Below are 57,671 nucleotides of genomic sequence, written 5' to 3' on the forward strand. Positions count from 1 at the left end.
GTGTCACTTTCGCTTTGGCAGCAATGTCTTGCCCGATTGCAGGATGAACTACCTGCCACAGAATTCAGTATGTGGATACGCCCTCTTCAAGCTGAATTAAACGATAATACACTGGCACTTTATGCCCCGAATCGTTTTGTCCTTGATTGGGTTAGAGATAAGTACATCAATAACATCAACGAGTTATTGAATGACTTTTGTGGTACTGATGCGCCAGCTCTGCGTTTTGAGGTGGGGAGCAAACCCATCACCGTTTCTCCTACCAATACTCAGGCTCGCCATACCCATGAAGCGCCAGCTATCGCCGTTCCGTCGGCGCCAGTGAAGCCAAGCTGGGATAACTCAACCAAAGCGCAACCTGATGTTGCCTATCGCTCCAATGTTAACCCCAAACACACCTTTGATAACTTTGTTGAAGGTAAATCAAACCAACTCGCTCGTGCTGCTGCGAGGCAAGTTGCCGAAAATCCAGGGGGAGCATACAACCCATTATTCCTTTATGGGGGAACGGGCTTAGGTAAAACACACTTATTACATGCTGTAGGCAACAGCATCATGCAGCACAAAGCCAATGCGCGTGTCGTATATATGCATTCTGAACGTTTTGTGCAAGATATGGTCAAAGCTTTACAAAACAATGCGATTGAAGAGTTTAAACGCTATTACCGCTCTGTTGATGCACTGCTGATTGATGATATCCAATTTTTTGCGAATAAAGAGCGTTCTCAAGAAGAGTTTTTCCATACCTTCAATGCGCTGTTGGAAGGCAACCAACAAATTATTTTGACTTCCGATCGCTACCCTAAAGAGATCAATGGGGTTGAAGATCGTTTAAAATCGCGTTTTGGTTGGGGTTTAACGGTGGCCATTGAACCACCTGAATTAGAAACCCGTGTAGCGATTTTGATGAAGAAAGCCGATGAAAATGAGATCCAGCTTCCGGGCGAGGTGGCTTTTTTTATCGCTAAACGCCTACGCTCCAATGTGCGTGAACTGGAAGGTGCGTTAAACCGTGTTATTGCCAATGCAAACTTTACTGGCCGCGCTATCACCATTGACTTTGTGCGTGAAGCGCTGCGAGATTTGCTAGCACTACAAGAAAAACTGGTAACTATCGATAACATTCAGAAAACTGTGGCTGAATATTACAAAATAAAAGTTGCGGATTTACTTTCTAAACGTCGTTCTCGCTCTGTCGCCCGTCCGCGCCAGATGGCGATGGCGTTGGCGAAGGAACTGACCAATCATAGTTTGCCTGAAATCGGGGATGCCTTTGGTGGCCGTGATCATACAACGGTATTGCATGCTTGCCGTAAAATTGAACAATTGCGGGAAGAAAGCCATGACATCAAAGAGGATTTTTCTAACTTAATCAGAACATTATCATCTTAATTGCTATGAAATTTACTATTGAACGCGAGCAGTTATTAAAACCGTTGCAACAGGTTAGTGGTCCATTAGGTGGGCGTCCAACGCTACCTATTTTAGGTAATCTTCTTTTACAAGTTAAAGAAGGCGCTTTGCTATTAACCGGAACCGACTTAGAAATGGAGATGATGGCCCATGTTCCTTTAACGCAGGAGCATGACGTTGGAGCAACCACCGTTCCAGCACGCAAGTTTTTTGATATCTGGCGTGGGCTTCCTGAAGGTTCTGAAATTCGTGTAGAACTCGATGATGACAGGCTGCTTGTTCGCTCAGGGCGTAGCCGTTTTTCACTATCGACATTACCAGCCACAGATTTCCCGAATTTAGATGATTGGCAAAGTGAGGTGGAGTTTTCGCTTCCACAGTCAATCCTCAAACGCTTAATCGAAGCCACTCAGTTTTCAATGGCTCATCAAGATGTCCGTTATTACCTCAACGGCATGCTATTTGAAACCGAAGGCCAGTTATTAAGAACCGTTTCAACCGATGGGCACCGCCTTGCTGTATGTGCGATGGATATCGGGCAAGATTTACCTTCACATTCGGTCATCGTGCCACGCAAAGGGGTCATTGAGTTAATGCGCCTCTTGGATGGCGGTGATACCCCTGTCCAATTGCAGATAGGCAGTAATAATATTCGTGCCCATGTGGGGGATTTTATTTTCACCTCAAAACTGGTTGATGGCAGGTTCCCTGATTATCGTCGTGTTCTGCCGAAAAACCCGGATAAGACATTAGAAGCTCGTTGTGATCTGCTCAAGCAAGCATTTTCACGCGCGGCCATCTTATCGAATGAAAAATTCCGTGGCGTTCGCTTATATTTCAGTGAAAATCAGTTACGCATTACGGCAAACAACCCAGAGCAAGAAGAAGCGGAAGAGATTGTTGATGTGAATTATCAGGGTACTGAAATGGAAATAGGCTTTAACGTTAGCTATATCCTTGATGTGCTCAATGCCCTGAAGAGTGAAAACGTCACTCTGTTTTTAACCGATGCTGTGTCGAGTGTTCAAATTGAAGACTCCGCAAGTAGCGCGGCTGTTTACGTTGTTATGCCAATGCGTTTGTAATCGTTTTATGATCCTTTCGCGTTTATTGATCCGCGATTTTCGTAACATTGAAGATGCCGATCTCGCTTTAGCTAATGGGTTCAATTTTTTAATTGGCCCCAATGGGAGCGGCAAAACCAGTGTGCTTGAAGCGATATACACCTTGGGACATGGTCGTGCTTTTCGTAGTATCCAAGCGAACCGCGTGATCCGTCACGAACAGGCTCAATTTATCCTACATGGGAAATTAGGCCATCTGGATGCATCGCGCAAAGCATTGTCGTTAGGGTTGAGTAAAAACCGTGAGGGTGACAGTAAAGTCAGAATTGATGGCACAGACGGCCATAAAATTGCAGAACTGGCAAAATTATTGCCAATGCAATTAATTACCCCAGAAGGGTTTACCTTACTAAACGGTGGCCCTAAGTATCGACGTGCATTTATCGACTGGGGCTGTTTTCATAACGAACCGTTGTTTTTTTCCGTTTGGTCAGACTTAAAACGGTTATTAAAGCAACGCAATGCTGCATTACGGCAGGTCAGTCGCTATGAACAAATACGCCATTGGGATCAGCAATTAGCTCCGCTTGCAGAGCAAATCAGCCAATGGCGTAGTGAATATATTGCAGGTATTGCGGAAAATATTGAGCAAACCTGCCAACAATTTTTGCCTGAATTTGTATTATCGGTCTCTTTTCAACGCGGTTGGGATAAAGAAATCGATTATTCAGAGCTATTAGAACGCCAATTTGAGCGTGATAAAATGTTAACCTATACCGCCTCTGGGCCACATAAAGCTGATTTGCGGATCAGGGCGAATGGAACCCCTGTGGAAGATATGCTTTCACGCGGTCAATTGAAACTTTTAATGTGCGCATTAAGGTTAGCGCAGGGTGAGTTTTTCACCCAACAGAGCGGGCAAAGATGCCTGTATCTACTGGATGATTTTGCCTCAGAACTTGATTCGGGACGCCGTCAATTATTGGCTGCTCGGCTTAAGGCTACGCAAGCTCAAGTGTTTGTTAGTGCAATAACACCTGAGCAAGTTAAAGACATGATTGATGTAAATAGCAAGATGTTTAGCGTAGAACATGGCAAAATAGAAGTTAAACCACAGGAATAAATATAGCGGGAAACGTTGATGTCGAATACATATGACTCCTCAAGTATCAAGGTATTAAAAGGGCTGGATGCCGTGCGTAAGCGCCCAGGCATGTATATCGGTGATACCGACGATGGTACAGGTCTTCATCACATGGTCTTCGAGGTTGTCGACAACGCTATCGACGAAGCCCTCGCCGGTTTTTGTGACGACATCGTGATCACAATCCATGCTGATAACTCAGTCTCTGTTCAAGATGATGGTCGTGGTATTCCAACAGGTATCCATGAGGAAGAAGGGGTATCAGCAGCAGAAGTTATCATGACGGTACTGCATGCGGGCGGGAAATTTGACGATAACTCCTATAAAGTCTCCGGCGGTCTACACGGAGTTGGGGTTTCTGTTGTTAACGCCTTATCCGAAAAATTAGAGCTCACTATCCGCCGTGATGGTAAAGTTCATGAACAAACTTATTGCCACGGTGAGCCACAAGGCCCACTAACTGTTGTTGGTGAAACCGATCAAACCGGAACTCGCGTCCGTTTTTGGCCAAGCTTAGACACCTTCAAAGGCGTCACTGAATTTGAATACGACGTTTTAGCTAAGCGTCTGCGCGAACTGTCATTCTTAAACTCTGGTGTCTCAATCAGACTGATTGATAAACGTGATGGCAAAGAAGACCATTTCCACTATGAAGGTGGAATTAAAGCGTTCGTTGAGTATTTAAGCCGCAATAAAACCCCAATTCACCCATCTGTATTCTACTTCTCAACTGAGAAAGATGGTATTGGTGTTGAAATCGCCATGCAGTGGAACGATGGCTTCCAAGAAAACGTTTATTGCTACACCAATAATATTCCACAGCGTGATGGGGGTACTCACCTTGCGGGCTTCCGTGCCTCAATGACACGTACACTCAACAACTACATGGATAAAGAAGGCTATCAGAAAAAAGCTAAAGTCAGTGCAACCGGTGACGATGCCCGTGAAGGCTTGATTGCAGTTATCTCTGTTAAGGTGCCTGATCCTAAGTTTTCATCACAAACAAAAGAAAAACTCGTTTCTTCTGAGGTGAAAACAGCCGTTGAAACCATGATGAATGAACGGTTTGTTGAGTATCTATTAGAGAACCCAACTGACGCAAAAATTGTTGTTGGTAAAATTATTGATGCAGCGCGTGCGCGTGAGGCAGCACGTAAAGCACGTGAAATGACTCGCCGTAAAGGCGCCTTAGATCTGGCGGGTTTGCCGGGTAAACTGGCAGACTGCCAAGAGCGCGACCCAGCACTTTCTGAACTCTACCTTGTGGAAGGGGACTCCGCGGGCGGCTCTGCAAAACAAGGCCGTAACCGCAAGAACCAAGCTATTTTGCCTCTAAAAGGTAAAATTCTTAACGTTGAGAAAGCGCGTTTCGATAAGATGCTCTCCTCACAAGAGGTCGCTACGTTGATCACCGCTTTAGGCTGCGGTATTGGGCGTGATGAATATAACCCAGATAAACTGCGTTATCACAGCATTATTATCATGACGGATGCTGACGTCGATGGTTCGCATATCCGTACGCTGTTATTGACCTTCTTCTATCGCCAAATGCCTGAAATTGTTGAGCGTGGTCATGTTTATATCGCTCAGCCTCCACTGTACAAAGTGAAAAAAGGTAAGCAAGAGCAATACATCAAAGATGATGATGCGATGGATGAGTATCTCATTTCTATTGCACTTGATGGAGCCGCGCTACATCTAAGTGCTGATGCACCGGCGATGAAAGGCGAAGAGCTAGAAAAACTGGTTGTTGAATACAATGCTGCACACAAGATCATTCGTCGTCTTGAGCGGCTCTATCCACAAGCATTACTGAATAGCTTGGTGTATCACTCTACCTTGACGGAAGAAGCTCTGAAAAGCAGTGAACAAGTCGAAGAGTGGACTAAAGGCTTAGTTCAACGCTTAGAAGACAATGAGCAGCTTGGTAGTACTTACAGCTATACCATCAAGGAAAATCGCGAACGTCAGCTATTTGAACCGACCATTCGTATCCGTACTCATGGCGTCGATACTGACTACAATCTCGACTTTGATTTTGTTCACGGTAGCGAATACCGCCGCATCACCCATTTAGGTGACATGATTGCCGACCTAATTGAAGAAGGTGCTTATATCGAACGTGGTGAACGCCGCCAGAATATCAAAAACTTCGAGGAAGCGCTGGCGTGGTTAAGTCGTGAGTCACGTCGTGGCCTATCGGTACAACGTTATAAAGGTCTTGGTGAGATGAACCCTGAGCAACTTTGGGAAACCACTATGAACCCTGATACACGTCGTATGATGCGCGTCACCGTAAAAGATGCTATCGCAACCGACTTGCTGTTCACCACTTTGATGGGTGATGCCGTTGAACCTCGTCGTGCCTTTATCGAAGAGAATGCTCTGAAAGCGGCAAATATTGATATCTAATTTGCGGCGAGAAAAAACCGTTATCAGCTTGAAAACCCTGTGTGAAAACATAGGGTTTTCTTTTATCCATGACTTAACATAACGCTAGTTTACAGTTTTTTACCCCTTGTATATTGATTAAACTCTCTTTTTTTATGTTATAAACGCTTAATACATACCTAATTAACTTAATTAAAAATAATACCCAATTAAATCTTTAAATTAGATATAACCAATCATTATCACTATGCGTTTATTTATCACTTTAATTTACTTTTTGCTGATTTCCGCTATACCCGCACTATTGGGTGGTGATATTAGTTTACTTTCCAAGCTCGCGATCACCGTAACGGGCGCATTAGTTATGTTGCTTTGTGCGGGGATCTACCGCACGCTGGCTGGGAAAATCATCACGGTATTTGTTACCTTTTTATGGGCGCTCAACCTCTCCGTTTCATTTTTCTTTTATCAAAAACACGATATCCGCTTTTCCTCGTCGATTGCCGAAACATTTATCAACACCAATAGCAGTGAAACTGTAGGCATGCTCTCCTACAACAAATACTATGTTCTATTTTATATTATTGTTTTCGCTGTTTATTTTTTGAGTATTCGTCAAGGTGCTAAATACCTCAATCGCAAAGTCACTTGGGCAAGCTTGGGGGTATTTTGTGGTTATCTTGTGTTGATCCCAACCTATTATTCCGCGTTATTCGCGAAACAAGATAGCTATCTACTTTTAGGGGAACAATATCTCTCTCACACCCCTTTTTATAACGCGTCTGCACTGATCAGAAATTTATATGAAAATAGAGGCATTCGGAAGATATCCAGTTATACTGTTCAATATCAATACGATAAAAAAGAAACTGCTGCCGATGTTTATGTCTTGATCATTGGCGAATCGGTACGCCGAGACCACCTAAGCCTTTATGGTTATCAATACGATACAACACCCAATTTAAACCGCCGTAAACCACAAATGCTGCTGTTTAATCAGGCCTATTCGCCTGCACCAGTCACCATCCTATCGGTGCCAGTGTCTCTCTCAAACATTAGCTTTTCACAGATGCAGGATAAGCAGCACTATGCTGATAACATTATTGCCTTAGCTAACCATGCGGGCTTTGATACCTATTGGATCAGCAATCAAGGTAAAACCAATAAAAAAACCAGCGTTATCTCCACCATTGCTAGCATGGCAAAACACAAGAAATGGAATGAGTTTGTCGGTTACGATGAAGAGATTTTAGACTATTTCGACCAAGCCATTAGCGATGATCCGCAGAATGGGAAAAAGAAAAAACTGATTGTATTACATACCTATGGTAGTCATGAACCATCCTGTAATCGCTTCCCTGAAGACCAATACCAAGAATTTAGCAAGCAAGAGGATGATAACTGTTATGATAGTTCGATTGCCTATACCGATAAATTTATCGATAAGATCTTGCAAAAATTAGATGGTAAGGCTGCAACCGTCATGTATTTTTCTGATCATGCCTTACAGCGATTAGACAGTGACCGTAACATTCACTACCACCATGGTGTCAATAGCCCACGCAAAGAGGCCTATGAAATTCCCCTGTTTATATGGTACAGCCAGAGTGCGTCCAAACCTGTATTGAACGAAACCGCCCTCAATCAGCCCTATTCTACCGCGAATAATTATTGGCTAATGAGTGATTGGTTAGGAATACAACAGCGCTCCTCTAAAGCCTGTTTATCTCCACTACGCGAGTGCTATCAGCCACAGAAAACGATCACCATGATTGATGGTAATCGGAACTTATTGGAGCTCAATACGCTCCCCTCAGAACAGACATCACCACAATAATCAGGCAATGGCTCGCTCTAAAATCATTGGAGCGAGTGCATCACTCTTGGTTATCCGTAAACCGTTCAGGGAAATCTTTAATAGAAATATCAACGGCATTCTTTGCCAGGCTGTCAAGAAAACCAAATAGTTGCTCAGCGTCTTGTTCCGTTAAATCTGCCGCCAAGTAATCATTCCACTTATTTAATTTATCATTCAGCTCCTCAACAATTTGCTCCCCAATCGCCGTTAGCGAGATATGGTAAGCACGCTTGTCAATTAAGCTACTCTTCTTTTCGACCCATCCTTGCTCAAGGAATTTACTGATCCCGCGCGTTGTCACCGACTTATCAATCACCATTGCACGCGAGATTTGCTCAAGCGTCGATTCATCATATTGCTGAATATGAAGTAACATCAAACACTCAATCGCATTGATCCCATAAGGCTCCCCCATCCATTTCATATAGCGATGGGCTGCACGGCTAATTATCCCAAAAACACGCGCTTGGTCTGTCCGCATAAATACCCCATTAGTTGATTTTATCAACTAATTAGTTAATAATCTGTTATCCATTTAGTTGATAATATCAACTAATCTTACTATTCACACGCAGATATTACCCATATTCAATACTTTATGTCACAAAATAATGCTTTGTTGCAGCGTTTAGGTTTTAATTCAGATCGCTTACGCTTTGCCACAATCACTGCTTGCGCCTCAATTATTGCGCTGTTTGTTGCTCAATATTTTCAGCTTGTCCATCCACAATGGGCAGCGATGACTGTGTGGGCATCTGCTCAGCCTTGGCGTGAAAACTTACTCGAAAAGAGTTGGTGGCGTTTTGCCGGTACTGTCAGTGGCGTACTCGCTGGGGTACTACTCATCTACCTGCATTTTATCCACCCGCTACTGTTTATCTTTGGGCTTGCCATATGGCTAGGGGCGTGTAGCGGTATTGGGCAACTCCAAAAAGGATTTGTGGCTTATGGTACGTTACTCGCAGGTTATTCTGCCGTGATGGTAAGCATGCTTAGCGTACATGACTCAAACAATATCTTTTTGGTGGCTTGGGATAGGCTATGGACTATCTTGGTCGGCGTTCTCTCTGCTGTGATTTTTAATTATCTATTCACGCCAAAGCGAGACCAAGCACCTATAACTGTTTTAAAAAACCAGATAAATCAACAGTTTTATACTATTTTACATCGAGCCTTACATAAGAAAGAAGCGATTAAACCAGATGATATTCATCATCTCTGGCAGCAAATCGCAAGCTATGATGAGCAGTTAGAAGCAAACCGTATTGGTTGGCGCTACCATCGAAAACAGGTGACTCAAGCACGGCAACGATTAATTGCCCAAAGCCAAATATTACTGCATTTAACGCAATTTAAATCGATTGCCGCATTCCCCTTTCCAGACCAAGAGCCGTCAGAAAGAGAGTGGAAACACTTATTATCACTTTGCCCAAATAGCCCCTTAAAAAATCTTTTGGTCACGCTCTATTACGCAATTAAAGGCACTTCGATAAAGCGTGAAAGCCGAGTCGATAAGCTCAAATTACATCAAGACAAGATTTCGGCATGGCATGCATTTTCGCGGTCATTTATCACCATTGGTGTGGTTGGGGTGCTTTGGCTATTAACACAATGGCAGACACTGGCTTATCTCACTTTAGGCCTTTCAGTGATGCTAACCATATTTGCTTCATTTGATTACCCCGATAAGTTCATGAAAAATGTTTTCACGGGGCAATTTTTGGGGGCTATTGCCGCTTTAATTTGCAGTTGGTGCCTGTGGCCTTTTGCAAGCTCATCATGGCAAATGACCTTGTTAATTATCCCTGTCATCATTAGCGGCATCATTATTTTTGCTCATAGCCGATTAATATTTATTGCTTTTGATTACATAATGGTTTCACTGATCTTACTGCAACCTAGCTACCCATTTTCAATTTCTTTTACAACCAGTGTGGGGAATGCGATTGCGATTGTCTGTGGACCTCTTGTGGCTATGATTGCCTTTATGTGGATTTATCCAACTAACCCCCAAAAACGTTACCAACATCTGCTTCAACTGGCTGATCAACAATTTAAGCAAGGGGTTGCACAGCTTATTCAAGGCCATAAACCATCAACAACGCGCCTAATGCATCGTTTATTAAATGGGTTAATACTTGCCAAAAAAAGCGAGCAGTCTTTCTCTGCTACACTTGATTTCTTCGAGGTAAGGCAAGGTATCTGGTTGATTTTAGTTATACTGCATAAACAATTTATGCATCAACCCTCAAAAAAACGCGCCCTAAATGCATTAGTTTTTCGCTTACAACACGACAAAATCGATGCAAACAAGCTAGAGCGAATCATTCAGCGATTAAGTAATAACCACGATAATCCAAAGAGGCTAATGCTATTACAGGACTATTTGAACAGACTGGCGGAGCAGAAAAGAAGATAAAAAACTGCACCTCCACGTTGGATGTGAGGTGCAGATTAATATGTCTATATGGCTTATAGTAGGATGTTTAGCATACGACGTAGTGGCTCGGCAGCACCCCACAACAGTTGGTCACCGACGGTGAAGGCAGACAGATATTCTGGCCCCATATTCAGTTTACGCAGGCGGCCCACAGGGGTACTCAATGTGCCAGTCACCGCAGCAGGTGTCAGCTCACGCATGGTGATTTCACGATCATTCGGGACGACTTTCACCCATTCATTGTGAGAAGCCAGCAACTGTTCAACTTCATTGAGCGGGATATCTTTTTTCAGTTTTAATGTGAATGCTTGGCTATGGCAACGTAATGCACCAATACGTACACATAAACCATCAACAGGGATAATATTACTACCTGTTGCCAAAATTTTGTTAGTTTCCGCTTGGCCCTTCCACTCTTCACGGCTTTGGCCATTTTCTAGCGCTTTATCAATCCATGGGATCAGACTGCCTGCCAAAGGTACCCCGAACGCATCGGTTGGCATGGTGCCGCTACGAGTAAAGTCGGTCACTTTTTTCTCAATATCTAAAATGGCCGATGCAGGATCTTGTAGCTCTTTAGCCACTTGATTATGTAATGCACCCATTTGCATTAATAGTTCACGCATATTGCGCGCGCCAGCCCCTGAAGCTGCCTGATATGTTGCGACAGAAGCCCATTCAACGAGGTTATTGGTAAACAAGCCGCCTAGCGACATTAGCATCAAACTGACCGTACAGTTACCACCAACGAAGGTCTTAATGCCTTTATTCAGTCCATCTTGGATATGTTGTTGGTTGACGGGGTCGAGAATGATGATCGCATCATCTTTCATACGTAAGGCTGATGCCGCATCAATCCAATAGCCTTCCCAGCCTGATGCACGTAATTTAGGGTAAATATCATTCGTATAATCACCGCCTTGGCAACTAATAATGATATCTAGCGCTTTTAATGCATCGATGTCATTCGCATCTTGCAGCGTTCCGCGATGCCCACCATAAGTTGGCGCTTCAGCGCCATGTTGCGAGGTGGTAAAAAATACAGGATGAATTGCATTAAAATCACCTTCTTCTACCATTCTCTGCATCAAAACTGAACCGACCATACCTCGCCAGCCGATAAATCCTACATTTTTCATTATGTTCACCCTGTCTGTTTAAAATTCTCCCCCCGAATAAATGCTCTGCTCCATCCGAAAACAGGTTTTGCTCTCAGCAGAAACAAAAAATTTATTGGGTACATTAAAGCTGACAAAATATGAACCAGTGTGCAAGTGAATTTATTCACTAATAGTAAGAAGATTAGAAATGTGCCTAATGATCCCCCTATCTTGGCGCTTATACCCTACGCGCAAAAGGCTAAACGTAGAGGGGCTAATGAAAAAAAACCATCGCGACACAGGACTGCCGCGATGGCGCAGGAAAACTGAAGTCAAGAAAATCAATCACTAACAGTTCCTAGATAAGCTTAACGTTTCTTTCTACAACCCTGTACCGCCTTAAAACGTGGATTCGTTTTGCAAATCACATAAACACGACCACGCCGACGAACGACTTGGCAATCAGGGTGGCGCTGTTTAGCGGTTTTTAATGAACTCAAGACTTTCACGTTTATTTCTCCTCTTTTGATAGGAAGCGAGCAAAACGTTTCTGGAACTGCGCGGTTTTCCCTTCTTGTGAAATCATTTTTTGTTTACCGGTATAAAACGGGTGTGACTGTGAAGAGACATCCAAAGTGACATATGGAAAGCGTTCACCTTCAAACTCTATTGTTTTTTCCGTTTTAATCGTTGAACCAACTTTAAAATAAGCATCAGCACTGGTGTCGTGAAACACGACGGTTCGATATTGAGGATGGATCCCAGATTTCATCATAACGCCTCTAATTGTTATGTTATAATATAACAATATACACTTTTAAATAGCGATGCAATCCTTTTATTGAAAAGGAACACTAAAAAATTATTAAATATTTGTTTTTATTGTGGAAATGAATGTTTTTGCTATAAAACGCACTGATTTTATAGGGAGCTATAATCTTTATTTGATATTTAGACCAACTATTAGTTGATAGTTTTATTAATCATCAAAACAACTAATAGAGTAAATCAATGAACGTAGAATCAATTACTTCTCAGCATACTGTCGCTAAACAGATAAAACCTTCTTTCACTGACACGCTACTAGGTTCGATTAAGAGTATACAAAATAAGATAAAATCTTCTGCCCCCAAAGTACATGCCACACTCAGTAGTGAAAAGAAAATAGAAAGCAGGATCCCCGGCAAAACGTTCCAATTGGCTATGGAGTACCAAAAGACCTTTCCGCCACACCACAACGTGCATACATCAAGCCTAGATAGCCTTTTATCAATGGAAAATGACCCAAAAAAATCCATTATTGATTATTTTGACAGAGTCATTGTGATTGGTGATAGCTTGTCTGACTCAGAAAAGAGGATGTATCACAAGTCAAAAGGGCTTATCCCCCGCTCCTCTCAATACTATAAAGGTAAGTTTACTAATGGCAGCGTATGGACCGAATTTCTGACAATGCCAAGCATCATGCAAAGCGTGGCATTCCATAAAGGGATATCTCACGACCCGAAAGTGACGCTTATTAATAGGGCAGAAGGTGGGGCACCTTGTGCATCTTATTCAACGTCATCCCCTAAATTTAGGTTTCTCTCTAATATGGAAAAACAGATAAAAGGATTAAATTTTACCGAAAAGGATTTAGTCATTGTTTTTATCGGTGCCAATGATTATCTCACTTATCATAAAACAGACGTGAATTTCGTCGTTTTGAGTCAAAAAAAATCAATTGAGAAGATGGTGCAAAAAGGCGCTAGGCAAATTTTAGTCATGGGGATACCCGACCTTTCTCAAACCCCTTACGCCAAAAAGGTCGCAGAGAAAAAACCCAAATACCGACAGGAAATGCAACGTATTTCTATTGAACATAATCATAAACTTAGACAACTCGTTGAGCTTATGAATTTACAGCAACCTTGTCGGATCATGTTCTTTGACGTCAATAACACCATGGATAACATTATGAATGTCGTCAATAACATAAATGCCAGAAAGCCGGGATCTTATGAGGTAAACAAGGCTTTTTCACATGGGTACATCTTCGGGAACGCTCCCTTAGAAATCGACCCTCACTATGTATTTGTTGACGAGGTACATCCAACCCAAGAAATCCATCATATTATTGCGATGGAATTGCATCATTTTATTTATAAAAACTTTAATCCACAGAACAAATCAATATTAATCAGCGAACCTTAAACCGTCTAAAAAAACAACAGGAGGCTCGTTTGTCCATACAACTAGCCTCTTATTGCCCTCCCTACACTTCCACGGCAAAATCTGCGCTTTCTTTAACATGAACAAAAACAATGTCTAGCAGCAAAGCCGCATTATCTGACTAAAAACTTTTATATAATCAGCCTCAAACGCTACCATTTATGACTTATCAAAGTGATACTAAGCGTATTAGATAATTGTCACCATTAAGGAGATACCTATGTATTACGGCTTTGATATGGGCGGTACAAAAATTGAACTTGCTGTGTTTGATGAATCACTCAACCCCATTTGGCAAAAACGCGTACCAACACCAAAAGATGATTATCAAGCTCTCCTTAATGCTTTTCGTCATCTTACTGAAGAAGCTGATACTCAATTTAACGGTCAAGGAAAGGTGGGAGTTGGCATACCCGGTATTGTCAACCACGAGAAAGGAACGGTATTTACTACAAATGTACCCGCCGCTAAATATCAGCCTTTGGTCTATGACTTAGCCGATACCTTACAACGCCCAGTCAAAGTAGAGAACGATGCTAACTGTTTTGCGCTTTCAGAAGCTTGGGCGCCTGAGTTTAAAAATTACCCAACGGTACTTGGTCTGATATTAGGCACTGGCGTTGGTGGCGGCTTTGTCACCCACGGTAAAGTCCTTCCCGGTAAAAATGGCATTGCTGGCGAAATTGGTCATATGAATGTGACCTTACAGGGCGCTCGTTTACTTGGAAACCAAGTTCCGGAAGTCATGTGCGGTTGTGGTAAACCTGCTTGCTTTGAAACCTATTTGTCCGGCCCAGGTTTTGAACGCATCTATACCTCATTTACAGGTGAACAAAAATCAGCGATTGAAATTATCCAGCTTTACTACCAAGGCGACCGCAATGCAAAACAGCATGTTGAACGCTATATCGATTTATTAGGGATGTTTTTAGGTCAAGTATTGACCATACTAGACCCTGATTTAGTGGTGATTGGTGGCGGATTATCGCAATTTGATGGTATTTACCAACTTCTGCCTGATGTTTTGCCTCAGTATTTGTATGGTATCGCGAATCTCCCTGCCATTGAAAAAGCACGATATGGTGACTCCGGTGGTGCAAGAGGTGCTGCGTGTTTAAACTTACTTGATTAATTCTATTTAAATTTTTTCATACTAAAAAACTGAAGCAGCGCTAAATACACCGTGTCTCTTTTCGTTGTTTCAGTTTTTAAATAATGAGATCGGGAACCAAAACACCGTAAAACGCCCCAAATTAATGGCCAAAAAGAGATTCGCCAATTCACATCTGGCATGACTATTTTTAGCATCCCCTCGACAAACACCCCCAGTCTATCAATAGACAGATAGATTTATTGAACGCCAATTAATGGCAATAGCCTATTCTTTATCAAATGATTATTGTCACTGTTAAAAACGGTGTGTTTATTTTTTATCAAAGCTCAACTTATTAATGCTACATATTGTTTTTATTGATATTTTTATTTACCAGTGTCAATAAGAAAATCTTCAATTAATGATTAAACTCATTTAACTTAAGGTTCAAAAATAAATTAAACATACGGTTAATTATAATATAGCCTCCCTTTTAACCAGTCAGAAATTATCTTAAATAATCGAATAACATCATAAGCATTCGCAATTTAACTAAGTGAAAACAGTCCATCATATTAACGAAGCTGGTGAGCTATCATCAACATATAAGGGTAAGCTGTCTAACTATTAGACAATGAAATAGGGCTAGCGACATGCCTATTTTTATTAGTTGATTGATTAAATCACTTTACCATCGCTTACTAGTTGTGAACTATAAATACGACAAAATAATAATAAAGACATTATAATTGATTTTTTGCCAACTTCATCACAAAAAAATAATTATGATTCATGATTAAATTAAATCATGAACTATATGTTCACATATTGCTAGGAGTCATTAAATTTGTTAGTCGCCTTAGCAGACCTTATCGGTTATCAGATAAGCCAGTCTTTTAAAATCTAAATGCATAATATCACTTATCAGATATTTTTAAAATATCAATTGATGTAGTGGCTGTGATTATCATGGCAAAAGATAACTCCGATATTATTAAACAATCTCTCTATTTCATATGATTAATTAAATCGTATGAAATAAAGCATCGTATTACATTAATGAGGTATATCATGGATTTTAATCAATCTCCTTTAGCTATAAATAGTGCAAACAAAAAACAATCCAGTTTTGATTTAATTGTACAAAGTAGTTGTCGTTCCGTTATGCAACAGCCATTAGTGAATTTCACTAATAATCCGTCATTAATTAGCTTACAGCAAGATGTCAATTCTGCATTAGGCACAGCAAAAGAAAATGCAAAATATTATCTTGATACGATACAACCAATGATAATTAGGAATATTTCCAGCATTAGTGCTTACTATACAATTCATAATTCAATAGCATCCCAAGTTCCGGCGGGAAAAAGTATTTCTGATTGGCTAAATATTTTAGGTGCGATTAGAGATCAATCAAACAAATATGCAAGTGAGGCGAATGTAACTAGCACACTCTTATCACAATTTAGCCATAAGCTAGATAATAGTGTAGCGAGTTTCTATGATGTTGTTGATAGATTAAACACAGCGATACTAGGTGATAACGGTGCGCTGTCTCAAAATAGAAATAATATACTCAATATACAAACACAAATAGCTGCTGATCAAGCCGGTATAACGATTAGTGCTTTAGGTATTGCTGGAGGGTTCTTTTCTATTATTGTGGGGGCTGTGGGTTCCCTCGTTACCGGAGGGGCGGCAGTAAGCATGGTGATTGGAGGGGCGGTGGCAATAGCAACAGGTCTTGCTGGTGTTATAGGTGCGGTACTTAAACTTCAGGGTGACCTTAGATTGAAAGAGAAGTTATTAATTGAAGATGCTAATTTGAAAAATGAGGTTAGAGTCGCTCAAGCATGTTCAACGGGAAATGCGCAACTGGCAACTTGTATATCACAAGCAGCTCAAGCTTCACTTGAAATGTCAAATGCATGGCAGTTTCTCTCTAATGATATAGATAACCTTATTAGTGACCTAAATATGGGAATTATCAATACGGATAATGTTAGAGAATTATTCTTATCTAGTGCTAATAACCAAGTTAAAATCGTATTAAAAGATACTGATACAATTAAATCGCAAATGAGTGGTGTTGAATATGTCATCAACCCTAAAAAGTTAACTTATGATTTAATTAATGTTAATTAAAAATCAGCACTAAAAATAGCATAGGAAGTTAATAACATGAAGTAAAATTAACTCAATCATAAGGTGAAGGTATGAACATTTTAAATTATAAAAGCCTAATGTTTAATTATCTTGGTATATTAAGCAAGTATAATAATTCGCAATGGAACTTGCCCTTTTATGCCCAGAAAATAATCATCGCAATTAATAATTCAATGCTTGTATGCGAGAAAGTTATTGAGGCTTCATCAGCTCAAATCCAAAATTGGATTAATGAACTTAAATCAATATCCAATTTTATAAATATGAATGACATATCTAGTTGTCGTGAAGCATTCTCTAAAATGCAACTTGATTCATCTAATGTCATTAATGATATATCGTTACAAATAAGTGTCCTGCAAGACTGTGTTAGTACTATAGAAGACGTCATGTCAACATCTCAAATTTTCTATGGTGATCCTGAAATTAACGCATTAAATGAATTTAAAAATGACGTAATTGGTTTTTTTAATATTGAAATGAACTTTCAAGTATATCTACTTGTAATATTATCGGATTGCAAAGCGCTAAATAATCTCTTTAGCATAAGTATACAACCATACAACTATGAACAATATAACTCGATGTTAGTTGTTAAGGTGCAAACCGAAGCCTCATTTGTAAAAGTAAAGGAATTAAGATTGTCACTTTAGGATATAGGGATTAAAGGCGCTTATTGCAAAAAGTGCATTGGTGTGACGTTATTGCTCATTATTTAGGAAAATAACCATGTCACTGAATGATTTTAAATGGAAGTATTTTGCTCCCTCTATCACCCTTTGTGTATACGTAGCTATGATTCAATATCTCTGAGCTATGCCGATGTTAGTGATATTTTGGCTGAACGAGGAATTTTTCATCATTCAGCCACTTATTGCTATTTTATCGAATAGACTCCGATAGAACATGTCAAATATATCAAGCAAACCTAACTCAGTTATGGCGTAATGACGCGTACGTATCTGTAAACTATTTTCATAATGCTAGTTAAGTTAAAGGTCACAAATTGTAGGTAAAAATTGCAATGCCTGGTGTGAATTGACGAATATCTAGCTGACCATGGAAATGGGCTGCTTTACTGTGTTTTTGAATCTATAGCACGCCTTTAATCTCACTTTTTCCTTTTATTAATAACCATTTTATTGTTTATCACTAGAAAAAGATAATTTAAAAAATAATATTTTTATATTGATGCATTTTTCAGAGTTTTTTAATTCTACGGTTTCAATAAGTTATAACATAATCTTACATATTGCTGTTATGATTCATTATCTTTTATTAACAATTAATGGCAAAATAACTCCTATCTAGCCCGTTTTTATCAGTCATTGATGATACTTAGAAAAATTTCATAAATAACTCATGAAAATCAGCCAGATAATAAAGACTAGTCCGATACTGAAAATCATTGAAATTGATATGATTAAGTTAACGGTAATGGTAATAACAAAATTGAAACTCTAAATATTATAGAGAGAACATTTATGAGTTTGTTTCTACAAAACTGTCTGACCTTCCCCGTCATTATTTTTAGCGGCCTACTTATTATTGTTATGTTTTATTGGTTATGCGCCGCTTTTGGATTATTAGATATTGATTTATTTAATGTTGATACATCCGTTGATGGTGGCGGCTTTGATGCTACAGGGTTTGCTGGCTGGCTCACAAAACTCGGGCTTGCAGGTATTCCAGTCACGATTATTCTGACCTTATTTACACTATTTGGCTGGTTATTAAGTTACTTTAGTGTTCATTGGTTTATTCGTTTTATTGATATTACACTACTACGCTACCTTGTCGGCTTCACTGTATTCTTCGTTATATCCTTTATTTCAATCCACTTAACCGCCCTATGTTTAAAACCATTACGTGAGAAATTGGCTAAATCTAATACGCCAAAAACAGCCCAGCGATTAATGGGTAAACTCGCCACCGTACGTTCAGGAGAAGTCACCGAACATAAAGGCGAAGCCATACTAGAAGATGGTGGTGCAGGGTTAATTCTGCAAATTCGTGCCGCTGCTACTGAAAATATTAAGCGAGGTGACCGCGTTGTTATCATTAGTTATGACCCCGTGTCACACAGCTACAATGTGGTGACGGAAGATGAATTTCGCCAGTAATAAACACTATTTTGAACCTTTAACGACGACATTATCGAAACCCATGGAGAGAAAATATGGAATTGGCTGACCTAATGCCCTTTTTAACCATTATTGGGGGCATCATCATAGTCATACTTGGCTTTTTTGGGCTATTTAAAGCCTTCTATATCAAGGTCCCACAAGGAACTGCATTGATTGTTAACGACATGTCGTCGCAACCAAAAGTTCACTTTACTGGTGCTTTAGTTTATCCCGTCATCTACAAAAAAGAGTTTATGAGAATTTCTCTCTTAACTTTGGAAGTTGACCGCCGCGGTAAAGATGGCCTGATTTGCCAAGACAACTTACGTGCAGATATTACTGTCGCTTTCTATTTACGTGTTAATGAGACCACTGAAGACGTACTCAAAGTGGCTAAAGCCATTGGGGTCGACCGCGCATCCGATCATCAAGCCGTCAGTACCTTATTTAGCGCTAAGTTTTCAGAAGCACTCAAAACGGTTGGTAAGCAGTTTGAACTCTCTAAGCTATTTGAAGATAGGCAGAACTTCCGTGATCGTATCGTGGATGTTATCGGTAAAGATCTCAATGGTTATGCACTTGAAGATGTGGCCATTGACTACCTTGAACAAACGCCAAAAGCCGCTCTTGATCCAAATAATATCTTCGACTCCGAAGGTATCCGTAAAATCACTGAAATCACCGCTATCCATAATATTGAAACTAACCAGAAAGAGCGCGACCAAGAACTGGCTATTCAAAAGAAAAATGTGGAAACCCGTGAAGCAAGCCTAGCCCTTGAACGCCAACAAGCGGATGCAGAAGCTCGCCAAAAACGTGAGATTGAAAATATTCGTGCTCGTGAGCAAGCCGAAACATTACGCGTACAAGAAGAAGAGCGCTTAAAAGCAGAGCAAGCACGTATTCAAACTCAGCAAGAAATTGAAATTCGTGAAGAAAATCGCATGCGTGAAGTTGAAGTTGCTCAGCAGAACCGGACCCGCGCAGTTGCTATTGAACAGGAACGCGTTAATCGTGCTCGTGACCTCGAAATCGTAGCCCGCGAACGTGAGGTTGAACTACAACGTATTGAAAAAGAAAAAGCGTTGGAAGAAGAACGCAAAAATATTTCTAACGTGATCCGTGAACGCGTTATCGTTGAAAAAAGCGTTGCCCAAGAAGAAGAGCGTATCAAAGAGGTACGTGAAGTATCAGAAGCCGATCGCTTAAGACAAGTGACCGTTATCAACGCTCAGGCAGAAGCGGAAGAGTCTTTAGTTCGCCAAGTGAAGAAAGCCGAAGCCGATGAAGCGAGTGCAAAACACAGAGCCGAAGAAATCAGCACCATGGCACAAGCGGAACTTGAAGCTTCAGCAAAACAAGCAGAAGCCAAAAAACGCTTAGCAGAAGGGATTGAAGCTGAACATGCTGCACTCGGCCTCGCAGAAGCACGAGTACGTCAAGCCACAGCCGAAGCGGAAGAAAAAGAGGGATTAGTCCTAGCGAATATCACCGCTGAGAAACTCCTAGCAGAAGCGCGTGGGTTAAAAGAAAAAGGCTTAACTGAAGCACAAGTGTTGGAAGCAAAAGCACTTGCTGAACAACAACAAGGCTTTGCTGAAGCGAAAGTCCTCGAAGAAAAACTGGCCGCTCAAGCACGCGGTGAAGAGCAACAAGCCAATGCGAAAGAAAAACTGGGCTTGGCGGATGCGAAAGTGCTTGAAGAGAAACTGGCTGCCCAAGCTCGAGGGGAAGGTCAATTAGGTGCCGCACAAGCCGAAGTGATCCGTCAACGTCTGAAAGCAGAAGCGGATGGCTTGACCGATAAATTCAAATCCATGGATCACCTCAGCGATACTGCCCGTGCTCATGAAGAGTTCCGTATGCGTCTTGAGAAAGAGTTTGAGCAAGCTATGGCATCAATTGACGCAAATAAAGAGATTGCTCGTGAGCAAGCCGATGTATTGGCTGCTGCATTAACCAAAACCAATATCGAAATTGTGGGCGGTGACGGTAGCTTCTTTAATACCTTCTCTAAAGCGCTTAGCTTAGGTAAAGCCGTTGATGGCTTTATGGATAAAAGCAGCTTTGCTAAAGAGAGTGTCGAAAAGCTGATCAACCGTAAAGACGATAAGAAAATCGATATTGCAGCTTTACTGAAAAACCCTGAGGTTCAAGATTTGATTAACAGCTTTATGGCTGCAAAAGGTGCAAACCCGCAGGTTAAAACCGTCTCGGCAAAACCTGAAGCACCAACGGATGATCAGCTCTAATGGGGTATGCTCTAACGTGTTTAAATTATATTACTGGCTCGGTATGGCACTCATACCGTAGCGAATAATCATTTAACGGTAAACGAGCATCCTAGTTCAAAGGCATACATATCGGGTATGCCTTCAACTTTTGTCTTTTGTTATAGCCAAGGAAACCAACGACGCATGTCAATTCAGGATACGAGTCACGAGCAAAACATACTGGATAGTGCTGTTGCGCAAGGCGGCGCATATGAAATATTACGCAAACGCCTTACAGAACAAGGGCAACAGCTTCATCAAAAAGCAGCGCAACTCAATGACAGTCGTTTACAAGAGTTCGGTCAAAGCCAAATGGATATTATTGGCCGTATTCGTATTCGCACAGAAAATAATTGCCAAGCAAGGGATATTGTCCGAGTTGGTGAATGGCTTCTATTTGGCTATAACGTTTTCCTTGGCCTCAAAAGAGAAACACAAATTGAAGATGTGTTTTCTCTGTATCGACTGATTGATAACCAAGGTGAGTTTGATGTTGAAGCGGTCTCCTATGACGACACCTTCCTCAGTGATACGCGCTTTATCCAAGATTTTACTGAGCTTTACACCTATTACAAAAACACCCAATTACTACAGTTAGTTGAACGTGATGGTAAGCTATTAGCTAGCTTTCAAATTGGTGAACGTATCACCGATGTGCGGGTTTTCCGCTGGTCTATCTCCAGTGATAAAAGCAAAATCGATTATATCGACAACCGCGGTGAACGCGACATCGCCCTTCCCCCTGCCTATGACTTTGAATGGGTGAAAACAACCCGTGAAAACACGGTTAATGGTCGTTTTCCGCATATCAATATTTTAGATACTGTTTTCGTTGAAACTATTGGTGGCGACCTCACCATAAAATGCGAAAATAACACAGAAGATGGCCTCGGCATTTATCGCGAAGCGGTGTTAGATAAAAACCAATCCCTAGATGATGCCCAAATTGAATATGCCCAAACAGGCAGCCTGATCTTACTGAAAATATTACCCTATCGCGAAGAGAACTGGCGCTATCTCGTCTACAATACACTGACTCAAACAGCTCAACGCATTGATGCGATTGGTCAGGCATGTGTACAGCTTCCCGAAGACCACGGCATTATTTTCCCAGGTGGATATTACTTACAAAATGGTGAGTATAAAACCTTTGATCAACCTATGGATGGCATGCGTTTTCGTCGCTTGCGCCGTTCCCCAAACGGTGAGGATGTCCTGTATGTCTTCTATTCGCCAAACCAAGGTCGTATCGCCCTCTTTAATTATAATTTGATTGAGCGAAAACTGGCGATTCCGCTGATCGGGCATGGTTATGCCATGCTTGAAGATGGGAAAATGGTTCTCTTTGAAGGTGAAGGTGACGAAGCCACTCGAGTTCACCCGATGCAAGTTTGGCAAACCCCTTTCTATTCAGAAGAATTTGCCGATCAACAGCCTGCGCGAGGGGGCTTTTTTGGTCGCATTGGTAACGCTGATCTTGTACGTGGTATCTCAGAAATTCTGCATATTGCTAAAGAAATTGAAGGTAATCAGGTTTCCGTTGCCCGCTATGAACAACTGAGCCAACAACCGAAAAACCTACTTGATATTTATTATTGGTTTAATGACGAGCAATGTTTAGGTATCGGTAAATTACTCAAAGAGATCACACAAACCAGTGAACTGGTCTTAGATGAGTATGAAAAAGTCGAGAGTATCCGCCAGCAATCAGCAAAATCGATGAATGAAGCGGCTAATCGGCAAAAGACACTGATGTCTTTAACATTACCTGAAAGCTGGAATGATATTCAGCAGTTTGTTGATGGGTTAAATGCACTCAGTGCCCAACGTGGTCACCTGATCTCCTTACGCGAATTCCGCTATATGGATTTAACGAAACTCGCGCAGATGGAAGAAGAAATTACGCAAGCACAGCAGTATGTTTCTCAAACTACCGCGACTTTCCTAGCGAGCGATAAAGCACTACAACCATTTAAAACGCAACTTTCTCAGTTTGAAGAGCAAATGGAGAGTGCTCAAAATAGTGCGCAGCTCGATATTCCAATGAATGGCATGGAAAAAATGTCTGCCGACTTGGATATGCTATCGAATCTAATGGCTTCGCTAAAATTTGATGATGTGACTCAACAAACCAACATCATTGATGCAATTTCACAAATTTATGCCCAATTAAACCAGTCACGCGCTCGTTTACAACAAAAACGTAAATCACAAAGTGCTGTCGAGACTGTGGCTCAATTTGGCGCACAATTCCGCCTATTTAGCCAAGGCATTACAAATGCCCTATCACTCTCCACGGATCCTGAACGCTGCGATGACCAGCTATCTAGGCTATTAGTCCAATTAGAAGAGTTAGAAAGCCAATTCAGCAGCCATGATGAGTTCCTAGAAGATATTCTCGCCAAACGCGAAGAGCTGCTAGAAACCTTTGAGTCGCACAAGCAAGCCTTATTAGATGAACGCCAACGCCGTTCACAAAACTTACAAACAGCAGCCGACCGCCTGTTAGATAGTTTGCAACGCCGCACTGCACGTTTACAGTCTCAAGATGAATTAAACGCCTTTTTTGCGTCTGATCCATTGGCAACAAAAACGCGTGAAATCATTGAAAAACTAAGAGAAATCAATGATAACGTCAAAGCGGATGATATTGATGCCAGATTAAAAGCAGCGCGCGACCAATCTATTCGCACACTACGCGATAAAACAGATATTTACGAAGATGGCGGTAATATAATTAAATTAGGGCCTCGCCATCGCTTTAGTGTTAACACCCAAGAGCTTGATTTAACCATCTTGCCGAAAGATAACCAACTTTGGTTATATCTGACGGGTACCGATTTCCAAGAGCCTATTGATAACCCTCAATTAGCTGAGTTACAACCTTATTGGTCAGCGGCACTTGAATCCGAGTCAGACGATGTTTATCGGGCTGAATACCTTGCATATTCAATTATCTACGCTGCAAGTAAGCGCCAAGATGGCCTTGATTATAATATGCTTAAGTCCGCGTTATCGGTGCCTGAGAAATTAGAGAAAATCGTACGCGACTTTGCAGCCCCACGTTATAAAGAGGGCTATGAGAAAGGTATTCACGATCACGATGCCATCGCTATTTTGAAAAAACTCCTGCCTGTCGGAGAGAGTGCTGATTTACTGCGTTATAACCCAACATCGCGAGCAATTGCTGCGATTTTCTGGGAACAAGTACAAAATAATGAATATCCGGCTTTATGGCCAGAGCGCGCCAGAACCGCAATGAATATTCATCAGCTATTCCATAATGATGATGCTTTGCTCGATTTGCAGGCGGAGATCGAAGCAGACATTAGCCTATTTTTACAAGAGCACCCGATACCTTGTGAGAGTTACCAACAAACTCAAGCCGCAGAGTATCTTAGCTTTGCGCTGGCGAGAACGCCTATTGAATTAGTTTACAGTAAATATGCTAGAGACCTTGTTGCCGCCTTGCAAACTCGGTTAGAAGACGCCCATATGTGGATAGACTTCAACCGTTCCCAACAAAACCTTGCAGGCCGCTATGCTCAGCGTTGGGCATTGATTCAAAACTGGTTACAAGGGCTATGTTCAGTGCCTGAATTTGCCCATCTTACGCCTTATATTCCGGGTGCAATCGCCATTATTATTTTAGACAAAGTCGCATCAGCACGTTATAGCGAAGCTGATCTGTACTTCAAAGTTAATGGGTTATTAGGCGAACATCCAACGATAGAAAATCAAACCCTCTCGTTGAGCTTAGATAACTATTTCAGTCGCATGCGTTTTCAAAGAAAACGGTTTATTCCCGCATTCCGTGAATATCAAGCGTTACGCCAACGTGTTGTCATTGAAGAGCGCCGTCGTTTGAAGCTGCATGAGTTTAAAGCGCACCCTCTTAGCTCCTTTGTTCGTAATAAACTGATCAACGACGTCTATTTACCGATTATTGGTGACAATATGGCGAAGCAAATCGGTGCTTTAGGGGAAGGTAAACGTACCGATTTGATGGGGCTACTCTTGATGATCTCCCCGCCTGGTTACGGTAAAACCACATTGATGGAATATGTTGCTGACCGCTTAGGCCTCATTTTCATGAAAATTAACGGGCCTGCGTTAGGTCATGACGTGTTATCACTCGACCCAGACCAAGCACCAAATGCAACTGCACGTCAGGAGCTAGAAAAACTCAATTTAGCGTTAGAGATGGGGAATAACGTGATGCTCTATGTGGATGATATTCAGCATACGCATCCTGAGTTTTTACAGAAATTTATTTCTCTGTGTGACGGAACAAGGCGCATTGAAGGGGTTTGGAAAGGAAAAACGAAAACCTATGACATGCGTGGTAAAAAATTCTGTGTTGTTATGGCAGGTAACCCATATACCGAATCAGGTGAAGTGTTCCGCATACCGGACATGCTCGCCAACCGCGCTGATATCTATAACCTAGGGGAAGTGCTTGGCGGCATGGATGATGCCTTCGCATTAAGCTACATTGAAAACAGTCTAACCTCAAACCCTGTACTTGCGCCGCTTGCTCTACGTGATCTCAATGACCTCTACCTTTTCGTTGATAAAGCAATGGGTAAATCAGTCTCAACTAATGCTTTGAGCTACCCCTATTCAGATGCAGAAATCAGTGAAATTGTCGCTGTCATTAAGCGCCTAATCACGCTACGCGATGTCGTACTCAAAGTGAATCAGCAATATATTGCCAGTGCAGCACAGTCCGATAAATACCGCACCGAGCCAGCCTTCCGTTTGCAAGGTAGCTATCGAAATATGAATAAACTGAGTGAAAAAGTGTCCTCTGTCATGAATGAAGAGGAGCTTGAACGTTTATTGGATGATCACTACCTCGGTGAAGCACAATTACTCACCACAGGAGCAGAAGAAAATTTACTCAAATTAGCTGAAATTCGCGGTAAGCTCACGGAGCAACAGGCCGCACGCTGGCAACAAATCAAAAAGGACTTTATGCGCAATAAAGCACTAGGTGGGGATAATGCAGATGTGGGTGACCGTGTTGTTGCACAACTTGCTGATCTGGTTGAAAGTGTACAAGCATTAAGCCAGCAAGCATGAAACAGTGGTTGAACCAACGACTGAAACTACTTGCTATTTTGGCTGGGCTATTGGTCATCATCCAAGTGATCAATAGCCTAACAGGCTATTCGTTAAATCGCTTTGGTATCATACCCAGAAGCTTAGAGGGCCTCATCGGTATCCCCCTTTCCCCCTTTATTCATAGTAGTTGGGGACATTTACTGAGTAACCTTCCTCCTTTACTGATCCTCAGCGCAGTACTGCTACATAGAGAGATCCGTGAATATCTATTAGCTTCGCTCTTTATTATTATTACTGGTGGATTAGCTGTTTGGTTAGTTGGTCGCTACGCCATTCATGTTGGCGCAAGTGGTTGGATTTTCGGGCTTTGGGGGTTACTGATCGCCCAAGGTTATTTTCGTCGCAAACTTTCTGACATTATCATCACTGTCTTGGTGCTATTTTATTTTGGCGCAATGACATCCGGCTTGCTGCCCGTTCATCAATATATTTCAACTGAATCGCATATTGCTGGTGCAATATCGGGTATTTTCTATGCATGGTGGGTTAATCGCCGCAAGAAAAGCGCCCTTTCACCTACAGAAAGCTAATTTTTAGCTAACGTGATCAGATTCACTTTTAATATTTTTTTTATTTTTATGTATCCTTTTTTATCTACTTGGTTCACATATTAATAATTTAACTATTATTTAACTCTTCATTTACAAATTAGTGATTGTTAGTCTCATAAAACAATAAAAAATGGAGACTCACCTGATGAAGATAAACAACTTATTATCTGCGGTTATTATTTTTGGATTAACAACACTTTCATCTACTGGCTATGCCGAACCGAATAAAATCAAAATCGATCGAGATAGCTACGGCGTTCCTCATATCTATGCCGATGACGTATATAGCCTTTTTTATGGTTATGGCTATGCTGTCGCCCAAGACAGGCTTTTCCAGATGGAAATGGCAAAACGCAGTACCCAAGGCACCGTTTCAGAAGTGCTCGGCAAAGATTTTATTGCCTTTGATAAAGATATCCGCAGTAATTACTGGCCTGACTCCATCCATCAACAAATTAAAAATCTCCCTAAAGAAGAACAGGATATCCTACGTGGCTATGCAGACGGCATGAACGCTTGGATCAAACAAGTGAATGCGAGGCCAGATAAATTAATGCCTAAACAATTTATTGATTATGGCTTCACACCATCTCAATGGAACAGCTTTGACGTTGCCATGATTATGGTGGGCACTATGGCTAACCGCTTCTCAGATATGAACAGTGAAATCGATAATCTAGCCTTATTAACCGCCTTAAAAGATAAGTATGGTGAGCAAACAGGGTTAGCAGTATTCAACCAAATAAATTGGCTAAACAACCCTAATGCCCCCACCACTATTGATGCTCAAGAATTTACCTATTCAGATACAAAAAATAAAAACAAGCAATCTCAGGTGAATCAAATAAACGATTACCGTCTAATTCCCCCTATGTTTGAGCGCCCTGCAAAGGATGCCTCCGGCAAATTAATCGCATTAACAGCACAGCAAAATAGCCAATTGATTGCCAAGCAATATGAGCAAGGCGGTGCGAACGGGTTAGCAGGTTACCCAACGACGAGTAATATCTGGGTTGTCGGCAAATCAAAAGCCGATGGCGCTAACGCAATTTTGCTCAACGGCCCACAATTTGGCTGGTTTAACCCAGCCTATACCTATGGCATTGGTTTACATGGTGCTGGTTTTGATTTGGTTGGCAACACCCCTTTCGCTTATCCAGCAATATTATTTGGCCATAATGGCAACATAGCATGGGGATCAACGGCTGGTTTTGGTGATGGTGTCGATATTTTTGCAGAGAAACTCGACCCAAAACGTCCTAACTATTACCAACATCAAGGCCAATGGAAAAAAATGCTCAGCCGCCAAGAGGTCATTAACGTGAAAGATGCTTCGCCTGTCACATTAGATGTTTATCGAACGGTGCACGGTAACATAGTCAAACAAGATAACAGCGCTAACATCGCATACAGCAAGGCTCGAGCGTGGGATGGAAAAGAAGTCTCTTCTTTGATGGCATGGGTAAAACAGGCACAAGCCAAAAATTGGCAGCAATGGCAAGCTCAGGCACAAAATCAAGCACTGACCATTAATTGGTATTATGCCGATCGAGATGGCAATATTGGTTATATCCATACAGGACATTACCCTGAGCGCCAAGAAAACCATGACCCTCGCCTTCCTGTGCCAGGTACCGGGGAGTGGGATTGGCAAGGTATGCAACCCTTTGCCAATAACCCAAAAGTGTATAACCCGAAATCCGGTTATATTGCCAACTGGAATAATTCCCCAGCCAAAAACTACCCCGCTAGTGACTTATTTGCTTTCTTATGGGGTTCGGCTGATCGAGTGACAGAAATAAATAGACTGATAGAATCAAAAGCTTTGTTAAACCAAGAGGATATGTGGGATATCCTAAAACAAACCAGCCGTGTTGACCTCAATCATCGCTTATTCACCCCTTATATCATCCGTGCTACGCGTGATTTACCTGCCGATGATGATGCAGTAAAACTTGCTAATATACTAAACCAATGGGATGGCATTAATCATCTTACAAAGGATGGTAAGCATTATATTCAACCAGGCTCGGCAATATTAGATATCTGGCTCAAGGAGATGTTAAAAGCGACTCTCGGTCAAGCTGTACCGGCTCCCTTTGATAAATGGTATTTAGCCAGTGGCTATGAAACAACACAAGACGGCCCTACAGGTTCACTGAATATTAGTACGGGGGCCAAAATCTTATATGAATCGTTATTAGGACAACGCTCTGCAATTCCTCAAGCGATTGATCTCTTTGCAGGCAAACCTCAAGATGAGGTCATTCGCCAAGCATTACGCAATACTTATCAGCAGATGACCCTAAAATATGGTGATAATCTTGCAAGCTGGCAAACCCCTGCCACGGCACTCACTTTCAGAGCCAATAATTTCTTTGGCGTTCCTCAAGCTAATGCAAAAGAGCGTTTTCATCAAAATGAGTATCATAATAGAGGCACAGAAAATGATTTGATCGTGTTTAGCGATGGTAAAGTGAAAGCTTGGGATGTCGTCGCACCAGGCCAAAGCGGTTTTATTTCACCTCAAGGCAAACCATCACCTCATTATCAAGACCAATTGTCACTCTACGAACAATTTGAAAAGAAACCATTATGGCTCACAACGGAAGAATTGACGCCGCACATCGAATCTAGCGAACAGGTTGAGATCGAAAAATAGTCAATCTCAACAGGGCCGAGGTAACACTCGGCCCTATTTCATTTGCCGTACACGATAGACACAACGTCCCGCGCCATTTAACAAATATTGCTCACGCTCAACTGTCACATCACTTCCCATAATATCGCGAAACAGTTGCAATTCTGAACGACAAAAATTTTGGCAGACGGTCGCCGCAGCACAGATAGGGCAATGATTTTCAATAAATAACCAGCTATTACCATCTTGCTCAACATGTGCCATATAACCTTCTTCGTTGCGAACATCGGCTAATGCCTGTAATCGTTCAACGAAAGGTAAAGAGCCACATCGCGACAAATATTTCGCCTTAACTTCCCCTTCTCGTTGGCTAATTAGCTTTTCCAGCCCTTCATTACCAAAAATATTTTTTACAGAATCAATGAGCTGCAATGTTAATTGAGCATGTGTGTCAGGAAAGCGCTGATGCCCTAATGCTGTGAGCACCCAATTCTGCCTTGGTCGGCCCGCTCCGGTTTGAGAGGTACATTGCACCCCTTCAACTAAACCTAAAGACGTCAGTTTCTGAATATGCTGGCGTGCCGCTTCCCCCGTCATTGCCAAGTCTTTTGCAATCACAGCTGTCGAGATAGGACCTTTTGTTTTTATGCAAAACAAAACCTTATCAACCGCTTGGCTGATATTTAAATTATCAAAGTAATCACTTGCATTAATCATTCTGTCACTCTAATATCCAAGTCAGTACTTGGATATTAACGTTTTTTTAACTCTCTCGTCTAGCAGGTCTCGCTATGAGCAATGAACCCTCCACGACAACTCAAGCTAAGTGGGCTGATTTACTTAGTGGTCGTAACGCATTATTGACGATTGCCCTCACCGGTGGTGTCGCTCTTCATGCTATCAATATTTATATTGTGACAACTATCTTACCTAGTATCGTCAATGATATCGGTGGTCTTGAATATTATGCGTGGAATACGACGATTTTTGTTGCTACTTCAATTGTGGGTTCAACACTGTCGAGTAAAATACTCAATCAATTAGGGCCTAAATTCGCCTATTTAACGGCTCTGCTTATTTTCTCATTAGGCTCCATTTGGTGTGCACTGTCACCATCAATGTTAATGTTACTTGGCGGGCGAGCGTTACAAGGGCTAGGCGGTGGAATTTTATTCGCCTTAAGCTACGCCCTTATTCGCGTTGTGTTTACTGAAAACCTTTGGTCACGTGCCATGGGCATTGTTTCCGGTATGTGGGGAATAGCGACACTTTGCGGTCCTGCTATTGGTGGAGTATTCGCTCAAACGGGTCATTGGCGCTGGGCTTTTTGGTCATTACTTCCCGTTGCACTTCTACTCGTTCTAATCGTGATAAATCAATTGCCTAAAAGGACAAATCAATCCCAACAGATCAGTAAACTGCCTGTTCTCGCCATTTCACTATTAGTGATTTCCGTCTTAGCGATTTCCATCGGTAGCTTATCCAGTCAGTTGATATTCAATGCCATTGGCCTATTCGTTGGCCTTATCTTATTGGTCACTATCGCAAAAATCGATGGTAAAAAAGGTAAGCGATTACTACCAACAGGCACTTATTCATTAAAAAATTCACTCGGTGTGATTTATTTAACGATGAGCTTGTTGGTGGGTGGTATGACAACGGAAATTTATGTTCCTTATTTCTTACAAACCATCCACCACTTCTCGCCATTATCAGCAGGCTATCTTACAGCGATTATGGCAGCAGGTTGGACGATTGGCGCATTATTAAGTGCCAATAAAACTGGCCCAATCGTGTTAAAAATACTTCGTACAGGGCCAATCATCATATTTATTTCATTAATTGTGTTAGCCATTTTGACTCCTCATACGAAGCTTGTGAGTTCAATCTTACTGTTTACAATTTATTTAGTCGCAATGATGGGAGTTGGCCTTGGTATTGGTATTTGCTGGCCACACTTGGTGTTAAAAGTGTTCAGTGTCGCCCCTAGTGGTGAAGAAAATCTCGCGTCTTCATCCGTCATTACCGTTCAACTATATGCGACTGCGCTTTCTGCCGCGCTCGTGGGTGTCGTCGTGAATAACAGCGGGTTGATTTCCCCTGGTGGAATAGCAGGCGCTCAACAAGCCTCTGTTTGGTTATTTATTTTATTTGCCATTTGTCCATTCTTTGCCGCACTGTTGATCAGGAAAGTGAAGTAATACTCCCGCGTGGGGGATACGTGGTAAAAGCAGGGAAGTGTCATTTAATTCACTTCCCTTTATTCATTAACGTTAATTTTTACGGAAAAAGTAAGGGATACACAGCGTGCTGATTATGACAATAATCGCTGTCGATACCATGACACCAAAAAAGGCTTGATCAAACGCTATGTGCGCTTGATTTATCAATAAATTAGCACTTTCGTGCGGCAGATGCTCCGCAACAATAAAAGCTTCATCAATGCTATCATAAGCTTTATTATCAACGACTAAGCTATCGGGCAATGATAATTTCATTGTATAAATGGCACTCATCAATCCGCCCATAAAGGTTACACCCAACACACTACCAATTTCATATGCGACTTCTTCAATAGACGCGGCCATACCGGCTTTTTTATCTGGCGCATTGAGCATCACGGTTGTTGAAGCTGTCGTAAAAATAATTCCTAAACCAAAACCAATTAAAAACAGGAATAACAATAAGATGAAACCTGTTGAGGTTTGATAAATAGAAATGAGACCAAGTACCCCTGCCAAAGTACAAACAAAGCCAATGACGGTTAAACGTCTTTCCCCCATTGTATGTAATAACATTCCAGTTAATGGGCCTGCTAATACAGAAGCAATCGGGATCGGGATAATATACAGCGCCGCTTGAAGTGGCGTATACCCCTGAACTAATTGTAGTCTTTGGCTCAATAGGAGTTCGACACCCACAATAATCACCATCGATAATATCGCCATTAAAATACCGGCACTAAAACGAGGGTTAGAAAATAATTTAAAATCAATCATTGGTGATTCAGACGCTATTTGTCTGCGGCTAAATAACCATAAAAATAGCCCACCGATAACCCCAACAATAGTCAACTCCCACCAATTGGTATAAGGCTTACCCAGCTCTTTTAGAGCATAAATAATGCCAACTAACCCGACTAGCACTAACCCAGAGCCAAGATAATCAATTTTTTGTGAGCCTGTTCCGCCACATTTAGGAATTAAAAAATAGGCAAAAGGTAATACCAGCAATACCACAGGAACATTAATTAAAAAGACCGATCCCCACCAAAAGTGGTTAAGCAGCGCACCACCAACCAAAGGGCCTATCGCAGCACCACCTGATGCCACCGCCGACCAAATACCTATCGCAAGTGCACGCTCTTTTGGATCTAAGAAAACGTGTCTAACAATCGATAAGGTTGCAGGCATACTCAACGCCGCTCCCACAGCTAAAAAGCCTCTAGATAAAATTAGGCTCATTGCCGTCGGAGAAAATGCCGCACATAAAGAAGCGACCGCAAATAAAGGTAGCCCTAACAGAAACATGACCTTATGGCCAATGCGATCACTAAGCATACCCGCAGCAGGCAACAGCCCAGCGACAATTAATGGGTAAGCATTCATGATCCACAATTTTTCAGAAGATGTGGCGCCTAAATCATGCGTTAATCGCGGTAACGCGGTATATAACACCGTTACATCGATGACAATCAGAAAGAGTACACTTGATACTAAAAGTAAAATAATCCAGCGTTTATAATTTGCTAGCATAAAATCATCTCAACAAGTTTATTTAATCACTATTTATTCATGATCGTGCTACAATATAAATCCATACGTATGTATTGAAAAGAGGTTTTTGTTAAATGGGACGTCAACGAACTATCGATCGAGATAAAGTGCTCGATGCCGCTGAAAACATCGTACTTAACCAAGGTGCTGCTGCTCTGACGATTGATGCAGTCGCAAAATCCATGGGGATCTCTAAAGGAGGGGTTCAATACTGTTTTGGTAACAAAGATGCCTTAATCGATGCAATGTTTGAACGCTGGGGTTATACCTATGAGCAAATATTTAACCGTGAGATTGAAAAAGACAGCTCCCCAGAAAATCGTATTAATGCCCATCGGCTTGCAACCTATGAACATGACAAAGTCGCGATGGCGAAGGGGGCAGCATTAATGGCAGCTTTACTACAAACCCCTGAATACTTAGAAAGTACCCGTGTTTGGTATCGTGATAGATTGCGCCATTTAGACACCTCAACAGAGCATGGCAAACGCGCTCGGCTGATGTTTCTTGCTACCGAGGGCGCCTTTATGTTGCGCTATTTTGGTTTGATGGAAATAGACGAAAACGAGTGGCAAGAGATGTTCCATGATATGTCACGTTTTTTAGGCTAACGTGACAAACCTAGGAACTTATCCTATAAAAAAACAATCGTTCGTTGTATCGATACAGAGATACAAAAAATCGCTATTTTTCATTACGACGAAATAAATGGACGGGGATGATGCCAGAAACGGTAAGCAAATTAGGCGTATTTTTATTTGTGGGTATTTAGCCACTTCTTTGCCTGCAAAATTAAAGGTAAATCTACCATTTTGCCATCCACTTTAAAGGCATACTGCTCTTGAGATTGTTGTAATACTTTTTTTGACCAAGCCAGCTGCTGCTGCGTTATATCAAACGATCGCTTGATAATAGCAATTTGATTGGGATGAATAGCTAATTTTGCTGTAAAACCAAGAGCTTTAGCATGCAAACACTCTTGCTCTAAAGCAGCCAAATCATCAATATCTGGTGTGACACAGTCGATAGGAGCTAAAAGATTTGCAAGGCGAGAAGCAAGCACCACTTGTGTTCTTGCAAACAACAGTGATTCACGAGACATGTCACACTGCATATCAAGAGAAAAGTCTAAAGAGCCGAATGCAAGGCGCTCAACACCTGAATGTGCGATATCATAAACACGGTGTAACCCCCATGCCGTTTCAATGATAGCAATCATCGATAGTTGCGGATTATCAAAGAGATGTTTTTTAACATCGTTGATCATCTCTACAGATTCAACTTTAGGTATAACAAGGTGAGATAAATAGATGAATAAGTTATTTTTCTTTAGCCAATCAATATCTTGATTATATTCAATACTATTTGGCTGGTTAATTCTAATGGCTATTTTTTGCGTTACCTCCTTTCTTGGATAATGGAGTAACCAATCCATAACTTCCTGCCTAGCAAGAGATTTATGTAAAGGATGGACTGAATCCTCCAAATCTAAAATCAACACGTCTGAGCCACTAATACACGCTTTATCAAAGAATTGAGGGTGATCTCCGGGTACAAATAAATAAGTTACAGAACAATTAGTCATCGTGAACCTTCCTAATCAATCATTTGAATAACATATTATTTTCCCTTACATCTCAATTGAGAATAAAAAAAACAATAATTCTCATTTACTATTTTTTTCGGCAATGCTAACTTTATTACCAATATCTTTCAAGTATTCAAAATTATTTTTCTAGTTAATGATATTCATCATTAATTAATTCGTTCTCATAGCTATAAGAGGCTAATCATGACGAATACCCCTAAACAAACAAATGTTTTAAATATTAATGCTGAATTTTCTCATCATAATAGCCTTAGGCGTTTAATTCATTGCTTGTTTGCAGAAAAACTGATTGATAAAAAACAATTTTATTGGGATTTTGATTATTGTGGATATATTTATCAATCCATAACATCATCATTTAAAATCCTTTTCACCGATGTAGATATATACCCTGCCAATACCGTATTAAGTTATGGAAATATTTATATAATCGATAAAAACAATCAAAAGGAAATTATTCAAACGATAGATGACATGCTTGATATATTAAAAGAAGATTTAAATATAGCGTTTACCCCTAACAATTTAAATAAATTAAAAAATGATATAAAAAACAGTGTCGATAATGACATTAATGCACGCAACTTCCGCATTAATTGGTCACACGATATTAGCCAACAAATGTCTAAATACGGTTTTAATGACTTAACTGATTGGGTCGTTCATAAATACAGTATCCGCGATGCGGCTTTGTTTCTCGACCAATGGGGCTCACTTGAAGGGCATCCCTATTATCCAACATGGAAAAGCCGACCAAACATGAAAGCCAAAGATGTTATGGCTTACTCTCCTGAATTTAATGCTACGGTGAATCTTACTGTCGCAGCTCTACGCCGAGATATGGCCTATATTGAAGCATTGCCGCATGTCGCTAATATTCACCTCTGGTTTCTTCAACAATTTCCACTTATTGGTCAACAATGGTGTGATTGGCTTGGGCAACAAGGTAGGGATCCTCAACAATGGCTTCCATTACCCATTCATCCCTGGCACTTAAATCATTGGGTAAAAGAGCAAGCAGCAGAACTCATTCAAGATGAAATACTGCTTATTGATGGGCCTCAATTAGAAACCAAACCGACGATGTCCTTTAGGACCATGCTCCCCACAGATGCCACTAATAAGGCATTTGTTAAATTACCCATCGCAGTTTGGATGACAAGTGAAATGCGTAGCTTGCAAGCAAAATCCATCCATATGGGGCCTAGAATTAGTCAGTTAATCGATACCATCTTAAAACAAGAGAAAAACTTTCATGGGAAATTAGAATCTCTACGTGAAGATCTCGGTATCCACTACCGACATGCCATTGAACAAGATGATTCAGCTGGGCGCTTTCTTTCTGTCGTATTTCGTTGCACGAATTCTTATGAAAGAAGTGACAATTTATTGCCTATCACGGTTGCAACACTCTTTACTGCTTTACCAAATCAACAAAAACCGATTTTCACTGAACTCATTGAAAAATCAGGATTAACTCCTCGTGAATGGTTCCGCAGCTATACAAAAGTTATTTTAGAGCCTGTTATATCTATGTATTTGATATATGGCATTGCTCTTGAAGCTCATCAGCAAAATACCCAAGTACTCTTCACATCAGAAGGTATCCCAGAAAAATGTTTAATCCGTGACTATGGTGATGGCCGAGCCTTTTTACCCCTATTGCACCAACAAGGCTATCAATTACAAGCCTACTCTTGGCCCGGTATTTTACCGACCGTTTTTGAAGAGGATATAGAACCTGTACGGAGTTTTTTGATTGACGCTTGTTTTGTAAGCCATTTACATGAACTAGCTGTCCATATTACTCGTTTTTACCGCTTAACTAACCACCAGCTTTGGAGGGAATTAAAAAATATAACTCAATATATTTTTGAATCAGTTAAGCCTCGAATTGATGAAAGTTTTTGGAGGCAAGAATATGAAATATTTATGAATTCACCTTGGCAAACTCGCTCACTACTCACTATGCATATCCAACGATATATTAATTACCGAATACAACATGGTTTAACGAACCCATTTTTATTATTTCAATAAATAAACTTTATCTAACAGAAGGTAATACTAGGTTTGTTCCCTTCCTTGTAAATAAAGCGAATAAAACGACTAATTCAATATGAAAAATAACTTATTAACTATACCATTTAAAGACATAGCAAAACATAAAATTACCTATCACTCTTTATTTTGTGTGGTAATTTCATTCTTTTATCCTAATACCCTTTTTGCTAAATCAGATAATAAGCTCAGCAAAGATAGTATCATCGTATCAGCTAAGGGTAATAATAACCTACAACCTAACCTTTTTTCTTCAAGATCAATGCAAGCGGGGCTATTAGGGGATAACGATATTATGGATATTCCCTTTAATATCACTAATTACAATTCAGCTTATTTAGAATCACAACAAGCACAACAAATTTCAGACATTCTTTCTCACGATACTTCGATACAAATTAGTAGCTCTAAAGGTGGACTACTTGACTCATTATATATTCGAGGCTTCCCTATAACGGAAGGTAATATCGGTGAGTTTGCGCTTAATGGTATCTATGGTGTATCCCCTAACTTTCAATTATTAGCAGACTACGCTGAACGTGTTGATATTCTAAAAGGACCAGCATCTCTGTTATATGGTATGTCACCTGAAGGGGGGGTTGGTGGTGTTATCAATGTCGTAACCAAACGTGCCAGTGCGCAGCCTATCACTCGCTTAACCGCCCAATATCTAAGTGACTCTCAGTTAGGTGGTAAATTAGATGTTGGCCGTTTATATGACCTAGGGAATAACCAATATTTTGGTATTCGCGTGAATGGAAGTTACACCAATGGTAATACTGCCGTTGACCATCAAGACCGTCGGCTCGGCGTCGGTGCTATCGCGCTAGATTATTCTAGTGAACGCTTTCGCGCTTCATTGGATCTCATTACTCAAAACCAAAATATGAATGCGACTAATCGTCCATTTTTTTTAGGGGAAAATGGGGTTGTTCCACCTGCGCCTAGTGGGAAAACCAATTTAGCTAGCCCATGGACATGGTGGAAATCCAATGATGATTCCGCCTTATTACATATGGAATATGATGTGCTAAGCAATACCTCATTATTTATGGATATTGGTGGTGCTCGAACCCGTATCGATCGGGTTAATGAACAAACCTACACCGTCCTTAATGATCAAGGGGATATCTCCACATATATCATGAATTTTCAAAGCAAAACCCAGCGTTACTCTGTTGGCACTGGTATCAAAAGTGAATTCATGACAGGAAATACCTCTCATCAACTCGCATTACAGTGGAACCGCTATTTTGATCGTTATAATGTCGGTACAAATGCAGGCACACCATACAATACCAACTTATATCACCCTACTTATATTGATAAACAAATCCCTGATTACCCAGAAATAACAAAACGCTCCGAAAATACACTTTCAGGGGTTTCATTGGTCGATACAATTGGCTTTTTTAACGATAGCTTTATGGTCACCCCCGGTATTCGCTATCAAAATATAAAATCTGATAGCTTTACTTTAGGGGCTCTTTCAACAACTTATGATGAATCCGCTATTACCCCATTAGTCGGTTTATTGTTTAAACCTACTGATAATATCTCGCTATATGCGAATTATGTTGAAGGTCTCAGCAAAGGAAGTACTGCTCCGGTTAATGCTAAAAATAGCGGCGAAATGATGAAGCCATTTCGTTCTAAGCAATATGAGTTAGGCGTTAAATATGAACAACCCGTCGCAATAACAACACTGAGCCTTTTCCAAATCAGTAAACCAAGCGGGTCATTAGACCCTAACAGCCTGATTTATTCTGCCAACGATGAACAACGTAATCGTGGTATTGAGCTAAGTGTCTCTGGTAAGCCATTTGATTCTCTCCGTTTAACCGGCGGCGTCACTTATATTCAAGCAGAGCTCACCAAAACTGCATCTGGGCAAAATAAAGGAAATGAACCGATTGGCGTTTCCCCTTGGGTCGCAAATTTTGGTGCGGAATATGATATCCCTTCTGTTTCAGGTTTAAGTATCAATGGCAATATCAATTACCATACTCGTCAATACGTTAATAAAGAAAATACTCATTCAATACCTTCATGGACAACCGTCGATATTGGCTCTGCCTATAAGACTAAGATATCGAATACGCCTGTTACGTTGAGACTAAATATCACCAATATTTTAAATGAGCGTTATTGGTCTGGTGTAGCCTCCTACAGCACATTCGCTCAAGGCTCTCCGCGAACCGTACTCGGTTCTATTTCAGTTGATTTCTAAGAGGTGAAATCATGGTGAACCAAACTAACTTAACCCATTTTTTATCGGTACCTTATCAATCTATCAAAACCGTAGCGCCAACAGAATTACCGCCGCTCATGGATGAGCAGGTCAAACGGCTATGTTTTGAAAATAATGAAAGGCTGGTAGAACTGGTTAAGCAGTATGGTTCCCCATTAAACGTGATTTTTCCTCATACCATGCAACAAAATATTCTAAAACTGAATGCTGTTTTTCAAGAACATGGTGTAACAGGGCGCATTATGTATGGCGTGAAAGTTAACCAATCCAATATCCTAGTCAAAATAGCCGTTGAAGAAGGTATTGGCGTTGATGTATCAAGCCTTCATGAATGGCAAGATGCCTATGACTATGGGATTTCACCAGAGAAAATTTGTGCTACTGGTCCTGCGAAGACCAATGAATTTCTTTGGAAACTGATATTACATAACTCACTGATTGTCGTTGATTCTCTTGAAGAATTACAAGATATCCTCAACCTATTATCAAGAACATCATTCATCGCGAGGGTTCTATTTCGCTATCAACCACAAATGAGCCGCTCTAGGTTTGGCATGAAATCTGCTGCATTTATAACGGCACTTCAATTAGCCAAACAGCATGCAGGCTTACTTTGGCAAGGTATCCATTTTCATTTAGGTGGCTATAAAAGCGCTTCACGCGTACAAGCTTTCCGTGAATTACAGCCACTTATAAAATCAGCACTGTCATTGGGGTTTGAAATTAAAACCATTGATATTGGCGGCGGGCTACCGGTTCAATATGTTTCAACAGGACAATACCAATCATGGATAGATAATCAAACGAGCCAATATTACCAAAATAACCGTATACCAACCGATTTTTACCCTTATGGAGGGGAACAATCAGCCACCCAATGGTTAACTACATTCCTATCATCCCAATACACAGAAAACGAAACCATCTCTCAATACCTTAAGAAAAACCATATCACACTAACGATAGAGCCCGGCAGATGTTTAGTCGATCAAAGTGCAATATCGCTATTTCGAGTTGTGCGCGTTAATCAGCAATTCCAACATCCTATTATTTTTGTTGAAGGCAGTAGCTTTAGTGCCTGTGAAACTTGGTTTAACTCAGAGTTTTTACTCGATCCATTACATGTTTTAGTACCACACTCAAAACAACATAAACAGCGCCCCACCCGAGTATGGATAGCAGGACATAGCTGTTTAGAAAATGATGTGATCACCCATCGCTTAATTTTATTTACTCACCTTCCTCAAGCCGGTGATTTGCTCATTTTCATAAATACAGCCGGATATCAAATGGACTTACTTGAAAATCAATTTCATCGGCACCCTATTCCTTGTCGATTGTATGCACTGGAAAATCATGATGGGCAGTTTATTTTTTTCAAAGATAACAAATAGGAATATTTATGATCAGCAGCAAAGTCACTGATTTGATCGGCAATACACCTGTTTTACGTATCGCTGTTCCCCACAAAAAAAGTGCTCTATTTCTAAAAATGGAAAAGAACAATCCAGGGGGAAGTATGAAAGACAGAATGGCTCGAAACATGGTTATTGCTGGCCTTAAATCAGGAAAAATAAAACCTAAAAGCACTATTATCGAATCCTCATCAGGTAATACCGGAATAGGACTCGCGCTGGCAGCAATCGAGTTTGATTTGCATTTTATCGCGGTTGTTGACCACCATGCCGCCCCCGACAAAATTTCTATTATGAAGGCGCTAGGCGCAGATATTCGCTATGTTACAGGTGATTATCAAGAGGATGAAGTGGCTGTTGTTGAACGGCAACGCCTTGCCAGCGAGTTAGCATCTCAACTGCCTAATGCAACCTTTTTGAATCAATCAGATAATGCCGCTAATTCAGGAGGTTATGCAGCTTTAGTCTGTGAGCTTATTGAGCAAATAGGTAAAATTGATGCTTATGTCGGTTGTGCCGGTACAGGTGGCTCTATTACTGGCATCTCTCAAGGGTTAAAGGCTCATAACCCACAAACGATTACCGTCGCTGTAGAGCCTGAAGGCTCAATTATTTTTGGTAACCCAGGCAAACCCTATTATCAATCAGGAACAGGGACGCCAAAAGGGGACACCGTAGGCTTAGTGCTCGATTACAGTTGTATTGACCATAATGCTCAAGTTTCTGACTGCCAAGCTTTTGAAACAACCCGTTTTCTCGCCAACAAATACGGTTTATTAGTAGGAGGGTCAACCGGAGGCATTGTCTATAAAGCCTTAGAATATATAAATACAGATATTCTTAGCGGCAATGTCGTGGTCATTGTTGTTGATGGCGGTGAAAAATACCTGAATACAATATTCAACGAACAATGGTTAAGCGCTCGCAACCTGATTTCAGAGGAGATTTCGCATCAACTCAATCGTTGGCTAACGAATACCATTCCACTAGAGCAAGCTAACTAGAGGAAACCATGATGATAGATAACAAACAGCTCAAGGTTGTTGTCTGTGGGGGAGGCCAAACCGGTCATTTAGCGGTTGCTCTGTTTAGCCATTTCGCTCATGTTAAGGCATCATTACTTACCCAAAATCCTATAACCGTCGAACGCCACCAGCAGCAGAACCAAAAATTATCAGTTCACTATCATGATGGAAAAGTTATTGATTATTCAATTGAATTAATAACTAATTTACCGCAAATCGTCATACCTCATGCCGATATAATTATTCTTACTGTTCCTTCCCATCAACAAGCAAATTGGCTAAATTTTATCTCACCCTACTTATCGACATCCCACACGGTGTTTATTGGCGCCATTCCCGGTATAAATGGCTTTGATTGGCTTGCTGAACAATTTTTTAAAGATAAACCTAATGTCGTAATATGGGGCATGAAAGATGTGCCTCATATTGCATGGGGTTTAGAACTTGGCACAAAAGTTTGTTTCGGTGGTGAGAAATCTGAACTCTTTATTGCGTTTCATCATCGAGAAAATGAAACAAATAAAAACCAACTCCATTGTTGGTTATCGGAAATATACTCGGCTCCTATTACTATTCTTGATAATTACTTAGAAATAACCCTCACTCCCGCAAATCCTATTATGCACAGCTCAGTCATTTATGGGCTGATAGGCCCCTACGCTCAATGGCATCAACGCAATTTTGAATCTCCACTGTGCTGGTGGAATGATTGCCCTGAACTTGGTGCTTACTATTTACAGCGCTGTGATGAGGAGCGACTGGCGATTTGCCAATATTTAACCAAAGAATTGGCAATCTCACTTAATACCGTAAAACCTTTAATTGAAGAATTACGAGAAGCTTATACCGAACAAATCGAGGATGCCAAAACACTATGGTCAATTCTTCGTTCAAACAAGGCCTACCATGGTATTCAATTACCTCTTATAAACGCTGAAGGCGGTGGCTGGGTCTTCAATAAAAACCATCGCGTTTTTCAGGAAGATATTATTTATGGTTTGTGCTTACTCGTTAATTTAGGGAAGCAGCTCAATATCCCTATTCCCTATATGCAAGAGATCTACACTTGGTGTATGGATTATTTAGGGCTAAAACCTGAAATTCATCACCCTATATTTACCAAGATAGACCTCACTCAATATAGGGTGGCTAAACGGTGAAATTGCTTAAAAACCATCTGATTATTGGGTTCTTATTCGGTATTCAAATAATATCAATGGGTGCAATGGAAATGAGTGGGCCATTTTGGCCTATTCATTTGCAAAATAACAGCTCAGATTCACTACTCCCTTTCGCCCTAACAATGGTCTATGTAGCCCCCATGATTGGCATCATGCTAACCAGTACTTTTTGGGGGAAAGTTGGTGACCGGATGGGGAATAAAGCAATGATAATCCGAGCCTTGCTTGGGTTATCAATTACCCAAATTTTACTGTCATTCTGTAATGACCCTTGGTTAATTTTACTATTAAGGTTTATTCAAGGAGCATGTGCGGGGTATATAGCGCCAGCGCAAGCTTACGGGGTGGCAGTAACAGCCCCTAGAAAACGGACTCATCTCTTTGCCCTACTACAAGTATCAACCAATATAGGCTCTCTATTAGGGGCGCTGGCTGGTGGGTTAATTTTAGATTATCTCAATTTCTTTTGGATCAATATGATGGCTGGGTGGCTTTGTATGTTAAGTGCCGTGGCTGTTTTTCTATTTTTACCATCAGATAAGCATTCCCCCCTTTTATCCCCCGCCAATACAGCCCATACAACGAAAAAAAACGGTTCCCCTCAAACTATCGTTAAACAATTGATGTTGCTTACAGGGTTATTATTAATGATCCGGCTTATCACCCTGCCCAGTTTCTCCTTATATATCGAAAAAACCTATTCAACAGACTATTGGGTAATAGGGCTTATTTATGGATTACAAGCGATGGGGGTGATCCTATCGGCTCAATTATGGGCTAAATGGTTTGAACACCAATCCATTGTTGCCTCTTTGACACGCTTAAGATGGATTATCTTTGGCTGCGCGGCTATTGCCATCAGTCTCGCAAACGCTTCAATTATTTGGTTTGCCTTACTCTATTTTATTTGGGGAATTTTACTAGGCGCGACCACTCCCATCTTAACAGCACTGATCTCCTCAGCATCGCCAGCAAAACATCAAGGTTATGTACTTGGTTTATCGCAAAGTATTAATCAATTTGCATCAATCGGGGGGATCTCTCTCGGCAGTATTCTTATTATTTACCCTGGAATCAATATGCTTTTTTATTATATTTCAGTCGGTTATCTAATATGCCTTAGCACGATTATTTTACTAACAAAACATATCATCAATAAGGAACAATATGAAAAAAAAGTATAGGCTACACCAGCAAATGGCTAAATTTTTACTTATTCTTTTTGGGCTATTATTTTCCACAATAATCTCAGCAAAACCGACCGTTGTTACAGATATACTTGGTAGAAAGGTCACCGTAAGTACCCCCATAAAAAAAGTCATTTTAGGTGAAGGGCGTATGCTCTACCTTGTCGCCATGCTAGATAAAGATAATCCAGCGAAACGTATTGTTGCGATGGGGAATGATATGCAAACGTCAGATCCTGCAACATGGCGACAATACAGTACTTATTTTCCTCAACTAAACCGTATTCCCACATTTGGCGGCACTGAAAAACGTTCACTCAATATTGAAAAAGCATTAGCGCTACAACCCGATGCTATCATCATGAATATTGAGGCAAAAACAGCAATAGAAGAACAAGGGTATGATAAAGCATTAGAGAAAGCAGGGATCCCTATTGTCTATATTGATTTTCGCTATAACCCATTAAAAAATACGACGCCAACGATGCGCCTATTCGGCACTTTATGGGGTAAAGAAGAAATAGCAGAAAAGTTTATTGAATTTAGAGATAAGCAATTAAAACGAGTGAGTGATGTATTAAGTAACCAAAATCCTAAAAAGCCACGTATTTTTATTGAGCGCATTGGTGGATATACCGATGAATGCTGTCTGACATTTGGCAATGGTAACTTTGGGCGTTTTGTTTCACTCGCCGGAGGTGAAAATATCGGTGAAAAAAATGCGCCTAACACATTTTATATGATGGATCCGGAGCAAGTTATTGCCGCAAATCCTGATAAAGTCGTTGTTACCAGTGCAAACTTTTCATCATTTATGCCTAATGGTGATTGGATTGGTTTAGGGCCAAATGAAAATATGGAAGCGGCAAAAGCGAAGCTAAAAAAATACCTAAAAAAGCCTGCTTATACCGGAAGTAATGCCGTCAAAAACCAACAATTTTATGCAATTTGGCATCAATTTTATAATAGTCCATACGATTTTATTGCAATCCAACAATTAGCACGTTGGTTCCATCCCGAATTATTTCCAGATTTAAATGCAGATGAAACATTTAAGGCGCTTTACGATAAATTTTTACCGATCAGCTATGAACCTGGTTACTTTGTAAGTTTAGGTGATAAATAACCATCTTGATAAGAAGGAGGGGGTATGACTATCAATACCTATCATATTGAACTGAAGCCAATACAATTTCTTTGCTCATCTGAAGAAACGGATCAACGCCACGTCGACTATTTAAGTAAAAAAATAATTGGTGAGGGTATTTGGACAACCCCTATTCCTTGCGAAATAAACTCCGGCATTATTATGGATGGCAACCACCGCTATCAAGTGGCTAAGCGGTTAAATCTGACTTTTCTCCCCTGTATTTTACTAAATTACCAAGATGAACGAGTCAAAGTACACCATCAAAACTCAGATCAACCTTATAATATACAAACAATTTTTGATGTTATTTTACACCAAAACAAACTCCTTCCTTATAAAGCAACGTGTCATTACTTTTCACCATCATTGCCAATAATTGGTATTGATCTCAGCATGTTAAGATAAAAATAAAAAATCCGATTATGCAGTTAAAAGCATAATCGGATTTAATGTATTTAAATTTTAAATAATTCTAATTTATTCAACCGTCACTGATTTAGCCAAGTTACGTGGTTGGTCAACGTCAGTACCTTTGATCAACGCAACATGGTAAGAGAGCAGTTGTAGAGGAACCGTATAGAAAATCGGCGCAATCAACTCTTCAACATGTGGCAACGGAATAATTTTCATATTCTCACTCGCTTCAAAGCCTGCATCTTGATCTGCAAACACATAAAGCAAGCCACCACGAGCGCGTACTTCTTCGATATTAGATTTCAATTTTTCTAACAGTTCGTTGTTAGGTGCAATGATAATGACAGGCATATCGGCATCAATCAAAGCCAATGGACCATGTTTCAATTCACCCGCCGCATACGCTTCTGCGTGAATATAAGAGATCTCTTTGAGCTTTAATGCACCTTCAACCGCAATAGGGTACTGCTCGCCACGACCAAGGAATAGAGCATGATTTTTATCAGAGAAATCTTCCGCCAGCGCCTCAATCACTTTATCTTGAGATAACATGCTTTCAATGCGTGCAGGCAGTGCATGCAGAGCATTAGCAATACTCTCTTCTAATTCAGGACTTGCGCCTTTAATACGTCCCATATAGGCGACCAGCATCAACAGTACGGTTAATTGCGTGGTGAACGCTTTGGTTGAAGCAACGCCAATCTCTGCACCTGCTTTAGTCATTAGTGCAAAGTCTGATTCACGTACCAATGAAGAGCCAGCCACGTTACATACCGCAAGAGACGTCAAATAGCCTAGCTCTTTCGATAAACGTAATGCTGCTAGCGTATCAGCCGTTTCACCTGACTGTGATAGCGTGATCATCAGGCTGCCTTTACGATGAGCGGGCTTGCGATAGCGGTATTCAGAGGCAATCTCAACATCACAAGGAATGCCAGCCAAAGATTCAAACCAGTAACGTGCAACCATCCCCGCATTGTAAGATGTACCACAAGCTACAATCTGAATATGCTCAACTTGAGATAATATTTCACTTGCTTTAGGGCCTAACTCACTCAGATCGATGCCATTGTCTTTGCTAAAACGCCCTTCAAGGGTGTTTTTAATCGCCATTGGCTGCTCATAGATCTCTTTTTGCATATAGTGGCGATAAACACCTTTATCACCTGCATCATATTGAACATTAGATTCAATTTGCTCTCGTTCAACAGCCTGACCTTGCTTATCAAAGATACGTACAGTGCGACGAGTGACTTCCGCAATATCGCCTTCTTCAAGATAAATAAAACGACGTGTAACAGGCAATAATGCAAGTTGATCCGATGCGAGGAAGTTTTCACCCACACCTAAACCAATCACTAATGGGCTTCCCGAACGGGCTGCCACCAATAATTCAGGAGTACGACTATCCATGATCACCGTGCCATAAGCACCGCGTAATTGTGGGATAACGCGCTGAACCACTTCAACTAAAGCACCACCTTTTTGTTGTTCATGATGAACAAGGTGTGCGATCACTTCGGTATCAGTATCAGAACTAAAGATATAGCCAAGTTGCTTTAACTCTTCTTTAAGTTCTAAATAGTTTTCAATGATCCCATTATGAACAACGGCAATAAAACCAGAAGTATGTGGGTGAGCATTACGTTCACTCGGAACACCATGGGTTGCCCAACGGGTATGTGCGATCCCCGTTCCACCTGATACAGGGTTTTTCTCCGCTTCTTCCGCCAGCATTTGTACTTTACCAACTTCTCGTAAACGCTGAAGATGGCCTTCATGATCAACGACAGCCATACCAGCAGAGTCGTAACCACGATACTCAAGGCGGCGAAGCCCCTCTATCAAAATTTCTGCAATATCACGTTGTGCGACAGCACCTACAATTCCACACATATTAAATTTATTCCTAAACAAAGGGCTCCAGCCCTTATGATGTCGCTACCTGATTGTTGTTACAGCTTTTGCTGCTCCCCAAGCCTTGTAGAAAATGGGGTTTATTATATTTTTATCTTATTAACGCTACTATTGGAGAGGCACATTCACCTCTCCTAAAAATGTATTTTATTTTTTCTTCACTGGACGCTGCCAGTTTTTAATATGGACTTGTTTCACACGACTCACGACTAACTCACCTTCATTAACATCACGAGTTACCGTTGTACCAGCACCAATGGTTGCACCATTTGCAACAGAAACAGGAGCAATTAGCTGGGTGTCGGAGCCAACAAACACATCATCACCAATGATGGTTTTATACTTATTCGCACCGTCATAATTACAGGTGATCGTTCCAGCACCAATATTGACGTTTTCACCAATCTGAGCATCGCCCAAATAGGTTAGATGGCCAGCCTTAGAACCAACACCTAATGAGGCATTCTTCATTTCAACAAAGTTACCTACATGGGCTTTGGCTGCCAATTTAGCACCAGGACGTAAACGAGCAAAAGGACCGACTGTACATTCCGCAGATAATTCAGAGTTTTCTATCACAGAATAGGGGCTGATAACCGAGTTATCACCAATAACACAATTTTTAAGAATACAGCCTGATTGAATATGTACGTTATTACCTAACGTCACATTACCTTCAATAATCACATTCGTATCAATGATAATATCGCGCCCATGTGTCAATGTACCGCGAATATCAAAACGTTCAGGGTCAATTAGCATTACCCCTGCAAGCAGGAGCTTTTCTGCTTGTTCTCTTTGATAAATACGTTCAAGAGCGGCAAGTTGTAAGCGGTTATTCACCCCTTCCATTTCACTCAAACGGCTAGGGTGAACAGTTTCAATCTTGTTCCCCTCTTTATGAGCTAATGCAATAACGTCAGTGATATAGTATTCACCCTGAGCATTATTATTATCCAGTTGGGATAACCAACGTTTAAAGTCTTTACCACTTGCAACCATGATCCCAGTATTGATTTCTTGGATCTTACGTTGCTCTTCAGTTGCGTCTTTTTGTTCAATGATACCGATAACTTCACCGTTTTCACGGATGATACGGCCATAACCAGTTGGGTTATCTAAAATTACCGTTAATAAACCAATACCACCTTCAGGCTTAGCTTCAATTAAGCGTTGCAGCGTATCTTTCGCAATTAATGGCACATCACCATAAAGCATGATGATATCTTCATCATCTTGAAAGTGTGGGGCAGCTTGTTGCATTGCGTGCCCTGTACCGAGTTGCTCTGCTTGTAATACCCAATTGAGGTTTTGTTCACCCAATTTTTCTTTCAGTAAATCGCCACCATGTCCATAAACAAGGTGAATGTCTGATGCCCCAACAGATTTAGCTGTATCAATAACATGCTGAACCATTGGTTTACCTGCTAATAAATGCAGGACTTTAGGCAGTTCTGAATACATTCGAGTGCCCTTTCCAGCAGCAAGAATGACGACACTTTTTCTTTGCACAGTCATAATTTCCTGAAACTCCAACTTTGGGATAAAAGTAAACCTATTTCCTACATAAATTACTACATATTTCGCACAAATAAAAAAGCCAGTCAGGTATTAACCGACTGGCTTTTCTTTATACTGCCTTCATTACATCAGCTTTTTAGTTAACTCGATAACTCGAAGTTTCGCTATTGCTTTCGCAAGTTCTGCCGATGCCTGAGCATAATCAACATCACCGTGAGCTTTACGGACATGTTCTTCCGCTCTGCGTTTAGATTCCAGCGCACGCGCTTCATCTAAATCTTTACCACGGATAGCTGTATCAGCCAGTACGATAACGCCATTTGGTTGCACTTCTAAAATACCGCCAGAGAGGTAAATTAGCTCTTCTTCACCAAATTGCTTAGTAATACGTACCATGCCCGGTTTTATGGCAGTCAGCAGTGGGGTGTGCTGTGGATAAATTCCCAGTTCACCTTCACTACCTGTCACCTGAATTTTTTGTACCAGCCCTTCAAACATCTGTTTTTCAGCGCTGACAACTGTCAGGTGGTATGTCATTGCAGCTACCATATCAACCTCCCGTCAGCCAGATTAAAGCTTCTTAGCTTTTTCCACAGCTTCTTCAATGGTACCAACCATGTAGAACGCTTGTTCTGGCAGGTGGTCGTAATCGCCGTTCAGAATGCCTTTGAAGCCACGGATAGTGTCTTTCAGGGAAACGAACTTACCTGGTGAACCAGTAAAGACTTCTGCAACGAAGAATGGTTGAGACAGGAAGCGCTGGATCTTACGAGCACGAGCAACAACCAGTTTGTCTTCTTCAGACAATTCATCCATACCCAGAATTGCAATGATATCTTTCAGTTCTTGGTAACGCTGAAGGATAGACTGAACGCCACGTGCAACATCATAGTGCTCTTGACCAACGATGAGTGGGTCAAGCTGACGGCTAGTTGAATCCAGAGGGTCAACCGCAGGGTAAATACCCAGAGAAGCGATTTGACGGCTCAGAACCACTGTTGCGTCCAAGTGAGCAAAGGTTGTTGCTGGTGATGGGTCAGTCAAGTCATCCGCAGGTACGTAAACAGCCTGTACAGAGGTGATAGAACCTGTCTTAGTAGAAGTGATACGTTCTTGAAGAACACCCATCTCTTCTGCCAATGTTGGCTGATAACCTACTGCTGATGGCATACGACCTAACAGAGCCGATACTTCTGTACCTGCCAGTGTATAACGATAGATGTTATCCACGAACAACAGAACATCACGGCCTTCGTCACGGAATTTCTCAGCCATAGTCAAACCAGTCAATGCTACGCGTAGACGGTTTCCTGGTGGCTCATTCATCTGACCATAAACCAGTGATACTTTGTCAAGAACGTTTGAATCTGTCATTTCATGATAGAAGTCGTTACCTTCACGGGTACGCTCACCAACACCTGCGAATACTGAGTAACCTGAGTGCTCAATCGCGATGTTACGGATAAGTTCCATCATGTTTACCGTTTTACCAACACCCGCACCACCGAACAGACCAACTTTACCACCTTTCGCGAATGGACAGATCAAGTCCATGACTTTGATACCTGTCTCTAGCAGTTCAGTTGAGCTCGATAGCTCTTCGTAGCTTGGTGCAGCGCGGTGAATAGACCAACGCTCTTCTTCGCCGATATCACCTTTCATATCAATAGGGTCACCCAGAACGTTCATGATACGTCCTAGTGTTGCTTTACCTACTGGTACTTCAATTGGGTGTTCTAAATTTTTAACTTCTAAACCACGGCTTAGGCCATCTGATGTACCCATTGCGATACAACGAACAACACCACCGCCTAACTGTTGCTGAACTTCCAGCACCAGTTTTTCTTTACCGTTAACAACCTCAAGCGCATCGTACACTTTTGGTACTGCATCTTGAGGGAACTCGACGTCCACAACGGCGCCGATTACCTGGATAATCTTTCCAGTAGCCATCTTGAATCCTCTACGTAATTCGTAAACCTAGCTGTTAAACCGCGGCAGCACCCGAAACAATTTCGGTAAGCTCCTGAGTAATGCTGGCCTGACGAGCTTTGTTGTAAACCAACTGCAACTCTTTGATCAGGTTTCCACCATTATCGGTAGCAGCTTTCATTGCTACCATTCGTGCGGCCTGCTCACTAGCCAGGTTTTCAACGACGCCCTGATAAACCTGCGACTCGATATAACGACGCAGCAGGGTATCCAGCAACGCCTTAGGATCGGGTTCATATAAATAATCCCAAGATTTTTTCTTCAATGACTCGTCATTACTTTCAGGTAATGGCAGAAGTTGAAGAATAGTTGGCTCCTGAGACATTGTATTGATGAACTTATTGGTCACCACATACAGTTTATCCAAACGCCCTTCATCATAGGCTTGTAGCATAGTGTTAACTGGGCCAATCAAGTCTGAAAGCGTTGGGTTATCCCCCATTCCTGTCACCTGTGTGACAACATTGCCACCAACAGAACCAAAGAATGATACTGCTTTAGAACCGATCAAAGCCAAGTCAACTTGAACGCCTTTTTCAGACCACGTCTTCATGTCTGACAACAGCTTTTTGAACAGGTTAATGTTCAAGCCACCGCACAAACCACGGTCTGTAGAAACAACCAGATACCCAACACGCTTAACTTCACGCTCTTCAAGGTATGGATGTTTATATTCCAGATTCCCTAACGCAAGGTGACCAATCACACTGCGCATAGTCTCTGCATAAGGACGGCTGGCCGCCATGCGTTCCTGCGATTTACGCATTTTGGACGCAGCGACCATTTCCATCGCTTTAGTGATCTTCTGCGTGTTTTGCACGCTGGCGATCTTGGAACGTATCTCTTTTGCGCCGGCCATTTCTGCTTCTCCTTTTAACCAGACGGCCCATTTAAATTTACGGGCCGAATAGTATTACCAGGACTGAGTTGCTTTAAATGATTCGAGCAGTTTTTTCAACTTGCCTTCGATATCATCGTTATAGTTACCCGCCTGGCCGATTTCATTCATAAGGTCAGCATGCTCGCGCAATGCATAAGAAACTAATGCAGCTTCAAACGCACCAATTTTCGCTAACTCAACATCTTCCAGATATCCACGTTCTGCAGCAAACAGAGACAGTGCCTGCTCTGCAACTGACATCGGTGCATATTGTTTCTGTTTCAGCAGTTCAGTTACTTTCTGACCATGATTCAACTGCTTACGCGTTGCATCATCAAGGTCTGAAGCAAACTGAGAGAATGCTGCCAGTTCACGATACTGAGCAAGTGCTGTACGGATACCACCAGAGAGTTTCTTGATGATTTTCGTCTGAGCAGCACCACCAACACGCGATACAGAAATACCCGGGTTAACCGCTGGACGAATACCAGAGTTAAACAGGTTAGATTCTAGGAAGATCTGACCATCTGTAATCGAAATTACGTTAGTCGGAACGAATGCAGAAACGTCACCAGCCTGAGTTTCAATGATAGGCAATGCTGTCAATGAACCTGTTTTACCTTTAACTTCACCTTTTGTGAAGTTTTCAACGTATTCAGCGTTAACGCGAGCAGCACGCTCCAGCAAACGTGAATGCAGATAGAAAACGTCACCAGGGTAAGCTTCACGTCCAGGTGGACGACGTAGCAATAGTGAAATCTGACGATACGCGACAGCCTGCTTAGACAGGTCATCGTAAACGATCAGTGCATCTTCACCACGGTCACGGAAATACTCACCCATCGCACAACCAGAGTATGGTGCTAAGTATTGCAGTGCAGCTGATTCAGATGCAGTTGCAACAACAACGATGGTGTTAGCTAATGCGCCGTGTTCTTCCAGTTTACGAACAACGTTAGAAATCGTTGATGCTTTCTGACCGATAGCAACGTAAACACATTTGATGCCAGAATCACGTTGGTTGATGATTGCATCGATTGCCAAAGCAGTTTTACCTGTTTGACGGTCACCGATGATAAGCTCACGCTGACCACGACCGATTGGAATCATCGCATCGACTGATTTATAACCAGTTTGTACAGGTTGATCAACAGATTGACGGTCGATAACACCTGGAGCAATCACTTCTACTGGTGAGAAGCCATCGTGCTCAACAGGACCTTTACCATCAATAGGTTCACCCAGTGTATTCACAACACGTCCTAGCAGGCCACGACCCACTGGAACTTCAAGAATACGACCAGTACATTTAACTTTCATGCCCTCAGCTAAGTCAGCATAAGGACCCATAACAACCGCACCAACGGAGTCGCGCTCCAAGTTCAATGCGATTGCGTAACGGTTACCAGGCAGAGCGATCATTTCACCCTGCATGACTTCGGCTAAACCGTGAATACGAATGATACCGTCACTAACGGATACAATCGTACCTTCATTGTGAGCTTCACTCACAACATCGAACTGAGCAATACGCTGTTTGATCAGTTCGCTGATTTCGGTGGAATTCAGTTGCATATGCTCCAGTCCCCTTAAGACTGCAAGACGTCAGTTAAACGCTCTAAGCGACCGCGGACACTCCCGTCAATAACGAGGTCTCCAGCACGAATAATCACTCCGGCAATAACAGACTTATCAATTTTGCAATTCAGCTTAACTTTGCGTGACAGACGTTTTTCCATCGCTGCAGAAATTTTGGCTAACTGCTGTTCATTCAATTCGTTAGCAGAGATAACATCAACTTCAATCGTTGATTCCAGGGTATCGCGCAATTGGATAAATTGAGCTAACACTTCTGGTAGCGTACTCAAACGCCCGTTTTCAGCCATAATACGAATCAGATTTTGAACATGCTCGTCAATTTCATCTCCACAAACAGAGATAAACGTTTTTGCTAACCTATCAGGGGCAATAGACCCAGAAAGTAGCTCACCAACCTGTTCATTGCGCGTCACCTCAGAGGTGAAGGCCAGCATATTTTGCCATTTTTCAACAGATTGATTTTCCACAGCAAAGTCAAAAGCTGCTTTGGCGTAGGGGCGAGCTACAGTAGCGATTTCAGACATGCCCCTCCCTCCTTACAGTTCAGCGACTAGTTTATCAACGATGTCGCTGTTAGCAGCTTCATCCACGGAACGTTCGATGATCTTCTCGGCACCTGCGACAGCAAGCATCGCAACCTGTTTACGTAGCTCTTCACGTGCACGTTTACGCTCAGCATCAATTTCTGCTTGGGCTTGTGCGACGATTTTTGTACGTTCTGCTTCAGCTTCTGCTTTTGCTTCTTCAATCATCTGATTGCGTTGTTTATTCGCTTGTTCGATGATGACCTGAGCTTCAGCTTTCGCTTTTTTCAGTCGGTCGGTTGCGTCGGTTTGCGCCAGTTCCAGGTTCTTTTTAGCACGTTCTGCGGAAGATAAACCGTCAGCAATTTCTTTTTGACGTTTTTCAATGGCCGCCATAATCGGTGGCCATACATACTTCATACAGAACCAAACAAACAGGACAAACGCGATAGCCTGGCCGAGGATTGTTGCATTTAGATTCACAGACAATACCTCTTATTCAATTATCACTTGATATTCAAAATAGTTAGCGGTTTAGGGCTAACTAGCAAACATCACATATAGGCCCAGACCAACTGCAATCATCGGAATAGCGTCGACTAGACCCATTACGATAAAGAACTGAGTACGCAGCAGAGGGATTAAATCTGGCTGACGAGCAGCTCCTTCTAAAAATTTACCACCTAGGATGCCGATACCGATAGCAGCACCGATTGCCGCTAATCCCATCATTACAGCGGCAGCCAAGATACCAAGTTCCATGATAGTCTCCAGTTTGTTTCAGTTTAATCAATAATTGATAGTTAAATTAATGCTCTTCAGATGCCATCGACAGATAGACAATCGTTAGAACCATAAAAATAAAGGCTTGTAACGTAATAATCAGTATGTGGAAGATAGCCCAAGGTAGGCTTAACAACCACTGTGACCACCACGGAAGCAGAGCCGCGATAAGAATAAAGATCAATTCACCCGCATACATATTACCAAACAGTCGCAGACCGAGTGATATAGGTTTTGATAGCAGGCTTACCCCTTCAAGAATTAAGTTGATAGGAATAAAAACTGGATGATTAAATGGCTGAAGAGTTAACTCTTTAGTAAATCCACCAATTCCTTTCATCTTAATGCTGTAGAAGAGGATTAGGATAAACACGCCAATCGCCATAGACATAGTGATACTGACATCTGCTGTTGGAACAATACGCAGAGCAGGTAAACCTAAATAGTGCTCACCAATGTATGGAATAAAGTCGATAGGGAGTAAATCCAGAAGGTTCATCAAAAATACCCAGACGAACACAGTTAATGCCAAAGGAGCAATAACTTTGCTCTTGCCGTGATACATATCACGAACGGTATTATTAACAAAACCAATGATCAGTTCTATTGCAGTCTGTAACTTACCGGGTACGCCACTAGTCGCTTTAACTGCAACTTTTCTAAATAGCCACAGGAACAGAGCCCCGAGAACTATCGAGAAAAAAAGCGAGTCAATGTTCAACGTCCAAAATGTTGGACTAGCGTGGGGATCGACCAACTCAAAGGTACGTAGATCCAACTGAAGGTTTTTCAGATGGTGACCTATGTACTCATTTGTAGTCATCACTTCTCCTGATGCAGACATGATGCCTCTTACCCTTTTGTAGTTTAAAATTACTTACCGTTTAAAAACGGCTGGTGCAACAATCTGAACAATTAGCACAGCTAAATAGGCCAAACCCAGTGGTGTTAATGACGCTTTAAACACACCAAAAGCAACAACTAGTACGATAATAGTTGTAACAACCTTTAGCCCTGCTCCTAATGCAAAGAACCAGGCAATGCGGACAGGTTCATCCTCTTCTTTTGCTTTCTGAAAGTGGACTAGCAGCATAAATACGATATTTGGTAACCAGCATGCTAAACCACCCGCAAGAGCAGAGGCCCCCCATTCTATACTATTTGCACAGAAAGCCCCACTGAGGATCACAAAAGTTATTAACTGAAAAGACAACTGCTTTACAGCATATTTGTTGTCGTAAAGGGATACAGACATAACTTTTTGTACTCCCAGCTATTCTCAGCCTCAGAAACGCTAAGTGTTGTATAAAACTGTCTTTGCTTAAATGTGTCAAGAGACAAAAACGAGCAAATTATACGGGCAGGCGAAATGAATTCAATCAGTAAGTAGCGAAAAGGTGAATAAATATTTAATTTTTTCGAGATAGCGCAGAAATGTGGCAATAATAATTAATAAATAGTTAATGACTCGACAACTAAAAACATTTTTCTGTGATGAGTATCACAATATTTACTGTTCAGATTATTAGCGGACTCCCGCGTTCTCACTAAGAAAAAAAAGATTTGAGCCATAAATCAAATAATTAAAAGCGATATTTTTTAAACAAAAAAAAGCCATAATAAATCAAATATTTCATTATTAATTAACTAAGACACAAACTGGATTTATCTAAAATATCCATTTAGAGATATTTTTTAATCTCTAATGTTCATTTTTGCTAGTTATTCGTTATTACCGTGTAAATATCACGTAAAACCCGAATTGAGAGAATAAGGTAAAAATAAAAATAGCAGTAACATTGTAAATGCTACTGCTAAAGCTCTAAAAGATAAAAATTTATTGATGAAAAGCAACTTTATTTTAAAGATAAAATCACTAAATGACGTTGTTCATCAAGTTCAGGCACGTTCAATTCAACGATGGTATCAATTGAAAAATTATCAGGTAAGTCAGTCAGTTCCTCTTCACGCACCGCTCCCTTCAATGCATAGAACTTCCCAGAAGCATTTGGCAGATGATGGCACCAGCTCAACATATCACTTAAGGAAGCAAATGCGCGGCTAATTACGCCATCAAACCCTGCTTCAGGCTGATACTCTTCAACACGTGATTGAATCGGCTCAATATTATTTAACCCTAGCTCATGTTGGACTTGTTTGAGGAAGCGAATTCGCTTCCCTAAACTATCAAGTAAAACAAAATGCGAATCAGGTCGAACAATCGCTAACGGTACTCCAGGCAACCCCGGCCCCGTTCCAACATCAATAAATGATGTGCCCTTAAGCTGACCGTTCACCACTATGCTATCCATAATATGACGGATTAACATTTGTTGAGGGTCACGAACAGAGGTCAGGTTATAAGCCTTATTCCATTTCGCCAGTAGTTCGACATATCCCACTAGCTGCTGCTTTTGTTGATCGGTTAATTCAATGTTCGCGAGAGCCGATAAGCGCGTTAGTTGTGCTAATAAACTCATTATTAAGCGCTCCTACGCAACATGCCTTGCTTTTTTAACCAAACAAGCAAGATGGAAATTGCTGCTGGAGTAATTCCCGAAATACGCGAAGCTTGACCAATTGAAGTTGGCTTATGATCATTTAGCTTAGCCATCACTTCATTTGATAACCCTTTGACTTGCTTATAATCAAGATCAACAGGCAATAAGGTGTTTTCATTGCGTAGTTGGCGCTCAATCTCTTCTTGCTGACGAGCGATATAACCTTCATATTTCACTTGAATTTCAACTTGATCCGCAGCTTGAGGATCGGTGATCCCCGGTGCAAA

Annotated in this window: 45 protein-coding genes (1 of these 45 running past the window's edge); 25 read left to right on the forward strand and 20 right to left on the reverse strand. The window is 41.3% G+C overall.

The window, feature by feature from the left end; genetic code table 11:
* From dnaA to I3B46_RS00025, 5 genes are all read left to right on the forward strand, one after another.
* On the forward strand, nt 1-1,392 hold the full coding sequence (gene dnaA / locus I3B46_RS00005; RefSeq protein ID WP_004924106.1) for a chromosomal replication initiator protein DnaA: 1,392 nt from the start codon (nt 1-3) through the stop codon (nt 1,390-1,392).
* 5 nt (nt 1,393-1,397) lie between these two features.
* Nucleotides 1,398-2,498: a DNA polymerase III subunit beta gene (dnaN, locus tag I3B46_RS00010; RefSeq protein ID WP_004924103.1), complete on the forward strand. Its 1,101-nt coding sequence runs from the start codon at nt 1,398-1,400 to the stop codon at nt 2,496-2,498.
* A 7-nt stretch (nt 2,499-2,505) separates the two neighbouring features.
* Nucleotides 2,506-3,600, forward strand: a complete 1,095-nt coding sequence (recF, locus tag I3B46_RS00015) for a DNA replication/repair protein RecF (RefSeq protein ID WP_004924099.1) — start codon at nt 2,506-2,508, stop codon at nt 3,598-3,600.
* An 18-nt stretch (nt 3,601-3,618) separates the two neighbouring features.
* Nucleotides 3,619-6,033, forward strand: coding sequence for a DNA topoisomerase (ATP-hydrolyzing) subunit B (gene gyrB / locus I3B46_RS00020; protein ID WP_004924097.1), 2,415 nt, complete (start codon nt 3,619-3,621; stop codon nt 6,031-6,033).
* Nucleotides 6,034-6,259: 226 nt separating this feature from the next.
* Nucleotides 6,260-7,849: a phosphoethanolamine transferase gene (locus tag I3B46_RS00025; protein ID WP_004924094.1), complete on the forward strand. Its 1,590-nt coding sequence runs from the start codon at nt 6,260-6,262 to the stop codon at nt 7,847-7,849.
* A 40-nt stretch (nt 7,850-7,889) separates the two neighbouring features.
* On the opposite strand, the gene I3B46_RS00030 is transcribed toward I3B46_RS00025, so the two are convergent.
* The gene (locus I3B46_RS00030) at nt 7,890-8,351 is read right to left on the reverse strand and encodes a MarR family winged helix-turn-helix transcriptional regulator (RefSeq protein WP_072502657.1); all 462 of its coding nucleotides are present in this window, start codon (nt 8,349-8,351) and stop codon (nt 7,890-7,892) included.
* 117 nt (nt 8,352-8,468) lie between these two features.
* Between I3B46_RS00030 and I3B46_RS00035 the strand changes: the two genes are divergently transcribed.
* Complete coding sequence (locus I3B46_RS00035; protein ID WP_163761874.1) at nt 8,469-10,289, forward strand: FUSC family protein; 1,821 nt, start codon at nt 8,469-8,471, stop codon at nt 10,287-10,289.
* 53 nt (nt 10,290-10,342) lie between these two features.
* Here I3B46_RS00035 and asd read toward each other — a convergent pair whose 3' ends face one another.
* The 3 genes from asd to I3B46_RS00050 form a co-directional block, all read right to left on the reverse strand.
* Nucleotides 10,343-11,449, reverse strand: coding sequence for an aspartate-semialdehyde dehydrogenase (asd, locus tag I3B46_RS00040; RefSeq protein ID WP_004924086.1), 1,107 nt, complete (start codon nt 11,447-11,449; stop codon nt 10,343-10,345).
* 329 nt (nt 11,450-11,778) lie between these two features.
* The gene (gene ykgO / locus I3B46_RS00045; protein WP_014657160.1) at nt 11,779-11,919 is read right to left on the reverse strand and encodes a type B 50S ribosomal protein L36; all 141 of its coding nucleotides are present in this window, start codon (nt 11,917-11,919) and stop codon (nt 11,779-11,781) included.
* A 2-nt stretch (nt 11,920-11,921) separates the two neighbouring features.
* A complete protein-coding gene (locus I3B46_RS00050) occupies nt 11,922-12,182 on the reverse strand; it encodes a type B 50S ribosomal protein L31 (RefSeq protein WP_014657159.1) in 261 nt (86 codons plus the stop codon).
* A gap of 239 nt (nt 12,183-12,421) precedes the next feature.
* On the opposite strand from I3B46_RS00050, the gene I3B46_RS00055 reads away from it, so the two are divergent.
* The 9 genes from I3B46_RS00055 (at nt 12,422) to I3B46_RS00095 (ending at nt 29,619) form a co-directional block, all read left to right on the forward strand.
* Nucleotides 12,422-13,603 (forward strand): SGNH/GDSL hydrolase family protein, encoded by a 1,182-nt coding sequence (locus I3B46_RS00055; RefSeq protein WP_104873108.1) that lies wholly within the window; start codon nt 12,422-12,424, stop codon nt 13,601-13,603.
* 238 nt (nt 13,604-13,841) lie between these two features.
* On the forward strand, nt 13,842-14,753 hold the full coding sequence (gene nagK, locus I3B46_RS00060) for an N-acetylglucosamine kinase (protein WP_004924069.1): 912 nt from the start codon (nt 13,842-13,844) through the stop codon (nt 14,751-14,753).
* 1,032 nt (nt 14,754-15,785) lie between these two features.
* Nucleotides 15,786-16,859 carry an HBL/NHE enterotoxin family protein gene (locus I3B46_RS00065; protein WP_014657156.1) on the forward strand — a complete coding sequence of 358 codons (1,074 nt, stop codon included), beginning with the start codon at nt 15,786-15,788 and terminating at the stop codon, nt 16,857-16,859.
* Nucleotides 16,860-16,930: 71 nt separating this feature from the next.
* Nucleotides 16,931-17,533, forward strand: a complete 603-nt coding sequence (locus tag I3B46_RS00070; RefSeq protein ID WP_004924062.1) for a hypothetical protein — start codon at nt 16,931-16,933, stop codon at nt 17,531-17,533.
* An 831-nt stretch (nt 17,534-18,364) separates the two neighbouring features.
* Entirely contained in the window at nt 18,365-19,003 is a 639-nt protein-coding gene (locus tag I3B46_RS00075; protein WP_004924054.1) for an OB-fold-containig protein, read from the forward strand.
* Between the two features lie 56 nt (nt 19,004-19,059).
* Nucleotides 19,060-21,258 (forward strand): flotillin family protein, encoded by a 2,199-nt coding sequence (locus I3B46_RS00080; protein WP_004924051.1) that lies wholly within the window; start codon nt 19,060-19,062, stop codon nt 21,256-21,258.
* A gap of 165 nt (nt 21,259-21,423) precedes the next feature.
* Complete coding sequence (locus I3B46_RS00085; RefSeq protein ID WP_104873107.1) at nt 21,424-26,364, forward strand: DNA repair ATPase; 4,941 nt, start codon at nt 21,424-21,426, stop codon at nt 26,362-26,364.
* Complete coding sequence (locus I3B46_RS00090; protein WP_036942428.1) at nt 26,361-26,936, forward strand: rhomboid family intramembrane serine protease; 576 nt, start codon at nt 26,361-26,363, stop codon at nt 26,934-26,936. The genes I3B46_RS00085 and I3B46_RS00090 overlap by 4 nt, the downstream gene beginning before the upstream one ends.
* Nucleotides 26,937-27,087: 151 nt before the next feature.
* The gene (locus tag I3B46_RS00095) at nt 27,088-29,619 is read left to right on the forward strand and encodes a penicillin acylase family protein (RefSeq protein WP_395756065.1); all 2,532 of its coding nucleotides are present in this window, start codon (nt 27,088-27,090) and stop codon (nt 29,617-29,619) included.
* 33 nt (nt 29,620-29,652) lie between these two features.
* Here the strand turns inward: I3B46_RS00095 and I3B46_RS00100 are convergent, their stop codons facing one another.
* Nucleotides 29,653-30,315, reverse strand: coding sequence for a helix-turn-helix transcriptional regulator (locus tag I3B46_RS00100; protein WP_104873105.1), 663 nt, complete (start codon nt 30,313-30,315; stop codon nt 29,653-29,655).
* A 74-nt stretch (nt 30,316-30,389) separates the two neighbouring features.
* Between I3B46_RS00100 and I3B46_RS00105 the strand changes: the two genes are divergently transcribed.
* Nucleotides 30,390-31,799, forward strand: coding sequence for an MFS transporter (locus I3B46_RS00105; protein WP_036942423.1), 1,410 nt, complete (start codon nt 30,390-30,392; stop codon nt 31,797-31,799).
* 72 nt (nt 31,800-31,871) lie between these two features.
* On the opposite strand, the gene I3B46_RS00110 is transcribed toward I3B46_RS00105, so the two are convergent.
* Complete coding sequence (locus tag I3B46_RS00110) at nt 31,872-33,353, reverse strand: MFS transporter (protein ID WP_004924034.1); 1,482 nt, start codon at nt 33,351-33,353, stop codon at nt 31,872-31,874.
* A 95-nt stretch (nt 33,354-33,448) separates the two neighbouring features.
* Here I3B46_RS00110 and I3B46_RS00115 point away from each other — a divergent pair, with 95 nt between their 5' ends.
* Nucleotides 33,449-33,985 carry a TetR/AcrR family transcriptional regulator gene (locus I3B46_RS00115; protein WP_004924031.1) on the forward strand — a complete coding sequence of 179 codons (537 nt, stop codon included), beginning with the start codon at nt 33,449-33,451 and terminating at the stop codon, nt 33,983-33,985.
* 143 nt (nt 33,986-34,128) lie between these two features.
* On the opposite strand, the gene I3B46_RS00120 is transcribed toward I3B46_RS00115, so the two are convergent.
* Nucleotides 34,129-34,959: an HpcH/HpaI aldolase/citrate lyase family protein gene (locus I3B46_RS00120; protein ID WP_104873104.1), complete on the reverse strand. Its 831-nt coding sequence runs from the start codon at nt 34,957-34,959 to the stop codon at nt 34,129-34,131.
* A 207-nt stretch (nt 34,960-35,166) separates the two neighbouring features.
* On the opposite strand from I3B46_RS00120, the gene I3B46_RS00125 reads away from it, so the two are divergent.
* From I3B46_RS00125 to I3B46_RS00160, 8 genes are all read left to right on the forward strand, one after another.
* Complete coding sequence (locus tag I3B46_RS00125; RefSeq protein WP_104873103.1) at nt 35,167-37,023, forward strand: IucA/IucC family protein; 1,857 nt, start codon at nt 35,167-35,169, stop codon at nt 37,021-37,023.
* A 79-nt stretch (nt 37,024-37,102) separates the two neighbouring features.
* Nucleotides 37,103-39,274, forward strand: a complete 2,172-nt coding sequence (locus tag I3B46_RS00130; protein ID WP_014657148.1) for a TonB-dependent receptor — start codon at nt 37,103-37,105, stop codon at nt 39,272-39,274.
* Nucleotides 39,275-39,285: 11 nt separating this feature from the next.
* The gene (locus I3B46_RS00135) at nt 39,286-40,689 is read left to right on the forward strand and encodes a Y4yA family PLP-dependent enzyme (protein WP_104873102.1); all 1,404 of its coding nucleotides are present in this window, start codon (nt 39,286-39,288) and stop codon (nt 40,687-40,689) included.
* An 8-nt stretch (nt 40,690-40,697) separates the two neighbouring features.
* Entirely contained in the window at nt 40,698-41,714 is a 1,017-nt protein-coding gene (locus I3B46_RS00140) for a PLP-dependent cysteine synthase family protein (RefSeq protein WP_163761875.1), read from the forward strand.
* Nucleotides 41,715-41,722: 8 nt separating this feature from the next.
* Nucleotides 41,723-42,895, forward strand: coding sequence for an NAD/NADP octopine/nopaline dehydrogenase family protein (locus I3B46_RS22240; RefSeq protein ID WP_071821169.1), 1,173 nt, complete (start codon nt 41,723-41,725; stop codon nt 42,893-42,895).
* A complete protein-coding gene (locus I3B46_RS00150; RefSeq protein WP_014657145.1) occupies nt 42,892-44,100 on the forward strand; it encodes an MFS transporter in 1,209 nt (402 codons plus the stop codon). The genes I3B46_RS22240 and I3B46_RS00150 overlap by 4 nt, the downstream gene beginning before the upstream one ends.
* Nucleotides 44,084-45,229, forward strand: a complete 1,146-nt coding sequence (locus tag I3B46_RS00155) for an ABC transporter substrate-binding protein (protein WP_104873099.1) — start codon at nt 44,084-44,086, stop codon at nt 45,227-45,229. The genes I3B46_RS00150 and I3B46_RS00155 overlap by 17 nt, the downstream gene beginning before the upstream one ends.
* A 24-nt stretch (nt 45,230-45,253) precedes the next feature.
* Nucleotides 45,254-45,658, forward strand: a complete 405-nt coding sequence (locus tag I3B46_RS00160) for a ParB N-terminal domain-containing protein (protein ID WP_004924000.1) — start codon at nt 45,254-45,256, stop codon at nt 45,656-45,658.
* Between the two features lie 72 nt (nt 45,659-45,730).
* On the opposite strand, the gene glmS is transcribed toward I3B46_RS00160, so the two are convergent.
* The 13 genes from glmS to mnmG form a co-directional block, all read right to left on the reverse strand.
* Nucleotides 45,731-47,563: a glutamine--fructose-6-phosphate transaminase (isomerizing) gene (glmS, locus tag I3B46_RS00165; RefSeq protein WP_004923999.1), complete on the reverse strand. Its 1,833-nt coding sequence runs from the start codon at nt 47,561-47,563 to the stop codon at nt 45,731-45,733.
* Nucleotides 47,564-47,731: 168 nt separating this feature from the next.
* Nucleotides 47,732-49,102: a bifunctional UDP-N-acetylglucosamine diphosphorylase/glucosamine-1-phosphate N-acetyltransferase GlmU gene (glmU, locus tag I3B46_RS00170; protein WP_088498815.1), complete on the reverse strand. Its 1,371-nt coding sequence runs from the start codon at nt 49,100-49,102 to the stop codon at nt 47,732-47,734.
* 126 nt (nt 49,103-49,228) lie between these two features.
* Nucleotides 49,229-49,654, reverse strand: a complete 426-nt coding sequence (locus I3B46_RS00175; RefSeq protein ID WP_004923991.1) for a F0F1 ATP synthase subunit epsilon — start codon at nt 49,652-49,654, stop codon at nt 49,229-49,231.
* 21 nt (nt 49,655-49,675) lie between these two features.
* Nucleotides 49,676-51,058 (reverse strand): F0F1 ATP synthase subunit beta, encoded by a 1,383-nt coding sequence (gene atpD / locus I3B46_RS00180; protein ID WP_004923990.1) that lies wholly within the window; start codon nt 51,056-51,058, stop codon nt 49,676-49,678.
* 34 nt (nt 51,059-51,092) lie between these two features.
* Nucleotides 51,093-51,956, reverse strand: coding sequence for a F0F1 ATP synthase subunit gamma (atpG, locus tag I3B46_RS00185; protein ID WP_004923989.1), 864 nt, complete (start codon nt 51,954-51,956; stop codon nt 51,093-51,095).
* Between the two features lie 54 nt (nt 51,957-52,010).
* On the reverse strand, nt 52,011-53,552 hold the full coding sequence (gene atpA, locus I3B46_RS00190) for a F0F1 ATP synthase subunit alpha (protein WP_004923988.1): 1,542 nt from the start codon (nt 53,550-53,552) through the stop codon (nt 52,011-52,013).
* Between the two features lie 14 nt (nt 53,553-53,566).
* Nucleotides 53,567-54,100, reverse strand: a complete 534-nt coding sequence (gene atpH, locus I3B46_RS00195; protein WP_004923982.1) for a F0F1 ATP synthase subunit delta — start codon at nt 54,098-54,100, stop codon at nt 53,567-53,569.
* Nucleotides 54,101-54,112: 12 nt separating this feature from the next.
* Nucleotides 54,113-54,583 (reverse strand): F0F1 ATP synthase subunit B, encoded by a 471-nt coding sequence (gene atpF, locus I3B46_RS00200; RefSeq protein WP_004923980.1) that lies wholly within the window; start codon nt 54,581-54,583, stop codon nt 54,113-54,115.
* Between the two features lie 57 nt (nt 54,584-54,640).
* Entirely contained in the window at nt 54,641-54,862 is a 222-nt protein-coding gene (gene atpE / locus I3B46_RS00205) for a F0F1 ATP synthase subunit C (protein ID WP_004923979.1), read from the reverse strand.
* A gap of 46 nt (nt 54,863-54,908) precedes the next feature.
* Nucleotides 54,909-55,727 carry a F0F1 ATP synthase subunit A gene (gene atpB / locus I3B46_RS00210; protein WP_004923976.1) on the reverse strand — a complete coding sequence of 273 codons (819 nt, stop codon included), beginning with the start codon at nt 55,725-55,727 and terminating at the stop codon, nt 54,909-54,911.
* Nucleotides 55,728-55,760: 33 nt separating this feature from the next.
* On the reverse strand, nt 55,761-56,138 hold the full coding sequence (atpI, locus tag I3B46_RS00215) for a F0F1 ATP synthase subunit I (RefSeq protein ID WP_004923974.1): 378 nt from the start codon (nt 56,136-56,138) through the stop codon (nt 55,761-55,763).
* 601 nt (nt 56,139-56,739) lie between these two features.
* Nucleotides 56,740-57,363: a 16S rRNA (guanine(527)-N(7))-methyltransferase RsmG gene (gene rsmG / locus I3B46_RS00220; RefSeq protein ID WP_014657142.1), complete on the reverse strand. Its 624-nt coding sequence runs from the start codon at nt 57,361-57,363 to the stop codon at nt 56,740-56,742.
* A 2-nt stretch (nt 57,364-57,365) separates the two neighbouring features.
* On the reverse strand, nt 57,366-57,671 hold the 3' end of the coding sequence (gene mnmG / locus I3B46_RS00225; protein ID WP_004923968.1) for a tRNA uridine-5-carboxymethylaminomethyl(34) synthesis enzyme MnmG. 1,584 nt of this gene lie beyond the right edge of the window; 306 of the gene's 1,890 nt are visible here — the last part of the coding sequence; the start codon falls outside the window, past its right edge; the stop codon is at nt 57,366-57,368.

The sequence above is a fragment of the Providencia sp. 2.29 genome, from assembly GCF_015832305.1.
GTDB classification, from domain to species: Bacteria; Pseudomonadota; Gammaproteobacteria; order Enterobacterales; family Enterobacteriaceae; genus Providencia; species Providencia stuartii.

Coding starts and splice junctions, on each gene's coding strand:
- dnaN (WP_004924103.1), top strand. CDS start 1,398: ATGAAATTTACTATTGAACGCGAGCAGTTATTAAAACCGTTGCAACAG.
- recF (WP_004924099.1), top strand. CDS start 2,506: ATGATCCTTTCGCGTTTATTGATCCGCGATTTTCGTAACATTGAAGAT.
- gyrB (WP_004924097.1), top strand. CDS start 3,619: ATGTCGAATACATATGACTCCTCAAGTATCAAGGTATTAAAAGGGCTG.
- I3B46_RS00025 (WP_004924094.1), top strand. CDS start 6,260: ATGCGTTTATTTATCACTTTAATTTACTTTTTGCTGATTTCCGCTATA.
- I3B46_RS00030 (WP_072502657.1), bottom strand. CDS start 8,351: ATGCGGACAGACCAAGCGCGTGTTTTTGGGATAATTAGCCGTGCAGCC.
- I3B46_RS00035 (WP_163761874.1), top strand. CDS start 8,469: ATGTCACAAAATAATGCTTTGTTGCAGCGTTTAGGTTTTAATTCAGAT.
- asd (WP_004924086.1), bottom strand. CDS start 11,449: ATGAAAAATGTAGGATTTATCGGCTGGCGAGGTATGGTCGGTTCAGTT.
- I3B46_RS00050 (WP_014657159.1), bottom strand. CDS start 12,182: ATGAAATCTGGGATCCATCCTCAATATCGAACCGTCGTGTTTCACGAC.
- I3B46_RS00055 (WP_104873108.1), top strand. CDS start 12,422: ATGAACGTAGAATCAATTACTTCTCAGCATACTGTCGCTAAACAGATA.
- nagK (WP_004924069.1), top strand. CDS start 13,842: ATGTATTACGGCTTTGATATGGGCGGTACAAAAATTGAACTTGCTGTG.
- I3B46_RS00065 (WP_014657156.1), top strand. CDS start 15,786: ATGGATTTTAATCAATCTCCTTTAGCTATAAATAGTGCAAACAAAAAA.
- I3B46_RS00070 (WP_004924062.1), top strand. CDS start 16,931: ATGAACATTTTAAATTATAAAAGCCTAATGTTTAATTATCTTGGTATA.
- I3B46_RS00075 (WP_004924054.1), top strand. CDS start 18,365: ATGAGTTTGTTTCTACAAAACTGTCTGACCTTCCCCGTCATTATTTTT.
- I3B46_RS00080 (WP_004924051.1), top strand. CDS start 19,060: ATGGAATTGGCTGACCTAATGCCCTTTTTAACCATTATTGGGGGCATC.
- I3B46_RS00085 (WP_104873107.1), top strand. CDS start 21,424: ATGTCAATTCAGGATACGAGTCACGAGCAAAACATACTGGATAGTGCT.
- I3B46_RS00090 (WP_036942428.1), top strand. CDS start 26,361: ATGAAACAGTGGTTGAACCAACGACTGAAACTACTTGCTATTTTGGCT.
- I3B46_RS00095 (WP_395756065.1), top strand. CDS start 27,088: ATGGAGACTCACCTGATGAAGATAAACAACTTATTATCTGCGGTTATT.
- I3B46_RS00100 (WP_104873105.1), bottom strand. CDS start 30,315: ATGATTAATGCAAGTGATTACTTTGATAATTTAAATATCAGCCAAGCG.
- I3B46_RS00105 (WP_036942423.1), top strand. CDS start 30,390: ATGAGCAATGAACCCTCCACGACAACTCAAGCTAAGTGGGCTGATTTA.
- I3B46_RS00110 (WP_004924034.1), bottom strand. CDS start 33,353: ATGCTAGCAAATTATAAACGCTGGATTATTTTACTTTTAGTATCAAGT.
- I3B46_RS00115 (WP_004924031.1), top strand. CDS start 33,449: ATGGGACGTCAACGAACTATCGATCGAGATAAAGTGCTCGATGCCGCT.
- I3B46_RS00120 (WP_104873104.1), bottom strand. CDS start 34,959: ATGACTAATTGTTCTGTAACTTATTTATTTGTACCCGGAGATCACCCT.
- I3B46_RS00125 (WP_104873103.1), top strand. CDS start 35,167: ATGACGAATACCCCTAAACAAACAAATGTTTTAAATATTAATGCTGAA.
- I3B46_RS00130 (WP_014657148.1), top strand. CDS start 37,103: ATGAAAAATAACTTATTAACTATACCATTTAAAGACATAGCAAAACAT.
- I3B46_RS00135 (WP_104873102.1), top strand. CDS start 39,286: ATGGTGAACCAAACTAACTTAACCCATTTTTTATCGGTACCTTATCAA.
- I3B46_RS00140 (WP_163761875.1), top strand. CDS start 40,698: ATGATCAGCAGCAAAGTCACTGATTTGATCGGCAATACACCTGTTTTA.
- I3B46_RS22240 (WP_071821169.1), top strand. CDS start 41,723: ATGATGATAGATAACAAACAGCTCAAGGTTGTTGTCTGTGGGGGAGGC.
- I3B46_RS00155 (WP_104873099.1), top strand. CDS start 44,084: ATGAAAAAAAAGTATAGGCTACACCAGCAAATGGCTAAATTTTTACTT.
- I3B46_RS00160 (WP_004924000.1), top strand. CDS start 45,254: ATGACTATCAATACCTATCATATTGAACTGAAGCCAATACAATTTCTT.
- glmS (WP_004923999.1), bottom strand. CDS start 47,563: ATGTGTGGAATTGTAGGTGCTGTCGCACAACGTGATATTGCAGAAATT.
- glmU (WP_088498815.1), bottom strand. CDS start 49,102: ATGACTGTGCAAAGAAAAAGTGTCGTCATTCTTGCTGCTGGAAAGGGC.
- I3B46_RS00175 (WP_004923991.1), bottom strand. CDS start 49,654: ATGGTAGCTGCAATGACATACCACCTGACAGTTGTCAGCGCTGAAAAA.
- atpD (WP_004923990.1), bottom strand. CDS start 51,058: ATGGCTACTGGAAAGATTATCCAGGTAATCGGCGCCGTTGTGGACGTC.
- atpG (WP_004923989.1), bottom strand. CDS start 51,956: ATGGCCGGCGCAAAAGAGATACGTTCCAAGATCGCCAGCGTGCAAAAC.
- atpA (WP_004923988.1), bottom strand. CDS start 53,552: ATGCAACTGAATTCCACCGAAATCAGCGAACTGATCAAACAGCGTATT.
- atpH (WP_004923982.1), bottom strand. CDS start 54,100: ATGTCTGAAATCGCTACTGTAGCTCGCCCCTACGCCAAAGCAGCTTTT.
- atpE (WP_004923979.1), bottom strand. CDS start 54,862: ATGGAACTTGGTATCTTGGCTGCCGCTGTAATGATGGGATTAGCGGCA.
- atpB (WP_004923976.1), bottom strand. CDS start 55,727: ATGTCTGCATCAGGAGAAGTGATGACTACAAATGAGTACATAGGTCAC.
- atpI (WP_004923974.1), bottom strand. CDS start 56,138: ATGTCTGTATCCCTTTACGACAACAAATATGCTGTAAAGCAGTTGTCT.
- rsmG (WP_014657142.1), bottom strand. CDS start 57,363: ATGAGTTTATTAGCACAACTAACGCGCTTATCGGCTCTCGCGAACATT.